Annotated in this window: 50 protein-coding genes, 1 tRNA gene and 1 pseudogene (1 of these 52 only partly in view); 32 read left to right on the top strand and 20 right to left on the bottom strand. The window is 70.9% G+C overall.

What is annotated here, in order from left to right; all coding sequences use genetic code 11:
• Window positions 1-106, bottom strand: the 5' portion of a protein-coding gene (locus GCL84_RS30125; RefSeq protein ID WP_156756581.1) for a Gfo/Idh/MocA family oxidoreductase. Its footprint begins 908 nt before the window's first position; only the first 106 of its 1,014 coding nucleotides appear in the window; it begins with the start codon at window positions 104-106; its stop codon lies beyond the left edge, outside the window.
• Between the two features lie 182 nt (window positions 107-288).
• On the opposite strand from GCL84_RS30125, the gene GCL84_RS17595 reads away from it, so the two are divergent.
• From GCL84_RS17595 to GCL84_RS17570, 6 genes are all read left to right on the top strand, one after another.
• Window positions 289-1,497, top strand: a complete 1,209-nt coding sequence (locus GCL84_RS17595; RefSeq protein ID WP_156756580.1) for a DegT/DnrJ/EryC1/StrS family aminotransferase — start codon at window positions 289-291, stop codon at window positions 1,495-1,497.
• On the top strand, window positions 1,494-2,618 hold the full coding sequence (locus tag GCL84_RS17590; protein WP_235926377.1) for a DegT/DnrJ/EryC1/StrS family aminotransferase: 1,125 nt from the start codon (window positions 1,494-1,496) through the stop codon (window positions 2,616-2,618). Before GCL84_RS17595 ends, GCL84_RS17590 begins: the two co-directional genes overlap by 4 nt.
• The gene (locus tag GCL84_RS17585) at window positions 2,615-3,514 is read left to right on the top strand and encodes a UbiA family prenyltransferase (protein WP_156756578.1); all 900 of its coding nucleotides are present in this window, start codon (window positions 2,615-2,617) and stop codon (window positions 3,512-3,514) included. Before GCL84_RS17590 ends, GCL84_RS17585 begins: the two co-directional genes overlap by 4 nt.
• On the top strand, window positions 3,511-4,779 hold the full coding sequence (locus GCL84_RS17580; RefSeq protein ID WP_197523320.1) for an FAD-dependent oxidoreductase: 1,269 nt from the start codon (window positions 3,511-3,513) through the stop codon (window positions 4,777-4,779). Before GCL84_RS17585 ends, GCL84_RS17580 begins: the two co-directional genes overlap by 4 nt.
• Window positions 4,780-5,047: 268 nt before the next feature.
• The gene (locus GCL84_RS17575) at window positions 5,048-5,803 is read left to right on the top strand and encodes a class I SAM-dependent methyltransferase (RefSeq protein WP_235926375.1); all 756 of its coding nucleotides are present in this window, start codon (window positions 5,048-5,050) and stop codon (window positions 5,801-5,803) included.
• Window positions 5,800-7,383, top strand: a complete 1,584-nt coding sequence (locus tag GCL84_RS17570) for a class I adenylate-forming enzyme family protein (RefSeq protein ID WP_156756575.1) — start codon at window positions 5,800-5,802, stop codon at window positions 7,381-7,383. Before GCL84_RS17575 ends, GCL84_RS17570 begins: the two co-directional genes overlap by 4 nt.
• A gap of 409 nt (window positions 7,384-7,792) precedes the next feature.
• Here the strand turns inward: GCL84_RS17570 and GCL84_RS17565 are convergent, their stop codons facing one another.
• The 4 genes from GCL84_RS17565 to GCL84_RS17550 form a co-directional block, all read right to left on the bottom strand.
• A complete protein-coding gene (locus GCL84_RS17565) occupies window positions 7,793-10,588 on the bottom strand; it encodes a helix-turn-helix transcriptional regulator (protein WP_156756574.1) in 2,796 nt (931 codons plus the stop codon).
• A gap of 618 nt (window positions 10,589-11,206) precedes the next feature.
• Window positions 11,207-11,632, bottom strand: coding sequence for a hypothetical protein (locus GCL84_RS17560; protein WP_156756573.1), 426 nt, complete (start codon window positions 11,630-11,632; stop codon window positions 11,207-11,209).
• Entirely contained in the window at window positions 11,625-12,011 is a 387-nt protein-coding gene (locus tag GCL84_RS17555) for a hypothetical protein (RefSeq protein ID WP_235926373.1), read from the bottom strand. The genes GCL84_RS17560 and GCL84_RS17555 overlap by 8 nt, the downstream gene beginning before the upstream one ends.
• A gap of 104 nt (window positions 12,012-12,115) precedes the next feature.
• Window positions 12,116-12,859, bottom strand: coding sequence for an SDR family NAD(P)-dependent oxidoreductase (locus GCL84_RS17550; RefSeq protein ID WP_156756572.1), 744 nt, complete (start codon window positions 12,857-12,859; stop codon window positions 12,116-12,118).
• Window positions 12,860-13,178: 319 nt separating this feature from the next.
• On the opposite strand from GCL84_RS17550, the gene GCL84_RS17545 reads away from it, so the two are divergent.
• Genes GCL84_RS17545 through ispH form a run of 5 tightly spaced genes read left to right on the top strand, consistent with a single transcriptional unit; the run spans window position 13,179 to window position 18,612 of the window.
• Window positions 13,179-14,567 carry a family 2B encapsulin nanocompartment shell protein gene (locus tag GCL84_RS17545; RefSeq protein WP_235926372.1) on the top strand — a complete coding sequence of 463 codons (1,389 nt, stop codon included), beginning with the start codon at window positions 13,179-13,181 and terminating at the stop codon, window positions 14,565-14,567.
• A 53-nt stretch (window positions 14,568-14,620) separates the two neighbouring features.
• A complete protein-coding gene (locus tag GCL84_RS17540; protein ID WP_156756570.1) occupies window positions 14,621-14,926 on the top strand; it encodes a hypothetical protein in 306 nt (101 codons plus the stop codon).
• Complete coding sequence (locus GCL84_RS17535; protein ID WP_235926368.1) at window positions 14,923-16,317, top strand: family 2B encapsulin nanocompartment shell protein; 1,395 nt, start codon at window positions 14,923-14,925, stop codon at window positions 16,315-16,317. Before GCL84_RS17540 ends, GCL84_RS17535 begins: the two co-directional genes overlap by 4 nt.
• A 20-nt stretch (window positions 16,318-16,337) precedes the next feature.
• Window positions 16,338-17,387, top strand: coding sequence for a family 2 encapsulin nanocompartment cargo protein polyprenyl transferase (locus GCL84_RS17530; RefSeq protein WP_156756569.1), 1,050 nt, complete (start codon window positions 16,338-16,340; stop codon window positions 17,385-17,387).
• A gap of 52 nt (window positions 17,388-17,439) precedes the next feature.
• On the top strand, window positions 17,440-18,612 hold the full coding sequence (ispH, locus tag GCL84_RS17525; RefSeq protein WP_156756568.1) for a 4-hydroxy-3-methylbut-2-enyl diphosphate reductase: 1,173 nt from the start codon (window positions 17,440-17,442) through the stop codon (window positions 18,610-18,612).
• A gap of 25 nt (window positions 18,613-18,637) precedes the next feature.
• Here ispH and GCL84_RS17520 read toward each other — a convergent pair whose 3' ends face one another.
• The 3 genes from GCL84_RS17520 to GCL84_RS17510 form a co-directional block, all read right to left on the bottom strand.
• The gene (locus GCL84_RS17520) at window positions 18,638-19,489 is read right to left on the bottom strand and encodes an alpha/beta hydrolase family protein (RefSeq protein ID WP_156756567.1); all 852 of its coding nucleotides are present in this window, start codon (window positions 19,487-19,489) and stop codon (window positions 18,638-18,640) included.
• Window positions 19,490-19,668: 179 nt separating this feature from the next.
• Window positions 19,669-20,424 (bottom strand): thioesterase II family protein, encoded by a 756-nt coding sequence (locus GCL84_RS17515; protein ID WP_156756566.1) that lies wholly within the window; start codon window positions 20,422-20,424, stop codon window positions 19,669-19,671.
• Between the two features lie 25 nt (window positions 20,425-20,449).
• Window positions 20,450-21,859: an acyl-CoA carboxylase subunit beta gene (locus tag GCL84_RS17510; protein WP_156756565.1), complete on the bottom strand. Its 1,410-nt coding sequence runs from the start codon at window positions 21,857-21,859 to the stop codon at window positions 20,450-20,452.
• Window positions 21,860-22,117: 258 nt separating this feature from the next.
• Between GCL84_RS17510 and GCL84_RS17505 the strand changes: the two genes are divergently transcribed.
• Window positions 22,118-24,517 (top strand): LuxR C-terminal-related transcriptional regulator, encoded by a 2,400-nt coding sequence (locus tag GCL84_RS17505; protein WP_156756564.1) that lies wholly within the window; start codon window positions 22,118-22,120, stop codon window positions 24,515-24,517.
• Between the two features lie 3 nt (window positions 24,518-24,520).
• Here GCL84_RS17505 and GCL84_RS17500 read toward each other — a convergent pair whose 3' ends face one another.
• The gene (locus GCL84_RS17500) at window positions 24,521-25,201 is read right to left on the bottom strand and encodes a thioesterase II family protein (protein WP_156756563.1); all 681 of its coding nucleotides are present in this window, start codon (window positions 25,199-25,201) and stop codon (window positions 24,521-24,523) included.
• 303 nt (window positions 25,202-25,504) lie between these two features.
• On the opposite strand from GCL84_RS17500, the gene GCL84_RS17495 reads away from it, so the two are divergent.
• The 9 genes from GCL84_RS17495 (at window position 25,505) to GCL84_RS17455 (ending at window position 35,421) form a co-directional block, all read left to right on the top strand.
• Entirely contained in the window at window positions 25,505-26,086 is a 582-nt protein-coding gene (locus GCL84_RS17495; protein ID WP_197523319.1) for a DUF3558 family protein, read from the top strand.
• A gap of 111 nt (window positions 26,087-26,197) precedes the next feature.
• A complete protein-coding gene (locus tag GCL84_RS17490; RefSeq protein ID WP_156756561.1) occupies window positions 26,198-27,169 on the top strand; it encodes a sporulation protein in 972 nt (323 codons plus the stop codon).
• A 114-nt stretch (window positions 27,170-27,283) separates the two neighbouring features.
• Entirely contained in the window at window positions 27,284-27,718 is a 435-nt protein-coding gene (locus tag GCL84_RS17485) for a hypothetical protein (protein WP_156756560.1), read from the top strand.
• A gap of 114 nt (window positions 27,719-27,832) precedes the next feature.
• Window positions 27,833-29,362, top strand: a complete 1,530-nt coding sequence (locus tag GCL84_RS17480) for an ABC transporter transmembrane domain-containing protein (RefSeq protein ID WP_156756559.1) — start codon at window positions 27,833-27,835, stop codon at window positions 29,360-29,362.
• A gap of 273 nt (window positions 29,363-29,635) precedes the next feature.
• Window positions 29,636-31,378, top strand: a complete 1,743-nt coding sequence (locus tag GCL84_RS17475) for an ABC transporter ATP-binding protein (RefSeq protein WP_156756558.1) — start codon at window positions 29,636-29,638, stop codon at window positions 31,376-31,378.
• Window positions 31,379-31,468: 90 nt separating this feature from the next.
• Window positions 31,469-32,509 carry a FecCD family ABC transporter permease gene (locus GCL84_RS17470; RefSeq protein WP_156756557.1) on the top strand — a complete coding sequence of 347 codons (1,041 nt, stop codon included), beginning with the start codon at window positions 31,469-31,471 and terminating at the stop codon, window positions 32,507-32,509.
• On the top strand, window positions 32,506-33,546 hold the full coding sequence (locus GCL84_RS17465; RefSeq protein ID WP_156756556.1) for a FecCD family ABC transporter permease: 1,041 nt from the start codon (window positions 32,506-32,508) through the stop codon (window positions 33,544-33,546). Before GCL84_RS17470 ends, GCL84_RS17465 begins: the two co-directional genes overlap by 4 nt.
• Window positions 33,546-34,343, top strand: coding sequence for an ABC transporter ATP-binding protein (locus GCL84_RS17460; RefSeq protein ID WP_156756747.1), 798 nt, complete (start codon window positions 33,546-33,548; stop codon window positions 34,341-34,343). Before GCL84_RS17465 ends, GCL84_RS17460 begins: the two co-directional genes overlap by 1 nt.
• Before the next feature lie 136 nt (window positions 34,344-34,479).
• Entirely contained in the window at window positions 34,480-35,421 is a 942-nt protein-coding gene (locus GCL84_RS17455; protein ID WP_235926366.1) for an ABC transporter substrate-binding protein, read from the top strand.
• Between the two features lie 56 nt (window positions 35,422-35,477).
• On the opposite strand, the gene GCL84_RS17450 is transcribed toward GCL84_RS17455, so the two are convergent.
• Entirely contained in the window at window positions 35,478-36,518 is a 1,041-nt protein-coding gene (locus GCL84_RS17450; RefSeq protein ID WP_156756555.1) for a TRM11 family SAM-dependent methyltransferase, read from the bottom strand.
• Window positions 36,519-36,601: 83 nt separating this feature from the next.
• Between GCL84_RS17450 and GCL84_RS17445 the strand changes: the two genes are divergently transcribed.
• Genes GCL84_RS17445 through GCL84_RS17435 form a run of 3 tightly spaced genes read left to right on the top strand, consistent with a single transcriptional unit; the run spans window position 36,602 to window position 38,479 of the window.
• Complete coding sequence (locus GCL84_RS17445; protein ID WP_156756554.1) at window positions 36,602-37,204, top strand: ArsR/SmtB family transcription factor; 603 nt, start codon at window positions 36,602-36,604, stop codon at window positions 37,202-37,204.
• Between the two features lies 1 nt (window position 37,205).
• On the top strand, window positions 37,206-37,928 hold the full coding sequence (locus GCL84_RS17440; RefSeq protein ID WP_156756553.1) for an SRPBCC family protein: 723 nt from the start codon (window positions 37,206-37,208) through the stop codon (window positions 37,926-37,928).
• Window positions 37,928-38,479 carry a class I SAM-dependent DNA methyltransferase gene (locus GCL84_RS17435; RefSeq protein ID WP_156756552.1) on the top strand — a complete coding sequence of 184 codons (552 nt, stop codon included), beginning with the start codon at window positions 37,928-37,930 and terminating at the stop codon, window positions 38,477-38,479. The genes GCL84_RS17440 and GCL84_RS17435 overlap by 1 nt, the downstream gene beginning before the upstream one ends.
• On the opposite strand, the gene GCL84_RS17430 is transcribed toward GCL84_RS17435, so the two are convergent.
• The 7 genes from GCL84_RS17430 to queC all read right to left on the bottom strand — a co-directional run bounded on the left by GCL84_RS17430 (window position 38,476) and on the right by queC (window position 43,973).
• Window positions 38,476-39,222 carry an MBL fold metallo-hydrolase gene (locus GCL84_RS17430; protein ID WP_156756551.1) on the bottom strand — a complete coding sequence of 249 codons (747 nt, stop codon included), beginning with the start codon at window positions 39,220-39,222 and terminating at the stop codon, window positions 38,476-38,478. The two genes, GCL84_RS17435 and GCL84_RS17430, sit on opposite strands and share 4 nt — an antisense overlap.
• Window positions 39,223-39,455: 233 nt before the next feature.
• Complete coding sequence (locus GCL84_RS17425) at window positions 39,456-40,469, bottom strand: helix-turn-helix domain-containing protein (protein ID WP_156756550.1); 1,014 nt, start codon at window positions 40,467-40,469, stop codon at window positions 39,456-39,458.
• Between the two features lie 54 nt (window positions 40,470-40,523).
• Window positions 40,524-41,267: an RluA family pseudouridine synthase gene (locus GCL84_RS17420; protein ID WP_156756549.1), complete on the bottom strand. Its 744-nt coding sequence runs from the start codon at window positions 41,265-41,267 to the stop codon at window positions 40,524-40,526.
• A gap of 217 nt (window positions 41,268-41,484) precedes the next feature.
• Window positions 41,485-42,282 carry a GTP cyclohydrolase I FolE2 gene (locus GCL84_RS17415; RefSeq protein ID WP_156756548.1) on the bottom strand — a complete coding sequence of 266 codons (798 nt, stop codon included), beginning with the start codon at window positions 42,280-42,282 and terminating at the stop codon, window positions 41,485-41,487.
• Window positions 42,275-42,640: a 6-carboxytetrahydropterin synthase QueD gene (gene queD / locus GCL84_RS17410; protein ID WP_156756547.1), complete on the bottom strand. Its 366-nt coding sequence runs from the start codon at window positions 42,638-42,640 to the stop codon at window positions 42,275-42,277. The genes GCL84_RS17415 and queD overlap by 8 nt, the downstream gene beginning before the upstream one ends.
• Window positions 42,640-43,275, bottom strand: a complete 636-nt coding sequence (queE, locus tag GCL84_RS17405) for a 7-carboxy-7-deazaguanine synthase (RefSeq protein WP_156756546.1) — start codon at window positions 43,273-43,275, stop codon at window positions 42,640-42,642. Before queE ends, queD begins: the two co-directional genes overlap by 1 nt.
• Window positions 43,272-43,973: a 7-cyano-7-deazaguanine synthase QueC gene (queC, locus tag GCL84_RS17400; RefSeq protein WP_156756545.1), complete on the bottom strand. Its 702-nt coding sequence runs from the start codon at window positions 43,971-43,973 to the stop codon at window positions 43,272-43,274. The genes queE and queC overlap by 4 nt, the downstream gene beginning before the upstream one ends.
• A gap of 237 nt (window positions 43,974-44,210) precedes the next feature.
• Between queC and GCL84_RS17395 the strand changes: the two genes are divergently transcribed.
• From GCL84_RS17395 to dbpB (GCL84_RS17380), 4 genes are all read left to right on the top strand, one after another.
• Entirely contained in the window at window positions 44,211-44,972 is a 762-nt protein-coding gene (locus GCL84_RS17395) for a hypothetical protein (protein WP_156756544.1), read from the top strand.
• On the top strand, window positions 44,969-46,093 hold the full coding sequence (gene dbpB, locus GCL84_RS17390; RefSeq protein WP_156756543.1) for a DGQHR domain-containing protein DpdB: 1,125 nt from the start codon (window positions 44,969-44,971) through the stop codon (window positions 46,091-46,093). Before GCL84_RS17395 ends, dbpB (GCL84_RS17390) begins: the two co-directional genes overlap by 4 nt.
• The gene (gene dpdA, locus GCL84_RS17385; protein ID WP_156756542.1) at window positions 46,090-47,319 is read left to right on the top strand and encodes a tRNA-guanine transglycosylase DpdA; all 1,230 of its coding nucleotides are present in this window, start codon (window positions 46,090-46,092) and stop codon (window positions 47,317-47,319) included. Before dbpB (GCL84_RS17390) ends, dpdA begins: the two co-directional genes overlap by 4 nt.
• 75 nt (window positions 47,320-47,394) lie before the next feature.
• Window positions 47,395-48,501 carry a DGQHR domain-containing protein DpdB gene (gene dbpB / locus GCL84_RS17380; protein WP_156756541.1) on the top strand — a complete coding sequence of 369 codons (1,107 nt, stop codon included), beginning with the start codon at window positions 47,395-47,397 and terminating at the stop codon, window positions 48,499-48,501.
• Between the two features lie 15 nt (window positions 48,502-48,516).
• Here the strand turns inward: dbpB (GCL84_RS17380) and GCL84_RS31005 are convergent, their stop codons facing one another.
• Window positions 48,517-49,236, bottom strand: a complete 720-nt coding sequence (locus GCL84_RS31005; protein ID WP_407924406.1) for an IS30 family transposase — start codon at window positions 49,234-49,236, stop codon at window positions 48,517-48,519.
• 2,274 nt (window positions 49,237-51,510) lie between these two features.
• Between GCL84_RS31005 and GCL84_RS17370 the strand changes: the two genes are divergently transcribed.
• A complete protein-coding gene (locus GCL84_RS17370) occupies window positions 51,511-52,959 on the top strand; it encodes a helix-turn-helix transcriptional regulator (protein ID WP_197523318.1) in 1,449 nt (482 codons plus the stop codon).
• Window positions 52,960-52,961: 2 nt separating this feature from the next.
• On the opposite strand, the gene cutA is transcribed toward GCL84_RS17370, so the two are convergent.
• Window positions 52,962-53,282, bottom strand: coding sequence for a divalent-cation tolerance protein CutA (cutA, locus tag GCL84_RS17365; RefSeq protein ID WP_235926361.1), 321 nt, complete (start codon window positions 53,280-53,282; stop codon window positions 52,962-52,964).
• Window positions 53,283-53,838: 556 nt separating this feature from the next.
• Here cutA and GCL84_RS17360 point away from each other — a divergent pair.
• Together GCL84_RS17360 and GCL84_RS30115 are read left to right on the top strand one after the other, a co-directional pair.
• Complete coding sequence (locus tag GCL84_RS17360; protein ID WP_235926359.1) at window positions 53,839-54,561, top strand: hypothetical protein; 723 nt, start codon at window positions 53,839-53,841, stop codon at window positions 54,559-54,561.
• A gap of 143 nt (window positions 54,562-54,704) precedes the next feature.
• A pseudogene (locus tag GCL84_RS30115) lies at window positions 54,705-55,847 on the top strand (recombinase family protein); the annotation flags it as partial.
• Between the two features lie 635 nt (window positions 55,848-56,482).
• Here GCL84_RS30115 and GCL84_RS17350 read toward each other — a convergent pair.
• Window positions 56,483-56,554, bottom strand: a tRNA-Arg gene (locus tag GCL84_RS17350).
• Window positions 56,555-56,809: 255 nt separating this feature from the next.
• On the opposite strand from GCL84_RS17350, the gene GCL84_RS17345 reads away from it, so the two are divergent.
• The coding region (locus GCL84_RS17345; RefSeq protein ID WP_156756537.1) for an ABC transporter ATP-binding protein at window positions 56,810-57,549 on the top strand (740 nt) is incomplete at its 3' end.

Genomic DNA, 57,549 nt, shown 5'->3' with positions numbered 1-57,549 from the left:
GCGGCCTGCCCAGGGCGCGGCCCTGCCCGTGGCCGAGCGCGCGCAGGACGGGGAGGTGCAGCCCGGCGCCGGAACGGCCGAGGCCCACCACGAGCGCGCCCAGCATGGAGCCTCCAGGGGATAGGGGAGTCCGAGCGTCCAGATTCGACGGGGTGCCGCCGCTGTGTCAAAGCGAAACCGGGTTTGCCACCCAACCGTGTGATCTTTTGTTTCCATTGCGGCCCAACGGTTCCGCCAGGCATACCTTTGGGACTCGCCCGATCGGCGCCGAGTCCGGAGAGGACAACGATGGAGCAGGCCGCAGCGGTCTCCGGGGGGCCCGGTGTCCCCGGGTACGCCGCCCCGCGGGTCCCGTTCTTCACCCAGGCCGCGGGGTTCGCGGCGCTGTGGCCCAGGGTCGAGCCGCTGCTCGACGAGGTGATCGCCAGGGGCAAGTACTCGCACGGCCCGCTGGTCGCCGCGTTCGAGGCGGCGCTGGCCGAGCGGATCGGCGCCCGGCACGTCGTCGGCGTCAACTCCGGCACCGACGCGCTGGTCCTGCTGCTGCGGGCCACCGGGCTCACCCCCGGCTCCGAGGTGGTCGTGCCCGCGTTCAGCTTCGTCGCCACCGCCTCGTCGGTGGTGCTCGCGGGCGGGCGCCCGGTCTTCGCCGACATCGAGCCGGACAGCTACGCGCTCGACCCGGACGCCGCCGCGGCGGCGGTGACCCGCCGCAGCCGGGCGGTCATGCCCGCGCACCTGTTCTGCCAGACCGCCGACCTCGGCGCGCTGACCGAGGTCGCCGAGCGCTACGCGCTGACCCTCGTCGAGGACAGCGCCGAGGCCATCGGGATGCGCTGGGACGGCGTGCACGCCGGGCTGGTCGGCGCGGGCGGCGTGCTGTCGTTCTTCCCCTCCAAGACCCTGGGCGCGCTCGGCGACGCGGGCGCGGTGATCACCAACGACGACCGCGTGGCCGAGACCGCCGCCGCCCTGCGCCACCACGGCCGGTTCGGCCGGACGGTGGACAACTTCCCCGCCATCAACACCGGGACCGCCCTGCCCGGCTGCAACAGCAAGATGGACGACTTCCAGGCCGCGATCCTGCTGGCCAAGCTGAGCACCCTCGACGCCGACATCCGCCGCCGCGGCGAGCTGGCCCTGCGCTACACCGAGCAGCTCGCGGGCTGCCCCGGCGTGCGCAGGCTGCCCACCCTGGTCCGCCGGGACGTGGAGACCACGCCGGTGTTCTACGTCTACCTCGTCGAGGTCGACCACCGCGACGCGCTGGTGCGGTACCTGGCCGCGCACGGCGTGGAGACCGAGGTCTACTACCCGACCCCGCTGCACCTGCAGCCCTGCTTCGCCGACCTCGGCCACCGGCGCGGGCAGTTCCCGGTGGCCGAGCGGGCGTGCGCGACGGCGGTGGCGCTGCCGCTGTACCCGGACCTGGCCGACGCCGACCTGGACCGGGTGTGCGCGCTGGTGCGCACCTTCTACGGCGGGGGTGGCGCGTGATGCTGCCGTTCTTCCCCCCCGACCTGTTCGACGACGAGCGCGACCAGCTCCTCGAGATCGTGCACGACATCGGGACCGGCGCCGACCAGCGGTTCATCCTCGGCGAGCGCACCGCCGCGTTCGAGGCCGCGCTGCGCGCCGAGGTCGGCGCCGCGGAGGTCGTCGCCTGCTCGTCGGGCACCAGCGCGCTGAGCCTGGTGCTGCGCGCCATGGGCGTCGGCGCGGGCGACGAGGTGGTGGTGCCCGCGTTCGGCTGCGCCCCGCTGGCCTCCTCGGTGATCTCCGTCGGGGCCACGCCGGTGTTCGCCGACGTGCACCCGTGGACGATGACCGTCGAGCCCTACGAGGTCGAGGAGGCCATCACCCCGCGCACCGCCGCGCTGATGCCCGCGCACATGTTCTCGGTGATGGCCGACATGCCCGCGCTGCGCGAGCTGGCCACCCGGCACGGCGTGTGGCTGGTCGAGGACTCGGCGGTGGCCCAGGGCGGGGTGCTCGAGGGCGTCCCGGCCGGGTGCTGGGGCGACGCGGGCGTGTTCTCCTTCGTCCAGGTCAAGACGTTCGGCACGGTCGGCGAGGGCGGCGCGGTGGTCACCGACGACGTGGACCTGGCCCGCGCGGTGCGGATGCTGCGCAACCACGGCCAGCCGCCGGGGCGCCGGTTCGAGCACCGGGTGGTCGGGACGAACAGCCGCTTCGACGAGATCCTCGCCGAGGTGCAGTTGCGCAGGCTGCCCGGCCTCCAGGCCAGGCTCGAGCGCAGGGCGGCCATCGCCGACTACTACACCGACCGGTTCGAGCGGCTGGTCAAGCGCGGCGTGCAGCCCCCGCCGCCGGGCCGCGACGGGCGCTGCTTCTACGTCTACTCGCTGCTGGTCGACCAGCGCGACGACCTCCGGCGGCACCTGGCCGACCGGGGCGTGGGCAGCCACGTCTACTACCCGAGGCCGCTGCCCGCGCAGGAGGCGTTCGCCCCCTACACCCGACCGGGGCGGCACTGGCCGCACGCCGAGCTGGCCTGCGCGCGCACCCTGGCGCTGCCGATCTACCCGCACCTGACCGACGCCGAGGTCGAGGCCGTCGCCGACGCGGTCTGCTCGTTCCCCGGGGGGCCGCGGTGACCACGCTGGCGCCGGGGCGGCTGAGCGCCTACGCCCGGCTGGCCAAGCTCGACGTCTGGGACTACTACCTCGCGCTGCCGCTGGCCTGGTCGCTGTGCGGGCTGACGGGCCTGGGCACCCTGCTGGCCTTCGGCGTCGGCACCGTGCTGGTGGTCGCCGCCGCGGTCGCGTTCGACGACGTCACCGGCTTCCGCGACGGCAGCGACGCGCGCAACTACGGCCCGGACGCCCCGGCGCGCAGGCTGGCCCGCAAGCCGCTGCTCACCGGCGAGCTGACCGTGCGCCAGGCCACCGGGTTCGGCTGGACGTGCGCGGCGCTGGGCGGGCTGCTGTGGCTGGCGCTCGGCCTCGAAGCTCCATTGTGGACACTTGTGCTGCTGGCCGTGTGCTTCGGCACGGCCATCCAGTACTCCTACGGCCTCAAGATCAGCTACCGGGGCGCGCAGGAGGTCTTCCTGGCGGGCTTCGGCGCGGGGCTCGTGCTCTGCGGGGTCGGTCTCGTCAGCGGGACCGTCTCGGCGATGGCCGCGGTGCAGGCGGCGCTGTTCGGCCTCGGCCCGCTGCTGGTCGGCGTCTACTCCAACACCGCCGACGTCCGCGGCGACGCCGAGGTGGGGCGGCGGACGGTGGCGGTGCTGGCCGGGGCCGCGGGCAACCGCGCGTTCATCGCCGCGCTGAGCCTGGCCGAGGCCGCCCTGGTCGTCTCGGCCGCCGGGCTCGGGGCGACCCCGTGGTGGTTCGCCCCGGCCCTGCTGCCCGTGCTGGCGGTGCGGGTCGCGCAGCTCCGGCGCGGCGTCGGCCTCGGTGACGTGCTCGGCGCGCGCAAGCTCGGCCTGCTGGCGCACCGGGTCATGGTGGTGTCCCTGTTCGTGGTCAACCTCGTGGAGTTCTGGTGACCGACCTCGATGTCGCCGTGGTGGGCGCGGGCCCGGCCGGACTGGCCGCCGCCTACGCGCTGCACGCGGCAGGCCGGACAGTGCACGTGTTCGAGGCCCACGACGCCGTGGGCGGGCGCACCCGCGCGGTGCGGCGGCACGGGGCGGTGTTCGACACCGGCGCGGAGATGCTCGGCGTGGCAGGCTACCCCGCCACCTGGCGCCTGGTGCGCGCGCTCGGCCTCGACGACGACTGCGCCCCGCCGATCGGCCGCGACATCGCCGTCTGGCGCCGCGGCCGGGTGGTCCCCGGCCTGGGCGAGCGGGGCGGGCGGGCGCTGGGCCCGTTCGCGCGCGCCGCGCTGGCGGTGGCGCTGGCCCGCCGCCGCGACGTGGAGACCCCGGAGGCGCACGGCGACCGGCCGCTGGCCCGCGTCCGCAACCGGGAGCTGCGCGACTACCTGCTCGAACCGCTGGCCGCCGGGTTCTTCGGCTGGGACGTCGAGCGCGCCTGCGCCGGGCCGATGCTGGCGCACCTGCGCGCCGTCGGCTCCCCGAGCACCTACCGCGCCTACCGCGGCGGCATGGACGCCCTGTCGCTGGCGCTGGCCGAGCACCTCGACGTCAGCACCGGGGTGCCCGTCCGCGCGGTCACCACGACCAGCGCCGGGGCCCGCCTGGTCACCGACGCGGCGGCGCTGACCGCCCGGCAGATCGTGCTCGCCGTGCCCGCGCCCGTCGCCGCCCGGCTGCACCCGGGCGCCCCGGCCTACGTGCACGCCTGCGAGTACCGGCCGATGGTCAAGGTCGTCTGCCTGCTGGACCGGCCGCTCGGCCCGGAGACGCCGTCATTCGCCCTGGCCGTGCCCCGGGTCGAGGACCAGGTGGTGGCGGGCCTGTCGTTCGACGACCGGCGCTGCGCCGACCGCGCGCCCCAGGGCATGGGCATGATCGGCATTGTCGCCGCCCGGCCCGCCGACTGGCTCGAGGCGCCGGACGAGGCGGTGGCGGCGGCGCTGGTCAGGGGGGCGGCGCGCTTCGTGCCCGGTCTGACCGAGGCGGTGCGGGCGACCGTCGTCGCCCGGTTCGCCGACGGGCTGCCGATGCCGACCCCGGCCGCCATGGCGCTGCGCCCGGCCTTCGTCGGGCGCGCCGCGTGCACTGTGGACTACGCGGGTGACTGGGAGTCGGCGCGGCCCTGTGCGGAGGGGGCGGTCCGGTCGGCGGAGAAGGTCGCGGCCAGGATCTTGGGTCGCGTGCCTGTGTTGGTCGGGAGTGGGACGTGACCGGGCTGGCTGGGGCCTGGTTTGTTGACGGGGCGTTGATCGCGGCGGCGCTGCGCCCGGCCTCTGTCGGCCAAGGTGTGTCTACTGTGGATTACGCGAGCCGGGGGCGGGACGTGACCGGGGCGGCGAGTTTCGTGCCTGGTCTGGGCGAGGCGCTGCGTCCGGCCTTTGGCGGTGGGGGTGTGGCTGCCGCGGTTGATGCGGGGCCGACGTGGCCGCGTGCGGAGAAGGTCTCGGGTCGCGTGCCCGCGTTGGTCGGGAGCGGGACGTGACCGGGGTGTACGTGTTCGACACGGCGTTCGCCCGCGAGGACGAGCGGCTGGCCCTCGGCGAGGCGTTGTGGGACCCGGGCACCCGCGACCGGCTGCGCGCGCTGGGCGTGGGGCCGGGGTGGCGGTGCCTGGAGGTCGGCGCGGGCCGCGGCTCGGTGGCCGGGTGGCTGGCCGCGCAAGGGGCCGAGGTCACGGCCGTCGACCTGGACACCGACCGGTTCGCCGCGGCCGGGGTGCCGGTGCACCGGGTCGACGTGTGCCGCGACCCGCTGCCCGGCGGGGACTACGACCTGGTGCACGCCCGCCTGGTCGTCCAGCACCTCGCCGACCGCCGTGCCGCGGTGCGCGAGATGGCCGCCGCGCTGGCCCCCGGCGGGCTCCTGGTCCTGGAGGACACCGACACGACGTCGCTGTTCAGCCACGCCGACGGCGCCTTCCACGCCGAGGTCAAGGCCGCCGCCTACGCGGTGATGGTCGAGTCCGGCTACCACCCGCGCTGCGGCCTGCTCGACGTCGACCTCGCGGTGGACGCCGGGCTGTCCGTGCGCGCCGAGGGCCGGGCCGAGGTGGTGCGCGGCGGCACCCCGCAGGCCCGCTGGTTCGCGCTCTGGCTCGAGCACCTGCGGCCCCGGCTGGCCGGGCGGGTCCCCGAGGCCGCGGTCGACGCGGCCGTGCTCGCCTTCGCCGACCCCGCGCACACCTGGCTGACGCAGGTCATGGTCACCGTTGTCGGGCGGAAGGACACCCCGTGAAGATTCGCTCGTTGGCCACCTTGTTCGACGACGCCGCGCGGTCCGCGGCCACCGTCGTGCACCTGAGCAGGCCGTTCGACCTGGCTCCGCTGCGCGGTGTCCGGCACGACATGGCCGGGTTGGCCGCCCTGGTCCGGGAGACCTCGGGGGCGCTGCACGCGGCGGGGGTGGCCGAGGGGGACACGGTCGCCATCGTCAAGCGCAACCACTGGGACTACGTGCTGCTGGCCGCCGCCGTGGCCCGGTTGGGCGCGGTGCCCGCGCTGCTGTCGGACCACCTGTCCGCGGAGTCGTTGCAGGTGCTGGTCAAGCGGCTCGAACCAACCACCTTGATCACCTGTCGGTCGGTGCTGGCGAAGGCGCGGGCGGAGGGGGTCGACCTGACCTCGGTGGTCGGCCGCACGGTCAGCCTCGACGGGGACTTCGGGGCGGCGACCGCGCTGGCCGGGTTCAAGGGCGAACCGCCCCCACCGGTGGTCGAGCGGGGACCGGACGCCCCGCTCGTGGTCAACCACACCTCGGGCACCACCGGGCTGCCCAAGCTCGTCGTGCACACCACCCGCACCATGCTGCACGGCATCGCCGCCGCCGAGGGCACCCGCGTCCCGGTGCTCTCGGCCCGCCGCTCCGACGTGGTGTGCTCGGCCATCGCCTTCTGCCACGGCCGCTCGGTCCCGTGGACGGCGGCGGTGCTGTCGCTCGCCCCCCGCGAACTGGTGATCATCGCTGACCCGGACGACGTCGAGCCGGTGCTGCGCGAGCACCCGCCCACCACGCTCGAGGCGCTCCCGTCCACCTTCGTCCGCTGGACCCGGCTGGCCGTCGCGAGCGACCTGTTCGCCGGGGTCCGCCTGTTCGTCAGCACCTTCGACGCCATGCACCCGCCGACCATCCGCGCCTTCCTCGAAGCCTCCGGCAAGCGGTGCCCGGTCTGGTTGCAGGTGTGGGGCCAAACCGAGACCGGCCCGCTGACCTTCCGCCTGCTCACCCGCCGCTCGCTGGCGGCCAGGGCGGGCCGGAACCCGACCACCCGCGGCCTCGGCCGCCCCGCCCCCGGCCGCGCCCACCTGCGCATCGTCGACCGCCGCACCTTCGCCGAAGTCCCACCGGGCACCCCCGGCCTGGTCCTGGTCCGCACCCCGGTCACCTGCGTCGGCTACGTCGCCGAACAGGCCCGCTGGCACGCCAAGTGGAACGAGGGCTGGTGGAACACCGGCGACCTCGGCCTGCGCACCCCCACCGGCGCGTTCCGGCTGCTGGACCGCGAGGTCGACCTGATCCCCGGCCAGAGCTGCGTGGAGCTGGAGGACATCCTGGAGGACCGCCTCCCCGAAGCCGTCGAGTGCATAGTCCTCGGCGTCCCCGGCCAACTGCCCACCCCGGTCGTGGTGACCGAGTCGGGCACCCTGGCCCCCTTCGCCTGGGCCGCCGCCCAGCAGGACCTGCCACCCCTGGCCGACCCGGTGGTGCTGACCTGGTCGCAGATCCCCCGCACCGCCACCGGCAAGGTCCGCCGCTCCGCCCTCCGCCGCACCCTCCACCGCGACGACATGACCTACGGGTCGGGGCTGTGGACCTGAACCGGTGACGGCCTGCTGAGTTTGTCGCTGTCCGCCTCGGTGGGGTCGTTCGAGGGTGTCACCTGGGATTGAGTGTCCTCAGTGGACGAGTGATGTCCGTGGGTCGCTGTCCGCTGCCTGGTCGGTGGAGTTGTCCACAGGCATGATCGACTTCGGGGTCACTTTCGGGCTAAGCCGGTAGAATGGGCATCGGGACGCCCCCAGTGGTGTGGCGGGGTTTGGTGTCGCGCGGGGTGGTGGGGTTTGAACGGACGGGGTGGTTGTGCGCGGGGATCGGGCCTGGGGTTTGTGATGTGGGGGTGGGTGGCGCGCGAGGGGCAGGGTGGACGGCGGGCGGTCTGGCGCGTGCGCCCGTAGGTGGCTGCGGGCGGCATCCGGTCGGTCCGCTGCCGTTGGGGATCGCTGGGGGTCAGTTGTCCTCGGCGGCGGCTGCCGCCAGGAGTTGTTGGGGCAGGCCCGCGGGGAGGTCGGTGCGCCTGCTGACGTTGAGTTTGCGGTAGACGCGGGTCAGGTGTTGTTCCACGGTGCTCACCGTGATGTAGAGCTTGCCGCCGATCTCCCGGTTCGTGTGTCCCAGTGCGGCCAGCACCGCCACGCGGCGTTCGGCGTCGCTGAGGATGTCCAGGGCGGCGGTGGTGTCTGGGCGTCGCTCGGTGGTTTGTTCCGGCACTTCGGCCTCCCGTCCGGGGATGAGCTCGCGGGTCAGGGGGTCTGCCTGGCAGCCCTTGGCCAGTTGGGCGGCGCGGCGGGCCACCGTGCGGGCCCGTTCGGTGTCGCCGGTGGTGTTGTGGGCGTGGCTCAGGGCCAGGAGGGAGCGGGCGAGTTCGTAGCGGTCGCCGCCGGTGTGCAGGGACTCGACGGACTCATCGAGGAGGGGGATGCGGCGTTCGGTGGTGGCCGCCGCGGCGAGGACGCGCAGGGAGATGCCGCGGGTGCGGGGGCCGTCGGCGCCGGGGCGGGACATCTGCTCGGCCATCAGGACGCGGGCGGCGTCGCGGTTGCCCAGGGCCAGGTGGGCGGCGGCGGCGCCGGAGCGCCAGGGGACCAGGGCGGGCAGGTCCAGGTCCCAGCGGGCCATCAGGGCGCCGCAGCGCTGGTGGTCGGCCAGCGCGGCGTGCGCGCGGCCGGTGGCCAGGTAGTGCTCGGCGCGGGCGGCGAGGTAGCGCAGGCCGAACTGGGTCTGGAACATCGCCTCGGGCACGGGGGTGCGCAGCAGGCCCGCCGCCCGGTCGTGCGCGCCCATGGCGGTGGCGGCGGCCACGTGCACGGCCAGCGGCACCCCGATGGCGACGCCCCAGCCCTGGGGGGAGAGGCGCTCGACGGCGCCGCGCGCGCCCTCGGCGGCGGCGGCGAGGTCGCCCTGGCGCAGCGACACCTCGGCGCGCAGCGCGCCGAGGACGGCCAGCCAGGTGTCGGCGCCGCGCTCGGTGGCGTCGACCAGCAGCGCGTCGCACCAGTGCGCGGCGCGGTCGGTGCGGTCGGCGAGGATCAGGGTGACCAGCGCGGAGAGCTGGGAGCCGAGGGTCTGCTCGCCCAGTCGGCAGCTCTGCAGCACCTGTTCGGCGGCGGTGATCGTCTCCGAGCGGGGCGCGCCGGAGCGGACCCGGTCCAGCATCGCCGCGACCCGGGTCCAGGGGTCGGTGATCACCCCGGACTGGCGCGGGGCGGGCACGGCGGTGACGACCGGGGGGTGCAGGAACTCGAGCCAGTGCAGGGCGAGCCCGGCCTGGCCGGTGGCGGGGGAGTCCGGTGCGCCCGATAACGCCGACAGCGCCTCGGCCAGCTCGTCGGTGTGGCCGTACCAGAGCAGGAACTTCGCCAGGTGCAGCCGGTTGCGCGGGGACAGGCCGCCCTCGGCCATCGCCGCCCGCAGCGGAGTCAGGTGCCGGGCGGCGGCCGAGGGGTTGCGCCGCCACTCCACGCGCAGCAGCTCGGTGGTCAGGTCGGCGTGCTCGTCGGGCTCGTCGGTGATCGCGGCGGCGAGCTCCAGGCGGTGGACGGCCAGGTCGACCCGGTCGGCGACGATGTCCTCCTGGGCCGCGTTGCGCAGCACCGCCACCGCCCACTGCCCGCTGACCCGGGTGTCCAGGTCGGCCGCCGCGGTGAGGTGCGCGGCGACCTCGACGGCCTGGGCGCCGTCGCGGAAGCACAGGCGGGCGGCGCGCAGGTGCAGCTCGCCGCGCTCGGCCGGGGCCATGCTGTCCAGGACCGCGGCCTTGGCCACCGGGTGCCGGAACCGCCCCGCGTCGAGCAGCCCGGCCATCTCCAGCACGTCCAGCGCCTGGGCGGCGCAGTCGGAGGTCATCTCCAGCAGGGACGCCAGCACGACCGGGGTGCCCGTGCCGCCGAGCAGGGCCAGGCCCCTGGCCACGTCGAGCATGCCCGGCTCCCAGCGGTGCAGGCAGGCCAGCACCCCCGCGGCGAACTCGGGGCCGACGACGACGTCGGACTCGCCCGCCCGCCTGCCCGCGGCCCGGTGGTCCTCGGCCAGCGCGGTCACCAGCAGCGGGTTGCCGCCGCTGACGGCGTGGTGCACCGGGGCCAGGGCGGCGGCGGTGGCCTGGTCGAAGCGCTGGGCCAGCAGCTCGGCGACGCCCGCCGGGGACAGCGGGGCCAGGCGCAGGTGGCAGGTGTTGGGCTGGCGGGTGACCTCGGCGCGGAACACCGCCTGGGTGGGCCGGGGCAGCGCCCACTCGGTCAGCACCACCAGCACCCGGCCGAAGCGGATGCGCCGCTGCAGGTAGAGCAGCGACTGCAGCGAGGCGGGGTCGGCGAACTGCACGTCGTCGACGGCGATCACGACCGGGGCCTGCTTGGCGACGTCGAGCAGGGTGGCGCACAGGGTGTCGAGCATGCGGGCGCTCTCGCGGCCCAGGGCCGACGGGTCGCCGCCGCCCTCGGCGTCGGCCGCCTCGCGCACGCGCAGCATCCTGGTGGCCTGCTCGCCGAGGGTGCCGGGGATGTCCGGGCTCTGCGCGAGCTGGCGGACCACGCCGAAGCGCAGCGTCCGCTCGGCCCGTGAACCGGTGGCGGCCAGCAGCACGGCGCCCGCCCCGGCGACGTGCTCGGCGAAGGTGTGCAGCAGCTCGGTCTTGCCGCTGGCCACGCCGCCGCTGATCAGGGCGACCTGGCCCCGGCCGCGGGCGGCCTCGGCGTAGAGCCGGGTGAGCGCGCTGAACTCGTCGTGGCGTTCAACCAGCGACATGGTCTGACCCTCCGCTTCCTCCGCGCTCCGCCGACCCCCCGCACCAGCATCGGCGTCACGCAGTGTGACGGTATTTCCCCACCGTTCCCACTCTTCAGATTGAATCTAACGGGTTGGCCCACGAGAGTGGAAGCTTTGGCAATTGATGCCGTTAACAATGGGAATCGGGGCCCGGTCCAGTCGCCGGGCCTAGACCGTTCGGACCATCGACATGCGGCGGCGGGCCTACCCGCCGAAACCGGGTGCGCTCCCGGTGCTTTCCGGTTCAACGAACTCTTGCAATCCCATGATTAATCCTGGAAACAGAGGGTAACGATTGGCTGGGTTTTACTGCGTGAGTTAATCACCAACCGAAACCTCAAGACTACCTTAAGCAACTGCTGTTGGCGGCTCGAAGATGAGACCTGGAACAGTCGGTCGGGCCGCGCCCGTCTGCCTTGGCGACTCTCGTCGGAGCCATCGCGGACACGTTCGCGACACCTCGGATTAACCACTCGGGTGGCTGCCGTGGTTGTCACGGAATTGAGCGTTCCGTTTTTCTCGGTGAATAGGTATTGATCCAGTGGTTCGATCCCGGCGTTCACGCTGCGCAGATCGAGTGCGCCCCGAGAACGGGCCTCACTGGGCCGTCCGAGTGGCTCCCGGCGCCGTCCGGCGTATCCACAGCAGTCCGAGTACGGGCAGCACCAGGGGAACGAATCCGTAACCGCGGCCGAACAGCGACCAGACGGTCGCGTCCGGGAAGGCCGCCGGGTGCAGCAGGCTGAACGCGCCCACCGCCACCACCCCGACCAGTTCCACCGCGCACGACACCACCGCCACCCGCCGCGACGCCCGGGACCCGCGCACCAGGCCCACGGTGGCCACGACGTAGACGACGGCGGCCAGCGCGGACAGCAGGTAGGCCGTGGGCGCCCGCTCGAAGTGCGTCCCGATCTGCACCGCCGAGCGCGCGCACGCGGCGAGCGCGAACAGGGCGTACACCGCGATCAGCAGCCTGCCCGGCCCGCTGCGGGTCGCCTCGCGCAGGGTCGGCTCAGACACCCGCCGCCCCCGTCCACACCTGGGCCAACCGCACGTTCAGCACCGCGACGGTCAGGCAGCCGACGACCAGCACCGCCACACCCCACCGCGTCCGCTCGGTCAACGACCAGAACACCGCGATCGGCAGCACCAGCAGCACGCCGACCAGGTACCCGGCGAAGGTCAGCCCCTCGACCTCGCGGTCGGTCCCGGCCAGCCGCGCGAGCCCGACCACGGCCTGGACCAGCAGCCCCAGCTCCAGCAGGGCCAGCACCCCGAGGAAGGCCCACCCGTCCGGCCTGCCCGGCAGCGGGGGCCGGAGCAGGATGACGAGGACGACCGACCACAGGGCCATCCCGAGCGCGAACCAGTTCAGCGTGGTGGTCAGACCGTCGACCACTGCGGGCCCCCATTCTCGCCATGACCTGCGTGTACCGAAGAGCGTCGCACGCATGGCGGACGCACCCGCCAGCGGGGTTTGGGCGTCCACCGCGGACGGGCCGCTCAGCGCGGCATGCGCCGCCACAGCCACCGGGGCAGCAGCCGCAGGACGAAGAACAGCGGGCGCAGGCCGAAGGGGACCCACACGTCGCGCCTGCCCGCGGCCAGCGCCTTCCGCGCCGCGCGGGCGACCTGGGCGGGCGTGCTGGACAGCGGGGCGGGCGACATGCCCTCGGTCATCCGGCCGACCACGAACCCCGGCCGCACCACCAGCAGCCGGACCCCGCTGCCGACCAGGGCGTCGGACAGGCCGGAGGCGAAACCGTCCAACCCGGCCTTGGCCGACCCGTAGACGTAGTTGGCCCGCCGCACGCGCACCCCCGCCACCGACGAGAACGCCACCAGGTCGCCGCCGCCCTGTGCGCGCAGCGCGTTCGCCCAGTGCGAGAGCACGCTCACCTGGGCGACGTAGTCGGTGTGCACGACCGACACCGCGTGGTCGACGTCGCGTTCGGCGCGCGCCTGGTCCCCCAGCACGCCGAAGGCCACCACGACCGCGGCCACCGGCGCGTGCTCGGCCGCCAGCCGCCGCACCAGCCCGGCGTGCGACCCCAGGTCGTCGGCGTCGAAGCGCACGGCGGTGACCGCCGTCGCGCCCGCGGCCCGCAGGTCGCGCTCCACCCCGCCGACCGACGCCGGGTCACGCGCGGCCAGCACCACCTCGCGCGCCCCGGCCAGCACGAGCTCGCGACCCAGCGCGGCGCCGATCTCGCTGCGCCCGCCCAGGATGATCACCGAACCGGTCATTGGACCAGTTTGCCGCCCCGGCCGCCAGTGCGACGCGGCAGGTGCCCCCGATTGCCGCGAGATCGGAGATCATCGAGTGAAAGACGGGTGGCGCGGTCGCCAAATGTTGATCTCAGAGTGACCTGGGGCTGTCCGGGGTGCGAAACAACCATCCCATTCAGGGACTGACGGTGCGTCCGCGCTGTTGCTAGCTTCGACGACGGTCGACGCGACCCCGTTGGCGCACAAGGGAGTCCAGCGCCGCGTCGGTGCGATGGCGCACGCGTCCCCGACCGATCGACTCGTTTCAGGCATCCGGAACAGGAATGGCGGTACCGCTGTGACCGAGACCCTGCACCCCCTCGACGCCGCTGCGCAGCAGTCGCTGGGGACCGCGGCGGCGAGAAACCTCGCGACCACGACGAAGTCCGTGCCGCAGATGCAGGAGATCACCTCCCGTTGGCTGCTGCGCGTGCTGCCGTGGACCCAGGTCAGCGGCGGCACCTACCGGGTGAACCAGCGCCGCAGCTACACCGTCGGTGACGGCCGCATCGATGTCGACCGCAGCGGCTCGCAGTCCCGGGTCATCGCGGGCGACCTGCGCGAGCTGGCCTTCCTGCGCGAGTTCGACGACGAGGAGACGCTGGCCGCCCTGGCGAACCTGTTCGCCGAGGAGACCTTCGAGGCGGGCGACACGCTCGTGGAGTGGGGGCACGCCGAGGACAAGTTCCTGGTGATCGCCCACGGCCGCGTCGAGCAGCACGCCGCGGGCCAGTACGGCGAGGAGGCCGTGGTCGGGGTGGTGGCCGACGGCGACTACTTCGACCAGTGGGGTCTGCTGGAGGAGAAGATCTGGGACTTCACCGCCCGCGCCGCCACCCCGACCACGGTGCTGACGCTGCGCCGCGCGGACTTCCAGAACCTCCTCGAGCGCTCCGAGCCGCTCGCCGAGCACCTGCGCGCGTTCGTCGAGTCCGGCGCGGGCAACCGCGACGGCGAGCACCCGATCGAGCTGTCGGCCGGCCACGAGGGCGAGGTGGACCTGCCGGGCACGTTCGTCGACTACCAGGACAACCCGCGCGAGTACGAGCTCAGCGTCGCCCAGACCGTGCTGCGCGTGCACAGCCGCGTCGCCGACCTCTACAACCAGCCGATGGACCAGGTCGAGCAGCAGCTCCGGCTGACCATCGAGGCGCTGCGCGAGCGCCAGGAGCACGAGCTGGTCAACAACAAGGACTTCGGGCTGCTGCGCAACTGCGACGCCCGCCAGCGCATCCACACCCGCAACGGCGCGCCCACCCCGGACGACATGGACGAGCTGCTGGCCAAGGTGTGGAAGGACCCCAGCGTCATCCTGGCCCACCCGCGCGCGATCGCCGCGTTCGGCCGCGAGTGCAGCAAGCGCGGCATCTACCCGGCCAACGTGGACGTCGCCGGGCACCAGGTGCCGAGCTGGCGCGGCATCCCGCTGCTGCCGTGCTCGAAGATCCCGGTGAGCGACACCCGCTCCACCTCGATCATGCTCATGCGCACCGGCGAGGCCCAGCAGGGTGTCATCGGCCTGCACCAGACCGGCATCCCCGACGAGTACCAGCCGTCGCTGTCGGTGCGGTTCATGGGCGTCAACGAGAAGGCTGTCATCTCCTACCTGGTCAGCGCCTACTACTCCGCCGCCGTCCTGGTCCCGGACGCGCTCGCGGTCATGGAGAACGTCCAGATCGGTCTCTGACCCGCCCGGCGCGGGCGGCCGAGGCCGTCCGCGCCGCTGTCAGCAGGAGCGCCATGCCCGCGTCAGAACAAGCCCACCCGGCAGGCCCGCACATCGTGACCCCCGCGGGCCGACCGACCACACCGCCCCCGCCCGGGGTGCGGCTCGACCACGTCCCGGCCAACTCGCTGCTGTTCCCGCGCCCGCCCGCCACCTCCGGCACGGGCGCCGCGGTCCCGGCCACCGACCCCGAGGCCGCCGCGGTGCGCCCGACCGCGCGGCCCAAGCCCACACCGCCCCCGGCCAGCACCCAGCGCAAGACCTCGACCGACGTCCCCGCTCCCCACCAGAACACAGCAGATTGGCGGTATGACGCGTGACCGGCCTCCTCGAGCCCGTTGACCAGACCAGCCCGCAGTCCCTCGGCACCGCCGCCGCCCGCAAGCTGGCGACGACGACCAAGTCCGTGCCGCAGATGCAGGAGATCTCGCCCCGGTGGCTGCTGCGGCTGCTGCCCTGGGTCGAGACCCCGGGCGCGGCCTACCGGGTCAACCGCCGCCTCACCTACACCGTGGGCGACGGCCGCGTGTCCTTCACCAACACCGGCGCCGACGTCGCCGTCGTGCCGCCGGAGCTGCGCGAGGTCGGCATCCTGCGCGGCGTCGCCGACGAGGGGGTGCTCGCCGCGCTCGCGGGCCGCTTCCAGCAGCGCCAGGTGGCCGCGGGCGAGGTCATCGTGGCAGGCGGGCGCCCGGCCGACGGCATCTACCTCATCGCGCACGGCAAGGTCACCCGCACCACTCGGGGCGGCTACGGCGACGAGGCCGTCGTCGACCGGCTCGCCGACGGCGAGTTCTGGGGCGAGAAGGCGCTGATCAGCAGCGACGCCACCTGGGAGCACACGGTCAAGGCGAACACGCCCGCGATCCTGATGTTCCTCTCGCGCAGCGAGTTCCTCGCGGTGCAGGAGCAGTCCAGCGAGCTCGCCGCGCACGTCGAGGCCATCCGCTCGGCCCGGCGCGAGGCCAGCAACCGCTGGGGCGAGAAGGAGATCGCCCTGGCCTCCGGGCACAGCGGCGAGGTCGACCTGCCCGGGACGTTCGTCGACTACGACATGGCGCCGCGCGAGTACGAGCTCAGCGTCGCCCAGACCGTCCTGCGCGTGCACACCCGCGTCGCCGACCTCTACAACCAGCCGATGAACCAGGTCGAGCAGCAGCTCCGGCTGACCATCGAGGCGCTGCGCGAGCGCCAGGAGCACGAGCTGATCAACAACCCGGACTTCGGGTTCCTCAACAACGCCGACCTCAAGCAGCGCCTGCACACCAGCGACGGCGCGCCCACGCCGGACGACATGGACGACCTGCTCTCGCGCCGCCGCCGCACCGACTTCTTCCTCGCCCACCCGCGCGCGATCGCCGCGTTCGGCCGCGAGTGCAACAAGCGCGGCCTCTACCCGCCGACCGTCGACGTGCACGGCAGGCAGCAGGTGTCCTGGCGCGGCGTGCCGGTCCTGCCCTCGGACAAGATCCCGATCAGCGAGCACAACACCACCTCGATCATCGCCATGCGCACCGGCGAGGCCGACCAGGGCGTCATCGGCCTGCACCAGACCGGCATCCCCGACGAGTACCAGCCCGGCCTGTCCGTGCGCTTCATGGGCGTGGACAACCGTGCGCTGCTGTCCTACCTGGTCAGCACGTACTACAGCGCGGCGGTGCTGGTGCCGGACGCGCTGGGCGTGCTGGAGAACGTCCAAATCGGACTCTGAGCGACCCAGGAAAGGACCCCATGTCCACTCTCGACGTGCGCCCTGGAAACCGATCCGCGCGCGAGGTGCTGGCGCACAGCCGCACCCTCCTCGACCCCGCGCTGCGGGCGGCGGTGGAGGGCCTGCCGGAGTCCATGCGCCGGATCGCCGGGTACCACTTCGGGTGGTGGGACGAGCACGGCCGCGCCGCCGACCCCGCCGAGGTCAAGGCGGGCAAGGCGGTGCGGCCCGCGCTGGTGCTGCTGGCCGCGGAGGCGGTGGGCGGCGACGTGGACGCCGCCCTGCCCGCCGCCGTGGCGGTGGAGCTGGTGCACAACTTCACCCTGCTGCACGACGACGTCATGGACGGCGACCGCACCCGGCGGCACCGGCCGACGGCCTGGTCGGTGTTCGGCGTCGGCCCGGCCATCCTGGCGGGCGACGCGCTGCTGACGCTGGCCTACGACGTCATCGCCACGGCGGGCGACCCGCTCGCCGCGCACGGGGCGCGGGAGCTGTCGGCCGGGGTGCTCGCGGTGCAGGACGGCCAGGCCGCCGACCTGTCCTTCGAGCGCCGCCAGGACGTCGGCGTCGACGAGTGCCTGGCCATGGCCCTGGGCAAGACCGGCGCGCTGCTGGGCTGCTCGACGGCCCTCGGCGCGCTCTACGGCGGCGGCACCCGTGACCAGGTCGACGACCTGCGCGCGTTCGGCGAGCACATGGGCGTGTGCTTCCAGCTCGCCGACGACCTGCTCGGCATCTGGGGCGACCCGGCGGCCACCGGCAAACCCGCGCACTCCGACATCGACAACCGCAAGAAGTCGCTCCCGGTCGTGGCCGCCCTGGCGGCCGGGTGCCCCGCGGCCGCCGAGCTGGACGGCATCTACCGCGACCCGGCCCAGCTCAGCCCCGAGCAGCTCGCGCACACCGCCGAGCTGATCGACCGGGCGGGCGGGCGGCACTGGGCCCGCACCAAGGCCGACACCCTGCTGTCGCAGGCGCTCGACCACCTCGACGCGGCGAGCCCGCGCCCCCGGCCGTCGGCGGAGCTGGCCGCCCTGGCCTGCCTCGCCGCGCGCCGGGACCACTGAGTCGACGCACACAGTCGGGACAGCAGAACCGCGCAACGCACCGGAGGACAGCATGACCCCCGTCCTGGTCGCTACCACCCTGGTCCGGCCGGCCGGGCCCCCGGTGCCGTGCCCGGCCGCGCCGCTGCTGGCCGCCGAGCTGCGGCGGCACGGCCTCGACGTCGAGCAGCGGGCGCTGAGCACCGGTGAGACCACGGCCCACACCGTCTTCGGCGGTGTGGGCCTGGGCCTGCGCGCGGACGGCGAGCACGAGCGGGCGGCCAGGTCTGCGCTCGGCGCGTGGCTGGCGGTCACCGGTCCGCGGCGGGTGGAGCTGGCCGCGCCGCGCTCGTTCTGCGCGGGCGTGGAGCGCGCGGTGGAGGTGGTGGAGAAAGCGCTTTCCCGCACGTCCCAGCCGGTCTACGTGCGCAAGCAGATCGTGCACAACACCCACGTCGTGGCCGACCTGGAGGCGCGCGGCGCGGTGTTCGTCGACGAGCTCGACGGCGTCCCGGACGACGCGACGGTGGTCTTCTCCGCGCACGGGGTCTCGCCAGCGGTGCGCGGGGTGGCCGCCGAGCGCGAGCTCGACGTCATCGACGCCACCTGCCCGCTGGTGGCCAAGGTGCACACCGAGGCCCGCCGGTTCGCCGGGCGCGGTGACACGGTGCTGCTCATCGGGCACGCCGACCACGAGGAGGTCGAGGGGACCCTCGGCGAGGCGCCGGACCAGACCATCCTGGTGCAGTCCGCGGCGGAGGCGGCGCTGGTCGAGGTCGAGGACCCGACCCGGTTGTCCTACCTGATGCAGACCACGCTCTCGGTGGAGGAGGCGGGGGAGATCGTCGACGTGCTCAAGGCCCGCTTCCCGGCGCTGCGCGGCCCGGGCTCCGACGACATCTGCTACGCCACGACCAACCGCCAGAACGCCCTGCGCGCCATCGCCGACCGCGCGGACTTGGTGCTGGTGGTCGGGTCGGAGAACTCGTCTAACTCGCAGCGGCTGGTGGAGCTGGCCAGGCGCGCCGGACGCCAAGCGCACCTGATCGACGACGTCGGCGCCCTGCGCCCCGGCTGGCTCGTCGGCGTCGGCGTCATCGGCCTCACCGCGGGCGCCTCGGCGCCGCCGCGCCTGGTCGAGGAGGTGCTGGCGGCGCTGGGCGGCCTGGGACCGGTGAACGCCGCGGAGCACGAGGTCGCGCGGGAGACCATCCAGTTCACGCTGCCCAGCCCGGTGCGCCGCTGAGCCGCCGCGCACCAGGCCCCGTGGGTCAGTCGCAGGTGTCGCGGTACTCGGAGATCACCGCGTCGGCCTGCGGGCCCGGGCAGAGGAACTGCTCGTAGCGGGTGTCGGAGTCGACCCACCGCTTGAGCCAGGACACCGCGTACTTGCCCACGGTGGGGGTCGGCGAGTTGACGACGAAGTGGTCCTCGCCGCGCATCTCCAGGTACGCCTTCTCGCCGCCGTGCGACTCGTAGAACGGCTCGGCGTGCTCGGCCACCCCGGCGATCGCGTCGTTCTCCCCGCCCACGATCAGTGTCGGCACCCGCTGCCGCGACCAGTCCTTGGTCATGTTCCACGGCGTCAGCGGCACGGTCGCCAGCAGCTCGGGCCGCTTCTGCGCGGCCACGAGCGACGCGCCGCCGCCCATCGAGTGCCCCAGCACACCCAGCCGCGCCGGGTCGACCCGGTCGGCCACCGGGCTGTCCGCGCCGACGACCCAGTCCAGCGCCGCCAACAACTGGTCGGCCCGCTGGTCCGGCGAGTCCTGCGGCGTCTTCGTGTCGATGGTGACCACGACGAACCCGTGCGAGGCCAACCGCGGCCCCAGCCACGCGATGGCGGTCTGCGCCGACAGGAACCCGGGCGAGACGGCCAGCGCCCCGAACGTGCCCTCGCTGGTGTCGGCCGGGTAGTAGACGGTCCCCTTGGCGAACCCGCCGTCACCCGGCGCGTCGACCGTCTCGACCGGGTAAGGCCCCGCCTCTGCCTCCAACACCTCGACGGTCGGCTCCGGCCCACGCTGGTACGGGTTCTCGGCGGCCTCGGCCGTCGCGATCGCCCCGCTGGCGACGAGGGTGGCGGCGACGGCCCCCGCTGCCCATTTTCGGATGCGGTTCATGCCCCGACCGTAAATGATTCACGCGTGAATGTGGAGTTTGGTTTTCCTTTGCCGTTCCGGCTGACAAGAATTGGCCAAGGCGTGCGGCCGGAGCGTTGGTTTTGGCTCACCCGGCGCTTGGTCGTCGAAGCCACCGCCCCACCCCGGGCCGGGTGGTCCAGGATGGGGCGGGCGGTGGGTCAGCTCGCGGCGAGGGCGCCTTCGATGTGGGTGGAGATGCGGTCGAGCACCTGGGGCACGACCTGGTTGAGGTAGAAGTGGCCGCCGGGGAAGACCTCGAGCTTGAACGGGCCGGTGGTGTGCTCGGCCCAGCGGCTCGCCTCGTCCACAGTGGCCTTGGGGTCGGCGTCGCCGATGAGGGCGTGCACGGGGGCGGTGATGGAGTCGCCGGGGGTGGGGCGGTAGGTCTCGGCGGCCTTGTAGTCCGCGCGGATGGCGGGCAGGACCATGCGCAGCACCTCGTCGTCGTCGAGGAGCTGGGACTCGGTGCCGTTGAGGCGCTTGATCTCGGCGAGCAGGCCCGCGTCGTCGCGCTCGTGGACGCGCTCGTCGCGCGAGGCGTTGGGGGCGCGGCGGCCGGAGACGAACACGCCCGCGGGGGTGATGCCGCGCTTCTCCAGGCGGACCGCGAGTTCGTAGGCGATGGAGGCGCCCATGCTGTGGCCGAACAGGGTCAGCGGCTTGTCCGCGTGCGGGGCCACCACGTCCACCAGCGCGTCGGCGATGGCCGGGACGCTGTCCAGGCACGGCTCCTGCCTGCGGTCCTGGCGGCCGGGGTACTGCACCGCGAGCACCTCGACCCGGGGGGCGAGGCTGCGCGACACCGGGAAGAAGTAGCTGGCCGAGCCGCCGGCGTGCGGCAGGCACAGCAGCCTGGCCGCCGCGTCGGGGGACGGGTGGAACTTGCGCACCCAGAGGTCGGTCGTGTTGTCCATGCGGTCCTCCGCCGATCGCTGCCCGTTACAGGGGGATGTTGCCATGGTGTCCGCGTCCCGGGGGAGCGCTCGCGAGAGCTTCCGCGATCTTGCGCCGGGTCTGCTCCGGGGCGATCACCTCGTCGACGACGCCGAGCGCGAGCGCCCGGCCGACGCCGCCCGCGGTGCGCCGCTGCTCCTCGACGAGCCGCTCGCGCAGCGGCTCGCGCTCGGAATCCGTTGCGGCGGCGAGTTTCTTGCGGTGGAGCACGCCGACGGCGGCCTCCGCGCCCATCACCGCGACCTCCGCCCCGGGCCACGCGAACACGCGCGTGGCGCCCAGCGAGCGGGAGTTCATCGCGATGTACGCGCCGCCGTAGGACTTGCGGGTGATCAGTGTCACGCGCGGCACGGTGGCCTCGGCGAAGGCGTGCAGCAGCTTCGCGCCGCGCCGCACGACGCCGCCCCACTCCTGGCCCACGCCGGGCAGGTAGCCCGGGACGTCGACCAGCACGACCAGCGGGACGCCGAAGCTGTCGCACATCCGGACGAACCGCGACGCCTTCTCGGCCGACAGCGAGTCCAGGCAGCCGCCCTTGCGGATCGGGTTGTTGGCGATGACGCCGACGGTGCGCCCGGCCAGCCTGCCGAGGCCGATGACGACGTTGGCCGCCCACCTGGCCTGCAACTCCTCGAACAGCCCGCCGTCGAGCAGCGAGCGCACCAGCGGCTTGACGTCGTAGGCCCGGCGCGGCGACTCCGGCAGCAGTTCGCGCGGGCGGTCGCCGCCGGGGAGCCCGTGCACGTCGAGCAGCCCGGGGCGGCTCAGCAGCAGGGTGATCGCGCGGGCCCGCGCGCACGCCTCGTCCTCGGTCCCCACGGTCACGTGCACGACCCCGGAGCGCCGCCCGTGCGCCTCGACGCCGCCGAGGCCCTCCTGGTCGATCTCCTCGCCGGTCACGCTGCGCACCACGTCCGGGCCGGTGACGAACACCCGCCCCGCGGTCGACATGACCACCAGGTCGGTCAGCGCCGGGCCGTAGGCCGCCGCGCCCGCCGCGGGCCCGAGCACGACCGAGAGCTGCGGCACCACACCGGAGGCGCGCGTCATCGCGGCGAACATCCGCCCCACGCCGTCCATCGACTCGACGCCGTCGGCGAGCTTGGCCCCGCCGGAGTGCCACAGGCCGATCACCGGCACGCGCAGGCGCACGGCGGTCTCGATGGCGTGGATGACCCGGTCGGCCTCCTCGGCCCCCATCGCCCCGCCCATGCGGGTGGCGTCGGAGCAGTAGGCGATGGCGGGGGCGCCGCCGACCCGACCGCGCACGGCGGTGACCGCGCAGCCGTCGGGGCCGTGCAGCGGCTCGATCGAGCCGCCGTCGAGCAGCTTGGCCAACCGCAGCGCGGGATCGCGCGGGTCGGCGCCGACGGTCGAGTCGGCGACAGCGGTCATGGCGTCTTCCCCCAGCAGGAGAACGGGCTCTCGGTCAGGTCGTCCACCGACTCTCCCAGCGGGACAGGGGGCCTACAACCCCCCGCGACCCCCTACCCGCCCCCTGCCGTGAGGTCCTTCCACCGCAACGCATCCAGCCGCTACCAGCGACATCGCGCCCAGGCCCGGAACCCCTATCCCCGAGTGCTTCTCCAGCGCCGTCCGCCGGGAGTACAGTCTCGACGCCGTGCGCCGAGAGCCGGGTGGAGGGAAGTCCCGATGACCCAGGTCGATGGGCGCCTGGTCGAGCGCGGTCGCGCGCTGGCCGGGCTGTCGGCCGAGCTGGCCGCCGCCGCGGCGGGCGCCGGGCGGGTCGTGGCCGTCACCGCGCCGCTGGGCTGCGGCAAGACCGAGGTGCTGGCCAGGCTGACCGACCTGGCGCTGGAGTCCGGCGCCCGGCTGCTCACCGCCGTGGGCTCCCGGCACGAGCGCGAGCTGGGCCTGGGCGTGGTCCGCCAGCTCTGCTCGGCGCTGGACGACGCGACGCCGCAGCGGTTCGTCGAATCGGTCCTGGCCGTCGCCGATCGCGGTCTGGTCGTGGTGGCGGTGGACGACGTGCAGCACGCCGACGCGGAGTCGCTGCGCGCGCTCACCGCCCTGCGCGCCAGGTCCGGCGCGGCGCCGGTGCTGCTGGTCATCACCGAGTGGGAACCGCTGCCCGCGACCGACCTGACCCTGACGGCGGACCGCCGCGTGCGGCTCGCCCCGTTGACCGCGGCGGGCATCGGCGAGCTGATCGCGCTGACGGGGGTCGTCCCCGACGACGCGCTGCTGTCGCTGTGCCTGCGGGTCACCGGCGGGAACCCGGTGCTGGTGCGGGGACTGCTGGCAGACGGGCTCGACGACCCGGGTCGGGGGATGGCGTTCGGCCACGCGGTCCTGTCCTGCCTGCACCGGGGGGACGAACGGCTGCCCGCCGTCGCGACCGCGGTGGCCGTCCTGGGTGGACAGGCCCTGCCGGGGCTGGTGGCCGAGCTGTCCGGGCTGCCCCGGTCGGCGGTCGTGTCGGCGACGAGCGCGCTGACCTCGGCGGGGCTGGTGACGGCCGGGCGGTTCGCGCACGAGCTGGTGCGCGCGGCGGTGCTGGGCGCGCTGGGCCTGGCCGAGCGCGCGGACGTGCACCACCGTGCCGCGCGCGTGCTGCACGGCCACGGCGCGGACGCCGTCGACGTGGCCCGGCACCTGGTCGCCAGCGGGCGGGCCGGGGCGTGGGCGGTCGAGGTGCTGCGGGCGGCGGCGGTGGCCGGGGGCGCGTTCGCCGTGCGCTGCCTGGAGCTGGCGCTGACGGCGGCGGCCGGGCCGGAGCGGGCGGCCCTCGCCGACGCGCTGGCAGGCGCGCAGTGGCGCTTCACCGCGGCGGCGCGGCCGGACCACGTGCTGGCCGACCCGGCGGTCCAGGCGCGGTACTCGTTGTGGCACAAGGGTTTCGCGTCGGGCGCGTTGGAGGTCGCCGGGCAGTGGTTCCACGGGCCGCGTCCGTGCGATGACCCGGCGGGGCGGCTGCTGTCCGGCTTGGCGGCGGGGGCCGTCGCGGATGTCGCGCGGGACGCGGAGGCGGTGCTGCGGTCGCGGGAGCTGGACGATGACACCGTTGACCTGCTGGCGGGCGCGGTGCTGGCGCTGATGCACGCCGACCGGCCGGACCAGGCCGCGCGGCACTGCGACGCGCTGCTGGACCGGGCGGTGGCGCAAGGGGCGACGACATGGCGGGCGGTGCTGGGCGCGGCGCGCGCGGAGGTGGCGCTGCGGCAGGGGTGGCCCGCCGCCGCGCGGGCGCTGGCCGAGGAGAGCCGGGCGCTGCTGCCGGACCGGGCGTGGGGGATGCTGCTGGCGCTGCCGCTCGGGGTGCTGGTCGCCGCGGAGACGGCCATGGGGATCGCCGAGGCGCCCCAGCCGGTCCTGCCCGACGGCGCCGAGCGCACCGTGTTCGGGGCCCGCTACCTGCACGCCCGCGGCGGGCGGCACCTGGCCACCGGCCGGGCCCTGGCCGCGGTGGCCGACTTCGCCGAGAGCGGGCGGGTCGCGGTCGACCTCGGCGTGGACATCCCCTCGCTGTCGCCGTGGCGGACCGGCCTGGCCACCGCGTACCGGCGCAACGGCCAGCACCGGATGGCCGCCGTCCTGGCCGACCAGCAACTCGCCCTGCCCGCATCGGCCTCCCGCTACGCGCGGGGAGTGGCGCTGCGCGCGCTGTCGAAGAGCCGGGGAGCGACCCTGTTGCAGCAGGCGTCCGCGGAGTTCCGGGCCGCGGGCGACCGGCTGTCCTCGGCGCTGGCCCTGGCCGAGCTGAGCCGGGCGCGGGCGGGCGCGGGCGACGCGGCGCAGGCGCGGCGGCTGGCCAGGGCGGCCGTCGACGAGGCGCGGTCGCTGGGCGCGGTGGAGTTGGTCGACCGGGTGCTGCGCGACCGCACCGGGGCACCCGCCCCCGCACCCGTGCGCGGCGAGCTCAGCGACGCCGAGCAGAAGGTCGCCGGTCTGGCCGCGATGGGCCACAGCAACCGCGACATCGCCGACTCGCTGCACGTCACCGTGAGCACCGTGGAGCAGCACCTGACCCGGGTCTACCGGAAACTGGGGGTGCGCAGGCGCGGCGACCTGCCCACCGGCCTCGCCGAGTGAGGCTCAGGCCCGCTCCCGCAGCAGGGCGACCACCCGCTCACCCACCGCGGTGGCCACTGTGGACACGAAGGACGTCAGGTACTGGTGGCCGCCGCCGAACAGTTGCAGTTCGAACGGCTCGGTGGTGACCTCGGCCCACGTCGCGACCTCCTCGGCCTTGGCGACCGGGTCCGCGTCGCCGAGCATCCCGACCACCGGGGCCGCCAGCCGCGTCGTGCCCCAGCGGTAGGTCGCGGCCGCGGCCAGGTCGGCCTGGGCGGTCCCGCTGACCTGCGCGCGCTCGGCGACGCGGTGCCGGGGCGGGCCGGGGGCGCCGGAGACGAACAGGGCCAGCGGCGGGCGGGGCAGCCGCAGCGCGGTCTCGAAGGCGACGACGGCGCCCATGCCGTGGCCGAACAGGGCGACCGGCAGGTCCGGGGCCACGGCCTGGGCGGCGCCCTCGGCCAGTTCGCCGACCGACCGGGCGGGGGCCTCGGCGCGCCGGTCGCGGCGGCCGGGGTACTGCACGCCCTCGACCTGCACCGCGTGCGGCAGCGCCTGGGCGAAGGACAGGTAGAACAGCGCGTCCGCGCCCGCCGGGGGGAAGCAGACCAGGCGGGCCACGGGGCGGGGGGCGGCGCGCAGGCGGCGCAGCCAGGGGTCGCTCTGTGCGCCCCGTGCACCCTGTGCACCCTGTGCACTCATCGGATGGTGCTCCCCCTCGCGTTCCGGCGCTCGACCCAACGTGCCACCCTGGCGACGGGGCGCTCAACCCCCTACGGGGTGCGCTAGGGGCAGCGTGGGCCGTTCGGCGAAACAATCACCAGGGAAGCGTTCCACCCGGCTTTTTGGTGTCCGGAAAACAAAAAGCCGGTATTCGTCCAATCACGCTCGGCATTCGTCTTTGCGTCAGCGAACAACGTGGGGGAATTAGGCTCTTCGGCCCTCGTTGTGCGCCATTTCCCAGGGATGATGGGGGCACGCACTAGCGCCGAGGGGGTGCCGGGGATGACGGGACGTCTGACGATCGGGGTGATCGCCGCCGCGGTGCTGGTGAGCGGGTGCGGCGCGGGGGCGGCCCCGCTGCCGGTGCGCTCGCAGCCCGTGCGGCCCACGGAGGCGCCCGCGGTGCCGAAGGTCCTGGACCTGTCCAAGGCCACCGACCCGTGCGCCGTGGTGCCCAAGAGCCTGCCGCTGGGCCTCGGCGTCTACGGCGACGGGCAGCCGCACGCCGGGACCGACCCCGGCTCGCTGTACTGCGTGTGGGCCGACCGGGTGGAGTGGCCCAGGATCAGCGTCGGGTTCAGCGGCAACGACCCGCTCGCCGCGGCCTACCGCGACTCCGACCGGGTCGCGCCAGGCGGCAGCGGGCTGCGCTGGAAGCTGTTCGAGGTCAACTCCATCGAGGGGCAGCCCGCCGTGGTCCGCTCGCACCGGGTGGACGGCACCGTGCTGTGCGAGGTGGTCGTGGGCGCGGGCAAGGGCGGCGGGGTCATCGTCGCGGCCGGGGCCAGCGGCGCCAACGACACCTCCGGCCAGTGCGACACGGCGGTCGCCTCGGCCGGGCAGGTCGTGCGCTCGCTGCGCTGATCCACCGGGTCCGGTCACGCTCGGCGCACGATCCGGTACTGTCCGGTTTGAGCGTTTCGGTGTCGCGGTCCCGGTCGTAGGGGCCACCGGGGCGCGCTGGAGGACCCACGAATGTTCAAGCGGATGCTCTCGGCCTTCGGGGTCGGCGGTCCGACGGTCGACACGGTTCTCGACTCCCCGCACACCCGGCCCGGCCAGCGGCTCACCGGCCAGGTCCGCATCCAGGGCGGCAGCTCGGACGCGGCCATCGACCGGGTCACGCTGCACCTGGTGACCCGGGTCGAGGTCGAGCACGGCGACGGCGAGTTCGCCGAGAACGCCGGTTTCCTGCACGTCGTGGTCGCCGAGCGGTTCGCGGTGCGCGCGGGCCAGCGCCACGACATCCCGTTCGAGATCGAGGTGCCCTGGGAGGCGCCGATCACCGCCGTGGGCGGCCAGGAACTGCCCGGGATGGCCGTCGGCCTGCAGACCGAGGTCGAGGTGTCCGGCGCGCGCGACCCCGGCGACCTGGACCCGGTCATCGTGCACCCGCTGCCCTCGCAGGAGCGGGTGCTCGACGCCTTCGGCGCGCTGGGCGCGACCTTCCGCTCCGCCGACGTCGAGGCGGGCCGCCTGCACGGCGTGCCGCAGCAGCTCGGCTTCTTCCAGGAGGTCGAGTTCTTCCCGCCGGGGCAGTTCACGGGCAGGCTCAACCAGGTGGAGCTGACCTTCGTCGCGACCCCGCACGACCTGTTCGTGGTGCTGGAGGCGGACAAGCGCGGCGGCCTGTTCCGCCAGGGCGGCGACGCCTTCGGCCGCTTCCACATGTCGCACCAGGAGGCCGAGGCGACTGACTGGACGCCGATCATCGGCGACTGGCTCGCCCAGGCGGCCGACCAGCGCGGCGGCCACCAGGGCTTCGCAGGCCACGGCGGCTACGGCGACCAGGGCCACTACAACCAGGGCCACGACCAGGGTTACGGCCACCACGAGCAGCAGCGCCGCGGCCCCGGCATGGGCGCGGTCGTCGGCGGCGTGGCGGCGGGCGTCGTCGGCGGCATGGTCCTCGGCGAGGTCGTCGAGGAGATCTTCGAGGACGACTGACCGGCACACCCACTGGTCGCCCACTGCGACCAGTGGGTGACATCCGGCCGTGCGCCTGCGTTCGCGCCGTAGTCTGGGAGCGAGGGTCGATCACTTCCCGGGGTGGTGGCGCCGGTGGGACTGCGGCTGGACGTGCTGGTGGGCAAGACGATCCGCCGGGTGCGACGCGTGCACTACGTCGACCCCGGCGGCGAACCGGACACCACGTCCGGGTTCATGGAGCTCTCCGCCGACGACGGGTTCGTCGTGCTGTTCGACTCCGGGGCCGACGGGGAGTCCATCCGCGTGGAGGCCCGCGAGTGGGTCGACCCGTTCCGCGAGCCGCTGTCGGCGGAGAACCGGGAGTTCGTCCGCCGCCACGGCAAGTGGTCGGTGTTCGACCGCTCGGGCGCGGCGGGCTACGCCCACCTGATCGGCAACCCCGTCGTCGCCGTCCACCAGACCGGCGCCGGGGACCGGGTCACGGCGCTGGACATCGTCCTCGAGCGCTGCTTCCTGACCCTGGAGGTCCAGGCGGACGAGTTGCGGGTCCACGTCTGCGCGGTCTGAGCACGCGCGATGAGGCCGTGTCCCGGAAGCCGCTGACCGCGACAGCCGCGCCAGGGACCACCCCGATCACGACTCTCATCGAACGGACTCCGGGACACGGCCTAGCCTCGCCGGGTGCGGGTCCTCAGAGAGCAGCGTCGCCGGGTCGTCGTCGCGTCGGTCCTCGCCGGGTGCCACCAGGCGGGCGAGGCGCTGGTCCCGGTGGTCATCGGGCTCACCATCGACACGGCCGTGGCCACGGGCGACCTGCCCGCGCTGGTGCGCTGGCTGGTCGTGCTCGCCGCCGTGTTCGCGCTGCTGTCGTTCAGCTTCCGCTGGGGCCACCGGGCCGCCGAGCGCGCCTCGATGCTGACCGAGCACCGGGTGCGCGAGCGCGTCGTCGCCAGGGTGCTCGCCCCGGAGGGCGGGGTCGGCGGGCAGCCGGGGGAGCTGGTGCACGTCGCGACCGGCGACGCGCGCCGGGTCGGGTTGCTGGCCGTGGCCGTGCCCGCCGCGGTGTCCGGCCTGGGCGGGCTGGTCGTGGCCGCCATCGCCCTGTTCGGCATGTCGGCGCCGCTGGGCGCGCTGGTGCTGGTGTCGGCCGCGCTGATCGTCGCCGCCACCCGGCGCCTGGCGCGGCCGCTGGAGCGCCGCGGCGAGGTCGAGCAGGAGCGGGCCGCGCGCGCCGCCGGGGTGGCCGCCGACCTGGTGGCCGGTCTGCGCGCGCTCAAGGGCATCCACGCCGAGCCCGCCGCCGCCCGCCGCTACCGGGCGGTCAGCCGCGACTCGCTGACCGCCGCCGTCGCCGCCGCCCGCACCAGGGGCGTGCTCGACGGCGCGGTCACCGCCATGACCGGGGTGTTCCTCGCCGCCGTCGCCCTGGTCGGCGGCAGGCTGGCGCTGGCGGGGGAGATCACCGTCGGCGACCTCGTCGCGGCCGTGGGCCTGGCCCAGTTCGCGGTGTGGCCGCTGACGTCGCTGTCCTGGGTGGCGGGCGAGGTCGCCCTGTCGCGCGCGTCCAAGCGGCGGGTGCTGGCGCTGACCTCGGCCGCGCCCGCCGTCACCGGGGGGACCGGGGCGCTGCCCGCCGACCTGCGCGGCGAGGTCTCGCTGGCGGGCCTGCGGGTCGCCGCGGGTGAGCACGTCGGCGTGGTCGCCCAGGACGGGGCCGGGCTGGTCGACCGGCTCGCGCTGGAGGTGCCGGACCCGACGCTGGCCCTGGACGGGCACTCGCTGCACGCCGTGCCGCTGGACGAGGCGCGCGCCGCCGTCGTCGTCTCCCCGCACGAGGTCGACCTGTTCGCCGGGACACCGCGCACGACCGTCGGCGTCCACCCGGCCCTCGACGCCGTCGGCGCCCTGCCCGACCGCGATGTCGCCGAGCTCTCCGGCGGGCAGCGCCAGCGCGTCGCCCTGGCCCGCGCCCTGGCCACCGACGCCCCGGTGCTGGTGCTGCACGACCCGACGACCGCCGTCGACCCGTTCACCGAGGCCGGGATCGCCGCCGCGCTCGCGGCGCTGCGCCAGGGCCGCACGACGATCGTCGTCACCACCAGCCCGACCCTGCTCGCGGCGATGGACCGGGTGGTGTTCGGCGAGCTGTCGGGCACCCATGCCGACCTCGCCCGCGACAGCACCGAGTACCGGGCGGTGGTGTTCGCGTGAGCACACCGCTGCCCACCGCCGCGCCGGTCTTGTCGGTGATGTGGGTGGGTGTTGGCCTGCGCCGTTCTGGCCGGCGATCGCGCCGACTGCCGGGCGGTGGTGTTCGCGCGGGCACGCCGCTGCCGCGCGGGGTGCGGTCGGTCCTGCCGTTGTCGGGTGTTCGGCGAGGTGCCGGGCAGCGGTGTCGGTTTGGTGGGTTGCCGGGGGTGGTCGTGTGAGCGTGCTGGTGGTTGTTGTCGCGCCTGGTCTGGCGTGGAGGCGGGTGGTGTTCGCGTGAGCACGCCGCTGCCCACCGCCGCGCCGCGCCGGACCTGGTCGGTGATCGGCTCGCTGGTCCGCGAGCGCACCGGGCTGGCCGTCGTCGCCGGGCTGGTGCTGGTCGTGGGGACCGGGCTGGGACTGCTGACCGCCCCGCTGCTGGGCCGGGTCGTGGACGTCGTCGTGGGCCGGGAGGACGCCGCCGCGCTCACCACGCCGGTGGTGCTCATCGCCCTGGTGACGCTGGGGTCCGGGATCGGGGCCGCGATCGGCGCGGCGCAGGTGGCCAAGCTGGGCGAGTCGGTGCTGGCCGCGCTGCGGGAGCGGTTCGTCGAGGCGGTGCTCGCCCTGCCGCAGCGGCGGGTCGAGGCCGCGGGCGCGGGCGACCTGACCTCCCGGGCCAGCCGCGATGTCGGGATCGTCGCGGAGGTGGTGCGCGGCGCGCTGCCGACGCTGGCCCGCTCCGCGGTGACGATCGTGCTCAGCCTGGCCGGGATGGCCGTGCTGGACTGGCGCTTCCTGCTCGCCGCCCTGGTCGCCGCGCCCATCCAGGCGCACACCGTGCGCTGGTACGCGCGGTCGGCCCGGGTGGTCTACACCGCGCACCGCGTCGCCGTCGCCGAGCAGCAGCAACAGCTCCTGAGCTCGGTCGAGGGCGCGCGCACCATCCGCGCGCTGCGCCTGCGCGACCCGCACGCCGCCGCCGTGTCGGCCCGCTCGCTGACCGCCGTCGAGCTGGGCATGCGCGGCGTCGGGTTGCTCACCCGCTTCTTCAGCCGCCTCAACCTCGCCGAGCTCGTCGGCCTGGTCGCCGTGCTGGCCACCGGGTTCTGGCTGGTCGACGCCGACGCGGTCACCGTCGGGCAGGCCACCGCCGCCGCCCTGTACTTCCACGGGATCTTCAACCCGGTCAACGCCGTCCTGGGCCTGGCCGACGAGCTGCAGTCCGCCGCGGTGTCGCTGTCGCGCCTGGTCGGCGTCCTCGACGAACCGGCCCCCGAGTCCACACCGGACACAGCGCGCTCGGCCGCGGTGCGGGTCGAGGGCGTCCACTTCGGCTACGACGGCGTCCCGGTGCTGCGCGGGGTCGACCTCGAGCTCGCTGCCGGGGAGCGGGTGGCGCTGGTCGGCGCCAACGGCGCGGGCAAGACCACGCTGGCCAGGCTGATCGCGGGCATCGAGGTCCCCGACCGGGGTTCGGTGGCCGTCGGCGCCGGGGTGGCGATGGTCAGCCAGGAGGTGCACGTCTTCGCGGGCACCGTCGCCGAGGACCTGCGGCTGGCGCGCCCGGGGGCCACCGACGACGAGCTGCGGGCGGCGCTGGACCGGGTCGGCGCGCTGGGCTGGGCGCTGCGCCTGCCCGACGGGCTCGACACGGTCGTCGGCGCGGGCGGGCACCGGCTCTCGGCCGCCGAAGGTCAGCAGCTCGCGCTGGCCAGGGTCGTGCTGGCCGACCCGCCGGTGGTGCTGCTCGACGAGGCCACCGCCGACGCGGGCAGCGCGGGCGCCCGGCTGCTGGAGCGCGCCGCCGACGCCGCGCTGGCGGGCCGGACCGCGCTGGTGGTGGCGCACCGGCTCACCCAGGCCGCCGCCGCGGACCGGGTGGTGGTGCTCGCCGACGGGGCGGTGGCCGAGAGCGGGACGCACGAGGAACTGCTCGCCGCGGATGGCGCTTACGCGCGGCTGTGGGCGGCGTGGGCGTTGGGCAGGCCCAGTCAGCCCTCGATCACCCTGCGTGATGGCGACACCGAATTGTGACAGCGAACTCCAAGGTTCAACTACCCTCCGAAGTCTCCTTAGCCTAACCTAAGCGCTGCTTTCAGCCGGCGGACGACGAGGAGGCGGCGCGTGGCAGTGACCGCGGCGGTCGAGCGACCCACCGCTCGACGCGGTTCCGGCACCCTGGTCCTCGGCCTCGTCCTCGCGGGCGTGCTGCTGGTCGGCCTCGCCCTGGCGAGCGTGTTCGTCGGCAGCAAGCCGATCCCGGCGCCCACCGTGCTCGACGCGCTGCTGCGCTTCGACCCGGCCAACACCGACCACCTGTTCGTCCGCGCGGAGCGGGTGCCCAGGACCCTGGTCGGGATCGCGGTCGGCGCGGCCCTCGGCGTGGCGGGCGCGGTCATGCAGGCGGTGGCGCGCAACCCGCTGGCCGACCCCGGCGTGCTCGGGATCAACGCGGGCGCGGCGCTGTTCATCGTCACCGGCATCAACGCCTTCGGCGTCACCGCGCTCACCGGCTACGTCTGGTTCGGCTTCGCCGGGGCGCTGGTCGCCTCGCTGCTGGTCTACGGCGTCGGCTCGATGGGGCGCGAGGGGGCGACGCCGATCAAGCTGGCGCTGTCCGGCGCGGCCACCAACGCCGCGTTCGTCTCGCTGACCACCGCGGTGCTGCTCACCGACACCGACACCTTCGACCAGTTCCGCTTCTGGCAGGTCGGCGCCCTGTCCGGGCGGTCGATGGCGGTGTTCTGGCAGTCGTCGGGCTTCATCGCGCTGGGCCTGCTGGTCGCCCTCGCCGCCGCCCGCTCGCTCAACACGCTGTCCATGGGCGACGACATCGCCCGCTCGCTGGGCCAGGACGTCACCCGCACCCGGATCGCCGCGGGCGTCGCCGTGGTCCTGCTGTGCGGCACCGCCACCGCCAGCGTCGGGCCGATCGCGTTCGTCGGCCTGGCCGTGCCGCTGCTGGCCCGGTCCATCACCGGCCCGGACCACCGCTGGCTGCTGCCGCTGTCGATGGTGCTGGCCCCGTCCCTGGTGCTCGGCGCGGACGTCGTCGGCCGGGTCATCGCCCGGCCGGGCGAACTCCAGGTCGGCATCCTCACCGCGCTCATCGGCGCGCCCGTGTTCATCGCGATGGTGCGCGGCCGGAAGGTGGCCGCCCCGTGATCGACACCAGCGCACCGGAGGTGGTCGCCCGCGGCCGGGCCCGGGCGCGGCGCCGGTCGAACCTGGTCGCCCTGGTGCTCGCCGCGGTCCTGGTGGCGGGCGCGGCGGTCGCGCTGAGCCTGGGCCGCGGCTTCGTGCCGCTCGACGACGTGCTGTCCACTCTGGCAGGCCAGGGCTCCAGGAGCACGAACTACGTCATCCTGGAGCTCAAGCTGCCCAGGGTGCTGGCCGCGGTCCTGGTCGGGCTGGCGTTCGGCGTGTCCGGCGCGATCTTCCAGACGCTGCTGGGCAACCCGCTGGCCAGCCCGGACGTCATCGGCATCAGCACCGGGGCCAGCGCCGCCGCCGTGCTGTGCATCGTCGCCTTCGGCCTCAGCGGCACGGTGGTCTCGGTCGTGGCGCTGGCGGGCGCGCTGGCCACCGCCGCGGTCATGTACCTGCTGACCTGGCGCGGCGGGGTCACCGGCTCGCGGCTGGTGCTGGTCGGCATCGGCGTGGCCGCCATCCTGCTCGGCGTCGTGTCCTACCTGATGACCCGCGCCCAGGTCGCCACCGCGCAGGACGCGCTGGTCTGGCTGACCGGCAGCCTCAACGGCCGCGGCTGGGACGACGTGTGGCCGCTGGCGGTGCTGCTGGCGCTGCTGCTGCCCGCCGTCGCCGCGCTCTCGCGCGTGCTCAACGTCCTGCGCATGGGCGACGACTCGGCCAAGGGCCTCGGCGTCTCCGTCGAGCCGTCCCGGCTCGGCCTGCTGGTCTGCGCGGTCGCGCTGGCGGGCGCGGCCACCGCGGCGGCGGGCCCGGTGGCCTTCGTCGCGCTGCTCGCCGCGCCCATCGGGCGGCGGCTCGCCCGCGACGGCACCCCGGCGCTGCTGGTCTCCGGCCTGGTCGGCGCGGCCGTGGTGCTGCTCGCCGACTTCGCCGCGCAGAACCTGCCCGGCCTGCCGCAGTACCCCGTCGGGGTGCTGACCGGCTCGGTCGGCGCCCCCTACCTGCTGTGGTTGCTGGCGCGGGCGAACCGCGCCGGGAAAGGCGGATGATGACAGCCGAGCACAGCCTGCGCGCGGACGCGGTGCGCCTGGCCTACGACGGCCGCGAGGTCGTCAGGGGCCTGACCGCGCGGATCCCGCCCGGGAGCATCACGATGATCGTCGGGCCGAACGCGTGCGGGAAGTCCACCCTGCTGCGCGGCATGGCCCGCCTGCTCAACCCGGTCGGCGGCGCGGTCTACCTCGACGAGAAGGTCATCGCCGACTACCCGAACCGGGAGCTGGCGAAGGTGCTGGGCATCCTGCCGCAGACCCCGGTCGCCCCCGAGGGCATCACCGTCGCCGACCTGGTCGGCCGCGGCCGGTACCCGCACCAGGGCTGGTTCCGCCGGTGGACGGCCGAGGACGACGCCGCGGTGGCCGAGGCGCTGGCCGCCACCGACACCCTCGAGGTCGCCGCGCGCCCGGTCGAGGAGCTCTCCGGCGGCCAGCGCCAGCGGGTGTGGATCGCGATGGCCCTGGCCCAGCGCACCGACCTGCTGCTGCTCGACGAGCCGACCACCTACCTCGACGTCACCCACCAGGTCGAGGTCCTCGACCTGCTCACCGATCTCAACCGCACCCAGGGCACCACCGTCGTGGTCGTCCTGCACGACCTGAACCTGGCCTGCCGCTACGCCGACCACCTCATCGCCATGCGCGCGGGGGAGATCGTCGTGGAGGGGGACCCGAGGCGGGTCGTGACCGCGGACGTCATCGAGCGCGTGTTCGGCATGAGCTGCCGGATCGTGCCCGACCCGGTGTCGGCCACCCCCATGATCGTTCCCATCGGCCGCCACCACTGCTAACAAGGAGAAGCCAGTGAAGTCAGCCCTAGGCCGTGTTTCGGAAGCCGCTGTCCGCGATAGCCGCGCCGGAGCGGCCCAGGAACCACCCCGATCACGACTCTCATCGAACGGACTCCCGAAACACGGCCTAGCCGCCGTGGTCGCCGCCGCGGCGCTCGCCCTCGCCGCCTGCGGCCAGGTCGAGGACAACTCGGCGCCCGCGGCCCCCGGCGCCGAGCCCAGGACCGTCGAGACGATGTTCGGCCCGGTCGAGGTCCCGGCCACCCCCACCAAGGTGGTCGCGCTCGGCTGGTCCGACGCCGAGACCGCGCTGGCGCTGGGCGTGCAGCCGATCGCCGCGTCGGACTGGCTGGCCTTCGGCGGCGAGGGCGTCGGCCCCTGGGCGGCGGGCAGGTACACCACCGCGCCGCGGATCCTGCCGACGCTCGAGCTGGACTACGCCGCCATCTCCAACCTCGGCCCGGACCTGATCCTCAACACCCGGTCGGACAACTCCGAGGAGAAGTTCAAGGAGCTGTCCAAGATCGCCCCGACCGTCTCCGCCCCGAAGGACGTCGTCGCCTACGGCACCTCGTGGCGCCAGCAGACCGAGCTGGTCGCCCAGGCCCTGGGCAAGGTCGACGAGGGCGACAAGCTCATCGCCGAGGTCGACGCGGCCTTCGCCGCCGCCAAGGACCCCGCCTTCGAGGGCAAGTCCGTCGCCGTCGGCGCCCACTACTCCGACAAGTACAGCGCCTACCTGCGCGGCGACTCCCGGGTCGACTTCATGGAGAGCCTGGGCTTCGAGAACAAGCCCGAGGTCCAGGCCCTGGCCAACGGCAGCTTCTCGGCCGACCTCTCCCGCGAGCAGATCGAACTCCTCAGCGCCGACCTGACCGTGCTCTTCCCGATCGGCTCCGACGGCACCGCCCTGCGCGAGGACGCCATCCTGAACCAGATCCCGTCCGCCAAGGCAGGACACCTCCTGATCCTCGACGACCTCAACATCACCAACGCCTTCTCCAGCGGCTCGCCCCTGGGCACCGAGTACGCCATCGAGAAGACCGTCCCGATGTTCAAGACCGCCCTCGGCGGCTGAGGTCGGAAGGCGATGCCCCCGGCGCCGCAGGCGTCGGGGGCATCGTGCGTCCTGGGTCAGGCGGGCTTGCGGGCCACCACCAGATCACGCGTGATCGCCTGGTCCACCCGGTGCTCGAACGCGTCATACGGACCGCCCACCACCGGCTCCAACCCCGCCGCCGCCAACGCGTCCACCATCTTCTCGCGCGGCGTCACCACGGTGTTCCACGAGATCCCCATGGCGCCACCCGGCTTCAACAACCGCGCCCACCCCGGCGCCGACGCGGCAACCAGCTCCAGCGGGCTCCGGTCAAGCCCCCGCTGCCCGCCCGCCCGCGCCCCGTGCCGCACCCCGTAAGGCGCATCCCCCACGATCACGTCGAACGACCCCGCGCGGAAGAACTCATCAGCCCGCAACGTGTCCGCGTTGACGTAGGTGAGGTCCAAGGCGTCCCCCGCCTTGTAGCTCTCCTTGTCCACGCCGATGGACGCCCTCAACTGACGCCCCAGGTTCTGCTTCTCCCGGCGGATGCGGGTGGTCTCGGCCTTGTGCTTGACGTGCTTGCGCTTGAGCCAGGTCTGGATGAACGCGGCGTAGGCGTCGAAGTCCTTCTCGTCCAGGTCGAGTCCGCTGGCGTCCCAGCCGTACATCAGGGCCTGGTTGAGCGTGGTCCCCCTGCCGCACACCGGGTCCAGGACGCGCAGGCGCCGGTCGCGGAAGTCGCCCGCGAAGTCCGAGGACAGGGCGGTGACGTTGAGCAGGAGCTTGGTGAAGTGCTCGTTGGTCTTGCCCGAGTACTTCTGGATGGTCAGCAGGTCGTCGTCGAAGCGGTCGAGCGGGCGCAGCGGCACCGGTTCCAGCAGGCCCTCGCGCCGGGCGAACAGCGCGAAGGCCGAGGACAGGTTGGCCAGCAGGGCGGCGTCGTCCTCGGACAGGGCGTCGGCGCGGAAGCCGACGTAGGGCACGCCCGCGATGGAGGTCTCGGCGATCTCCGAGAGCCTGCCGCCGAGCGCGCGGCGGTTGGCGACCTCCAGCTCGGCGGTGGTCAGGGCGATCGACGCCTCGGCGTAGACGCGGTTCACGGCGGGCTGCACGAGCAGGGCGTACTCAGTCATGGCGGGAGGAGTCTAGAGGAGGGCGCGCACCGAACAAAAAAACTGTCTTGACAAATAAAATTGTCGGTGTCAGAGTTCTCCCCATGAACGAGGTGGTGGTGATCGAGGACCCGGCCGCGGCCGAGGCCTCGCTGGACCCGGTGCGGGCCAGCCTGCTGGCGGCGCTGGTGCTGCCCGGCTCGGCCAGCTCGCTGGCCGCGGTGGTCGGCCTGCCCCGGCAGAAGGTCAACTACCACCTGCGCGCCCTGGAGCGGCACGGCCTCGTCGAGCTGGTCGAGGAACGCCGCAAGGGCAATGTGACCGAGCGGGTCATGCGCGCCACCGCCGCCGAGTTCGTCATCTCGCCCAACGCCCTGGCCGCGGTCGCCCCCGACCCGGGCAGGGAGCGCGACCAGCTCTCCGCCCGGTGGCTGGTCGCGCTGGCCTCGCGCACCGTCGCGGAGCTGGGCAGGCTGATCGCGGGGGCCAACGCGGCGAAGCGGCCGCTGGCCACCTACGCCGCCGACGCGGAGGTCACCTTCGCCTCGGCGGCCGACCGGGCCGCTTTCGCGGGCGAGCTGCAGACCGCCGTGGCCGACCTGGTCCGCCGCTACCACACCGAGAACGCCCCCCGCGGGCGCAAGCACCGCTTCATCGTCGGCCTGCACCCGGCGATCACCCGGGAATTCCCAACCGAGGAGAACTGACATGACCGGCAAGAACTTCACCATCGAGCGCGAGATCGTCGTCAACGCCACCCCGGAGCAGGTGTTCAGCGCCATCACCGACGGCCAGGCTGGCTGGCTGTTCCCAGGGGGCGGGCTCCCCGTCGACGGCACACCCGACGAGTCCGGCGCCCGTTACCTGGCCTACGAGCCCGGCAAGCACCTGCACTCGATGATGGGCTCGCCGGACGACGGCTGGTTCAACTCCCTTGAGCACATCATCACCGCCGACGACGGCGGCACCACCACCGTCCGCTACGTCCACAGTGGAATTTTCACTGACGACTGGGACACCCAGTTCGACGGGGCCGACAAGCACACCGACTTCTACCTGCACTCCTTCGGCCAGTACGTCGAGCACTTCCACGGCCGCCCCATCACCTACGTCGACGCCCCCGGCACCGAGGCCTCCCAGTACCCCGGCTCGGTCGACAAGCTCCGCGCCGCCCTGGGCCTGACCGCCACCAGCGAGGTCGGTGACGAGGTCGCCTTCGAGGTCCCCGGGCTGGGCGCCGTCACCGGCCAGGTCGACTACCTCCTGGGCCAGTTCACCGGCATCCGCACCGCCGACTCGCTGCTGCGCTTCTACGCCAGGGAGCCCTGGGGCATGCCGGTCGCCGCCGCCCACCACCTCTTCGCCGCTGACGCCGACGAGGAGACCGCCACCCGCTCCTGGAACGCCTGGCTGAACGGGATCTACGCCTGATGGCCCAGCACACCTGGCACGGCGACGACTACCAACGCCGGTTCGACGCCTTGGCGGCCCGCGGCGCCGACGTGCACGGCGAGGCGGACTTCGTCGAGGCCCTGCGGCCCGGGTCGGTCCTCGACGCGGGCTGCGGGACCGGTCGGGTCGCCATCGAGCTGGCGCGGCGGGGGATCGAGGTGGTGGGCGTGGACGTCGACGCGGACATGCTCGCCACCGCCACCCGGCTGGCCCCGTCGTCGCGGTGGGTCCGGTCGGACTTGGCCGAGTTGGCGCTGGGGCGGGTGTTCGACGTGGTGGTGATGGCGGGGAACGTGCCGCTGTTCACCGCGGAGGGCACCGAGGCGGCGTTGGTGGCGGGGGTGGCCCGGCACGTCGCGCCCGGGGGACTGCTGGTCGCGGGGTTCTCGTTGGACCGGGGCTACTCGGCGGCGGACTACGACGACCACTGCGCGGCGGCGGGGCTGGCGCTGGACTCCCGCTTCGCCACGTGGTCGCGGGACCCGTTCGACGACGGTGATTACGCGGTGTCGGTGCACCGGGCGGGCTAGAGCCCGAGTTTGGCCTGGGCGACCGCCTCACCGATCGGGCCCCGGTGCACGCCCCCATGCCCTGGCAGCACGACATCGGCGTCCAACGCGGCCAGGGTGTCCAGCGCGGTGATCACCTGCCCCTGGTCCTTCGAGAAGAACGGGTGCAGCAACTGCGGGCCCCGCTTGATCGAGGTCGGGTGGCCCGAGACCAGCGTGTCCCCCGTGATCACCACCCCCGCCTCGGGCAGGTGGTACACCGCGTGCCCGGTCGTGTGCCCCGGCGTCGCCACCGGCACCGGGTTCCCGGGCAGGTCGAGGCGGCCCCCGGCGGGGAACGGGGTGGCCGTGGGGATCTTCACCGGCTTGAGCGCCCCTGCGCGGATGATGTGCACCGCCCAGGGGAGCACGCCCGGGCGCCAGAGGTTGCGGGCGACGTCCAGCGGGGTCGCCTGCTCCAGGAACTCTCGGCGGGCGTGCGCGGCCTCTGGCGCGGTGGCGTGGATGGGGGCGTCCACCTCGTCGAGGAGGGCGGGGAGGCCGCCGATGTGGTCGATGTGGGCGTGGGTGAGGAGGACGGCGGTGATGTCCCGCAGGCGGTGGCCGATGGTTTCGACGCTGTGGCGGAGGGCGGGGAAGTCGGCTGGGTAGCCCGCGTCGACGAGGGTGACGGCGGTGCCGTCGGTGAGCAGGGCCCAGTTGACGCTGCCGGATTCGGCGAAGTGGACGCCGTCGGCGACCTGGGTGATTCTGGGTTCGCGCATGGGGGGCTCCGGTGTCGGACATCGTGGGGGGTGCTGGATCGGGTGAATCTGTTTGATCGGGGACCCCTACGACGATCATGTGCGTGAGGGTCAAAAGTGAGGGGAAGGGCACCCTCACCGCCTTCCGAGGCTTGCACATGATCGCCTCCCCCGAACAAACTGATCCACCCGATCCAGCCTTCGCGTTGCTGGGTGCTGGGAGACCTGGAGTGGGGGGCTGGGGCGGTGTGGGGTTACTGCCACGGGTCGTTTCGTGCTCGCCATGCTGTGGGGGTCATGCCTGTCCAGCGCTTGAAGGCGTGGCTGAAGGCCGTGGGGTCGGTGAAGCCGAGGCGGGCGGCCACTTCGGTGTGGGGTAGGCCCATGCCCAGCAGGTCGCGTGCCTTGGCCAGACGGGCGTTTGTGGCCAGGTCGCGGTAGCGGGTGCCGTCGTTGGTGAGTTGTCGGCGGAGGGTGCGTTCGGACAGGCCGAGGGTGGTGGCGATCTCCGCGGCGCTGGCGGTGGGGTCGCGGGCCAGGGCGGCGCGGGTGCGGGCGGTGGTGTCGTTGCTGAACATCAGGGCGCACTCGCGCAGGGCGTGGGCGTGCGCCGCCGGGTCGGCGGAGGGGAGGGGGGTCTCCAGGACCGCGCGGGGGATGCCGATGGCGGTGATGTCCTGGTCCCACTGGACTTCGACACCCCAGAAGGCGTCGACCTGGGTGGCGTCGGGGGGCTTGGCGCAGGCCATGCGGACCGAGTCGACGGGGGTGGGGCGGCCGAGCAGCTCGCGGTTGATGATCGCCGTGGTGACCATCATCCAGGTCAGGACGAACGGGCGGACCGGGGGCGGCAGGTGGCTGCCGTCGAAGGCCAGGTGCGTCACCCCGGGCTCGGGCAGCGCCCGGATGCGCACCAGGGTGTCGGCGGTGGCGGTCAGATCGAGCGACAGCGCCAGCGCGGCCCCCAGCGTGGGCGCCGTGCGCATCGCCTGCCCCCAGGCCGACACCGCCCCGACGTGGAAGTCCAGCCCGGCCTCCACCGCGGGCCCGAGCGCCCCGCCCAGCGCGGCGGCGAGGTTCGCGACCAGCACGAACTCGTCGGCGCGGGTCGGGGTCAACCGCGGGTCGGACAGGTCGGAGACGGTGTACTCCGACCCGACCAGCAGCACCGCCTCCGGCACGCGGTGGCGCCGGGCCAGCGCGACGACCACGAGCATCCTGCCGCGCGGCCACGCCGCGGCGGCGCTGCCCTGCTCTTCCTGGTTCACCACCGCATCATCACCGATGGGCCGCCGCGAAGTCAGCGCCCATCCGACGAAGGCCTAGGACCGAGCGAGCAGGTCCCCGCGCTCCTGCGCGCCCAGGGAGTCCGCCACCGGGGCCCAGAAGTCCTCCCCGGGCGTGGCCGACAGGTCCAACCTGCCCGACTCGCCGTCCAGCCCCAACCGCCAGGAGTGCAGGGCCGTCCGCGGGTGCTCGCCGCCGCGGTCGAAGAGGGGGTCGCCGTGGAGGGGGTGGCCGGTCCAGGCGAGGTGGACCCGGATCTGGTGGCGGCGGCCGGTGCGGGGGCGGGCGGCGAGGAGGGTGTGGGTGTCGTTGGACCAGAGGGTGGTGAACTCGGTGGTCGACGGGTAGGTGCGGGTGTCGAGGACGTCGGCGGGGTCGACCGTCCAGGTGTCGCCCTCGCGGTGGATGGACTCGCGGGGGGCGGCGATGCGGACGCGGTTCTTGCGGCCGACGCTGAGCGGGAGGTCGATGGTGCCGCGCGCGGGCAGCCCGGTGGTGGCGGTGATGGCCAGGTAGGCCTTGTCCGCGGTGCGCTTGGCGAACTGCCTGGTCAGCCCACCGTGCGCGGGAAGGGTCCTGGCGAACAGGATGAGACCGGAGGTGACCTTGTCGATGCGGTGGACGGGGAACAGCTCCTCGCCGTCCTCGGCCGCCATCCGCACCAGGTCGGTGTCGTGGCGCTCACCGGTCACCGACACCCCCGCGGGCTTGTTCAGCGCCAAGACCGACTCGTCCTCGACCACCAGCGTCCGTGCGCGCAACCGCGCCCAGGGTTCCATCGTCGTCGGCTCTCCTCCGGTGCGGCCAAACGAGCATACATCGTCCACAGCCCCCGAACCTGCTTCTGCAAACTCACCACATGAGACCAATTCTCAGTTCTCTCAAACTGCGGCGCTTTGAAGGAATTACTTGATTAATCCGGCTATAACTCTGTCTGACAGTTGTCTCAGCTTTCAGGCCGGTTCGTGTAGACGTGCTAGTAGATTGCCTCATGACTCACCCGGCAAGTTCCCTGCCCGTCCGCGCTCCACCTCGAATTACGGCTACCGCGTCGTGGCTGTGGATGCTTTCAAGGTTCCGCACCCGCACTTCGTGCTGCAAACCACGCTTCCTGCACTGCGCGGCGACGTCGCGGGCCATATCTTCCACGAAGGCGGGGTGGTCGTATGCGAGCATCGTCAGAACCCGCTCGTCCGGTCGTTTTACCAATGGCACGACAGGTGCCGAGCCGGTGTGCTCAAGCATCGAGAGGGCGTCCGTCACAGGCAAGGGGTAGGGCAGGTCGCCAGTCCCCTCGATGGACAGGGACACCTGGCTTCGCTGGTTGTGGGCCCCGTAGTCGGAGATCGTCTTCGAACAGGGACACAGACTGGTGACCTCGGTGTGGGTGGTCGTGACAACGGAACTACCGCTGTCGTCCAATGTGCCGGTCAACTCCAAGTCGTGGACTACCATCGATTCCAGGCCGGACGCTGGGGCGGTGACTGGACGGGCGATGCTGAGACGGGCAGAGATCGTGATCCCGGGCGCGTCGAGGAGGTCAGCGCCGAGTTTCAATATCTGAGGCAAGCGGCGGGGGTCGAGCGTCCCTACATGGTCGTGCACGAGCGCGACCATGCGGCTCATGTGCGTGCCGCGGCGCTCTTCCTGCAGTCGTACGGTGACAGCGAAGTCCGCGATCGTGCTCTGGCGAAGCGAACCGTCGTCGAATGCGACCGGGTAGCGCAAGCCAGCGATCCCGACCTGGTCCACTGCGATGCCACGGAGATCGATCTCACTTTGGACGTCATGCACCGGTTGTACCCCTGTAAACGCAACCGGACGTGCAAGTTTCGCGCACCGCTACGGCGTTGAGGTGGGGGAGGCCTGGTGCCAGACGGTCCCAGATCCACACCGCGAGGTTCTCGCTGGTGGGGTTCTCCAAGCCTGTGATGTCGTTGAGGTAGTAGTGGTCCAGTTGGGCCTCGATCGGCTTGAAAGCCGTCTTCACGTCCCCGAAATCCATCACCCATCCCGCATGGGGGTCCACGGGGCCTTCTACGTGCACGACAACCCGGTAGGAGTGACCGTGCAGCCGTGAGCACTTGTGGCCCTCGGGGACGTTCGGGAGACGGTGCGCCGCCTCGAAGGTGAACTCGCGGTAGATCTCCATCACTGAATTCCCAGGTACTTGTGCGTTTGTAGGGACAGCGACCACTTGGGGTTCTTCAGGCAGTACTCGACCGTGGCGCGGGTGTTGCTGTCCCGCTCAACGCTGTCCATCGGTTGAAGCCTGAAGTGGTTAAAGTCGAGGTGCTCGAACTGCGCGGGGTCACCACCGGCCTGCGGATAGACCAACTTGAGTTCGTCGCCGCTGGTGAGGACCAGGTCAGCTCCGATCTTTGGGCTGACGCAGATCCAGTCCAACCCCTCGGGGGCGGCGCGTGTCCCATTAGTCTCCACAGCGATTTCGAAGCCGCGGTCGTGCAAGGCGCCCACAGCGGCTTCGTCGAGCTGCAGCAGGGGTTCTCCGCCGGTGCACACCACGAAACGCTTCTCCGGACTTTCCGACGGCCAGTTCGCCGCCACTGCCTCGGCCAAGTCATCGGCGGTGCTGAACCGGCCGCCCCCCACCCCATCGGTGCCGACAAAGTCGGTGTCACAGAACTGGCAGATGGCGCGCCCGCGGTCCTCCTCCCTGCCCGTCCACAGGTTGCACCTGGAGAATCTGCAGAACACCGCGGGTCTGCCCGCATGACTCCCTTCACCCTGCAGGGTGTAGAAGATCTCTTTGATCAAGTAGGTCATGCGATCACATTCTGGTAGGGCGCGGGGTCGGACTGCCCGAGTTCGGCGAAACCCTTCAGGCGCAACAAGCATGTGTCGCACTTGGCGCACGCGCGCCCCTGCTCGTCGGGGTCGTAGCAACTCGAGGTGATGGAGTAGTCGACGCCCAGATCGAGTCCGGTGCGGATGATGTCGGCCTTGGACATCTCGATCAGCGGCGAGTGCAGCGTGAGGCGGGTCGTGCCCTCGACCCCTGCCTTGGTGGCGAGGTTGGCCATCTCCTCGAACGCTCGCATGTACTCGGGCCTGCAGTCCGGGTAACCGCTGTAGTCGACGGCCGTGACGCCGGTGAAGATGTCGGTCGCCCCGACGACCTCCGCGTATGCCAGCGCGTACGAAAGGAAGATCGTGTTGCGGGCGGGGACGTAGGTGACCGGGATCGTGTCCGAGTCGATCTCGTCGACGCTGTCGCGCTTGGGTACCGCGACATGCGATGTGAGCGCCGAACCGCCGAACACTCGCAGGTCGATCTCGGCAACAACGTGGCGAGCCGCACCCTGAGTTCGAACAACGCGCTCGGCGGCCTGGAGTTCGACGCTGTGCCGTTGGCCGTACCGGAAGCTTAGGGCGTATGGCGAGAACCCTTGAGCACGGGCGATAGCGAGGACGGTGGAGGAGTCTAGTCCACCGCTGAGTAGTACGATCGCCGGTCGTTCCACCGACGTCACCCCCTTATTGGCATGATCAGTCCGGTGCATCCTAGCTTGCTATCTGGCAGTAGAGTCGGATGCGCTCGCGGCTAGTTGGACACGAGAGGCTTAGGGGCATTGAGGGAACTATCTGTGGTGGTGACCTGTACGGAGCGCAAGGTCGCTGCGGCCTCCTCCCACCTTCAGGTGCGGACTCTCCCGGCGGGAGGCGTCGAAGGGCGGTTGGATGAGTGGCATCGGAGGCTGATGACTGCGGACGCGCCTGTCGAGCTACTGCGCCTCTACCAGGGCGAGCACTGGACCAGCGCTCGCACGTTGCTGGACTTGGCCGAGGTGGCGGGCTTCGCTCCCCGCCTGTGGGTGGCCTCGGCTGGTCTCGGTCTGCAGCCTGTCTCCGCCGCCTTTCCGCCCTACGCCGCGACCTTCAGCCCGCGACACCTGGACACCGTGGCGCCGACCTGGGTCGACCGCAGGCTGTGGTGGAAGGGACTGCGCAAGCGCATAGGCACACCCGCGCTGGCAGACCTCGGTGGTCGCCGAGCGGTCCTGCTCGTGCTGTCCGAGGGGTACGCCACCGTGCTCAAGCGGGAGATTCTCGATCTCGTGGGTTCCGCTGACGAGGTTGTCCTGATTGGCGGTGCTGAAGACCTCCCTGGTGCCTTCCGCGTCCCTGCCGACGGTGCCCTGCGCACCGAACTAGGGGGAACGATGACCGGCCTCAACGCGCGGATGGCTGGAGCGTGGCTGAGCAAGTGCGGCCACGGCTCCCTGATCTCACCGATCACGAGAGGAACGTGGTCGAGGTGGGTGAACAAGGTGCGCATCGAGGTCAAGTACGAACGGTCGGCGATGACCGACGACCAGGTCAGGCTCTTCATCCGCGATGCGATGGTCGGTGACCCTGGCCTGTCTAGGACCAGGTTGCACCGCATGCTGCGGGAGAGCGGTCGAGCGTGCGAGCAAAAGCGCTTCGCTCAACTCTTCGCCGAGACGATGGGAACACCGTGATCAAGCGTCGTGCGCTGCGGATCAAGCAGCACCCCACGATCCCGCTCTACGTGTTCGCGCTGACTGCGGAGGAGGTGGCCAAGGTCGCCGACGTCGCCCGCATCTCGCGGGACGCGGCGGGCAAGTTGCTGGGCTACCAGCGGCCGGAAAAGCGCCAGCACGTCAGACAGATCCTGGAATACCTGGACGGTGAAGATGTGCTCTTCCCGAATGGGCTGATCCTCGCCCTGCCCAACTCCGTACGGTTCCGGTCGAAACGCGGTCCAGCGGGGTTCGATGACGGGCTCACTGAGAGTGGGACGATCGAGATTCCCGTCGTCGCTTCCGACGACGAGCCGCGACCCGCGTGGATCGTCGACGGTCAACAGCGCAGCGCCGCGCTGGCGCGCACCCGGAACTCCGGCCTGCCGGTCATCGTCGCAGGCTTCGAGGCAGAGGACCTCGCTACGCAACGCGACCAGTTCCTCCGGGTCAATACCGTGTCACCGCTGCCGACGAACCTGGTGGCCGAGTTGCTGCCGGAGGTGTGGACACCACTCCCGGCGAAGCTGTCCGCGCGAAAGTTGCCCTCCGCGCTCGTTGACATGTTGAACCAGGACCCTCAGTCGCCGTTCGAGGGTTTGGTCAAGCGTGCGTCGACGGCGGCGGACAAGCGCAGCGGCGCCGTGGTGGTGGACAACAGCCTCATCACTGCCATCGAGGAGTCGCTGAACTCCTCGTCCGGGAGCCTGTTCCTCCACCGAAACCTCTCCACCGGCACGACGGACACCGGTGCGATCCGCCGAATCCTCATCTCCTACTGGTCCGCGGTTCGCGACACATTTCCCGCTGCTTGGGGACTTACGCCCGCCAGGAGCAGGTTGATGCACGGGGTGGGGATTCGCGCCATGGGCAGGCTCATGGACCGAGTGATGGCGCACGTGGATATCAACGCCGACGACTTGGCCGGACAAATCCGGGCCGAGTTGGCGCCGCTCGCGCCCAAGTGCTGCTGGACGAGTGGAAGATGGGACGAACTCAACACCCCGTGGAACGAGTTGCAGAACACTCCTCGGCATATCAGCACGCTGTCCAACTTCATCGTTCGCGAATACGTGAGTTCGAGGTCGAATAAGTCGTGAAGTTTTTTTTTCCAGATAGTCAAGATCTTGTCAGTCCAACCTACGATTTCATCCATGATGAATACCTCGCCACCCGGGTGCGGCAGCGCGACGACGTTTACGCCCATGAGGTAGTAGTCCCCGCGCCGTATGACGGCATACTCGTCAGCAAGGCCATAGTCGACCCGTCGACCGGCAGGGGAGCGGGGAAGTACGCTGCCCCCCAGCGCGCGCGATTGTATCGCTTGGGAGTGCGCAAGTATTTCAGGCTGCCAGCCGAGATGACGAGCCTGGGGGATTGCGGGGCGTTCAACTACATTGACGAGGAGTACCCTCCTTACACCGTCAACGAGGTGCTGGACTTCTACGAAGAGTGCCAGTTCAACGCCGGTGTCAGCATCGACCACGTCATCTTCGGATTCCTGCCCCTGGCCGGGGATGCGGACGTCGACCCGGCTTGGGTCAAGCGGAGGCACATTTCTCTCGATCTCGCTGAGAAGTACATCGCCGAGGTTCGCGACCGGCGAATTGACCTTGAACCGGTTGGCGCCGCGCAGGGGTGGAGTCCGGCGAGCTATGCCGACAGTGTCGAACGCCTGCAGCAGATGGGATACCGGCGCATCGCCCTCGGTGGGATGGTGCCCCTGAAGACGCCCGAGATCCTGCAATGCTTGCGAGAGATCTCGCCGCGCTTGACCGGCGGGACCGAGTTGCACTTACTGGGGATCAACCGGTTGGACAGTATGGAGGAATTTGCCGTACATGGTGTGACGAGTTTCGACAGCACCTCAGTTTTTCGACAAGCTTTCATGGATGACCGAAACAATTATCACACAAGCGGTGCTTCTTACGCGGCCATCCGAGTCCCCCAGGTCGATGGGAATCCTGCGCTCAAGCGTCGCGTGCTTTCGGGTGTGGTGGCGCAGTCCGAAGCCATTGCCGCAGAACGCGCTAGTCTGTCGCTGCTGCGAGCGTATGACCATGGTGGCGTCGGGATAGAAGAGGTCTTGGAGGCGCTTGGGAATTATGAGAAACTCGTCTTGGGGTCGGACTCGAAGAAGAAATCGTACATGGATCACTACCGGCGAATATTGGTGGAGCGTCCGTGGAAGGAGTGTCCTTGTGAACTCTGCAAGTTGCACGGAATCGAAATCATCATATTCCGGGGCACCGAGCGTAACAAGCGGCGTGGATTCCACAATCTGAGCGTTCTCGAAATGAAGATGAGGACGTTGGTGCTGCGCTGAGCGCCGACTTGGCTGCGCTCCTCGGTGGCCGTCCGACGCTGGCTATGATGTGCGCTCCCGACCTAGGAGTGTCCCGTGGCCGACCGCTACACCCTGCGCCTACCTGCTCTGGAGGTGCGCCAGGGCCGTCGACGGATCTACTGCTTCGCCATCGACGGGAAGAAGCTGCACAGCTTCGCCGCGGTCTCCCGGATCCGTCGAGGTGACGATGAGCAGTTGTCCGGCTACCAGCGGCCCGAGGTGCTCAGCCACATCCGAGGCATCCAGCGATATCTCGAGTCCGATGGGGCGATGCTGCCCAACGCCATCGTCGTCGCCTTCGACAACCGGGTCGAGTTCATCCCCGCCATCATGCAGGGCGAACTGGTCGACTACTCGGTCGCCGGGGAGATCGTCATCCCGGTCGACGAAGCACTCGCCGACGCGGACAAGGTCGCGTGGCTGGTGGACGGCCAGCAGCGAAGCGCGGCGATCCGCGACGCAGACCTGGCAGAGTTCCCCGTTGCGGTCGTTGGGTTCATCGCGGACACCGAAGAGGAACAGCGTTCTCAGTTCATCCTGGTCAACTCGACCAAGGCTCTGCCCAAAGGATTGGTCCACGAACTGCTGCCGGACACCACCGGCCACTTGCCACGCGCCTACTTGAAGCGGAAGCTTCCCGCCCAACTGATGACCCGGCTGAACGGTGACAAGCGGAGCCCGTTCTTCCGGATCATCGCGACTCCAACTGCCCCTGACGGCTACATCAAGGACAACAGCATCCTGAAGATGGTGGAGCACAGCTTGTTCGAGGGGGCCCTATACCAATACCGCAACCCCGTGGACGGCTCCGGCGACGTCAAGCGAATGCTGTTGCACCTCATCGAGTTCTGGACCGTGGTGCGGGACACTTGGCCCGATGAGTGGTCTAAGGCACCTCGCTACTCCCGCCTCACCCACGGCGTCGGAATCCAGTCCCTGGGCTTCGTCATGGACACGGTGACTGACGACCAACCCGCTGAGGCCGTCAAAAGTTCCTCACTCGATCGCGCGATTGAAGATTTGAAGCCGCATGTCGCGTGGACCTCGGGCACGTGGAAGTTTCCAGATGGAGAAGAGCGGCGCTGGAACAACCTCCAGAACACGCCCAACGATGTGCGACAGTTGACTGCTCACCTGCTGCGTGTGCTCAAGAAGCGGTAGGTTGCCCAGTCCTGCTCATCGGAAGGTTTCCCTAAGCCTCGCACCGCCGGGCGGAGCAGGGAGGCCGACTCGCTCCCATCCGCGTGTTCCACGCTTGCCGAGCGGCATTGTTCTGGATGATGAAGCCCGTCGCGGCGTGCTCGGTGCATCGGGTGGCCAGGACGACGTCATCGGCATTGCGCGACTTTTGCTCAGCGAGTCTGTCCCCACCTTGTCGTGTGACAGGCTCACCTTGAGGTTCTTGGCCTGCCTCGTCAACTCGCCCGCCACCACAGTCAGCACGGCAGATTCAAACGGTGGAAGCATTTGCCTCGAGGAATCCGGTAAATGCCTCGCTGAGCTTCTTCCAATCGTGGAGTTTACGGGGTCGGTCGTTGATCTCTGCGGCGACCGCGGCGAGTTAGGTGAGATCGTCGGTGATCTCCAACCCTTGAGCAGGTACTTCCGCACGATGCGGTTGAGGTCCTCATTGTCGCCGCGTTCCCAGGATGAGTGCGGGTGGGCGAAGAACATCGGTAACCCCGTCGCCGTCACATCGGCGTGCAGAGCCATCTCCGAGCCGCAGTCCCATATCAACGAACGTCTGACCGTGGCCGGGAGATCGCTGGCGGCGACGATGATCGCCTGGGGCACCGTCAACGAGTCCCGCCCCGTCAACGGGACCAGGTTTAGGGACCTGCTGGTGCGCTCGACCAGGGTCGCCACTGCGGTCCTGCCGCCCTTGTCAATCACCATTTCTCCCTTTGAATGGTCAAGCACGACACGCCCCTCGACCTCGTCAGGGGTGGTCGTCTAGGTCGAGGGGTTCCCGGATCCATGGGGCCGGAGTCGGCTGTGGATCGGTGCGCCGAGTGCGGCCAGTGCGCAACGCGATCAACTCCCGGCGCAGGGTCGCGACCGGTTGCGCGTGCACCCACTGATAGATCGCTTCGTGACTCGTCGGGCACTGGGCCGATGACAGCGTGCCAACCGGTCCGCATTTGAGGCCGATGACCAGCCCAAACGCAACAACGACCACACCCACGACCGCATCCAGACCGATCGGTCCACCGCCATCGCCTTCGGCCGGGAACGAGTCACCGTCGCCGCGGTGTCGGCCGCCCGATAACCCTCCCGGCCACCGTGACGGTCCACCTCACGCGAGACCGCAGACGGATCACGACCGATTCGCATCGCGATGTTCCTGGAGTCCCACAACTCCACCAAGCCCCGGGAGATCTTCTCCGATCAACCAACGTCACCATCCTGCGCGCGACAGGGAACCTTCCCCGCCGAACACCAAGATCACATGCTACGACCGCCTAACCTGCGCAGTTCTTCAACCTCTTCTCGAACCGGTTCAATTCTGGAGCGAAGTTCCTCGCTCGGGCACGGTCTTGTGGATGGAATCGAGCACGTCCATCTTCTCGTGTCTCGACGAGTTCCGACCTGACGGCAGCTGTTCTCGGTTGCGTACCCGCAGCACCCGCTGTCGCGGCCTGCGCCCACGCACTTTCGGTTGCTGCGGCGATGGTGTCTTCCAGGGGAACCGGAGGTAGAAATCCGCTTCCGCTACCTGCAGGTTGAAGCCGTCCTCGCCTGCCCCGTCCATGACCAGGAAACGGCGACCTGGCCCCGGTTTGCCCCACTCCTGCACGACTGCATTCGTTCGTGTTCTCCCCCCATCAATGCGCGGAGGTACTGGACCAGTAGCGGTGTCAACTGTTCGGGGCCACAGAAGACCACCGAGCGTTGATGCTTCCGCAGTGCGGGAACCAGTGCCGAGGTGAGTGAGGCCAGGCCAAGTGTCTGCCCTGTGCGCATAGGTGGACCGCTTCGAGGTCTGAGAGCAGTTCCGCTTCGAATGCCATGACCGGAGCGATGGTGAGCGCGCCATTCGTGTTCAGGGAGTCCCGCCTGCTCGGCGGCCGCCTTCTCTGATCGAACCCGCCACCGGAGAGCATCGGCGAGGTCGTCGACACTGACCCCGCTGCGCGTTACCAGCACCTTGATCGTCGCGCTCAGTTCCATTGCCTGCTCGGCAGTCGGTTCCGGGTACCCGTCGACTGCCTTGTAGTACCAGTTCAGAACCGTGGATGCGGCGGCGTCGTGCGCGGGGGAGTCGAGGTCGAGAACGGACGACGTTCGCCTCCGGGAACCTCGTAGCTGAGAAACCCGGCATCCGGGTCTTCCTCCAGCACCGTCGCGCGACGGTTTCGGATGACTCGTCGGGTGCAAGCGGCAGGTCTCGCTGATGTGCGCGCGAAGTTCTTCGACCTGCGTGTTTAACTCTGATTTAATTACTCCCCCCCCGGGCGTGGCTCGTCGAGCAAGTCGAGCACGGCTTGCCCCGGGGTTCGAAGTGGGTGTTCTCGGCTCTGAGGAGTTCGCGGATGTCGTTGATGGACGTCGCCAGATACATCGAGACCCGCGGGTTGAGGCTGTAGATGCTGTCGGCCAGTTCTGCTCGGCGTTTGTACCGCTCCTGGAACTTGGAGGCATCCTCCCCGTTAGCGATGTGATACCCGGGTGACGATCGGACGAGGTGTCTCCCGGTAGGTGCGCTGCAAGCCCGGGATGTGATGGTGCTTGTTGTGTGGTGCCCTCGGCAAGATTTTCCTGCGCCCTCACCTACGAGCGCAGTGCGGCGCTCTGGTTCGTGGAACGGCAAAAAGCACCGACTGCGGGTCGGTGCTTGGTGGTGCCCCCGGGCGGGTCCACACAGCATCCACACGAACACGTACCCGTCGTGAACTGCGGGTTTCTGCGGTGGTCGCTGTTGTGCGCCGCCGCCGCCGTAGACCGTCGACCTCTGGCTAGGCCGCAGACGCGACGACGAACGCCCGGTCTAGGTCATGTCTAGGTCGGGTGTTCGTCGTTCCGCTGTGGCCGCGTGTGAGCGTGCATGTTGTTGGCGGGTTGTCCTTTGACCTGCGGAGCTACACTTGGTTACCGATTGGTCCGTTAACGTAGTCGGGGCGTACGAACGGGAGGCATCAGATGGCTGTTAGGGGTGCGGCGCGCACGGTGTTGGAACTGCGCATCAGGCAACGCCGATTGAGTTTCGAAGAATTTGCCGAACAATTGGAAGTGTTTGCCCGTGAGAATGGTGAAGTGGGCACGCTGGGTTTGCGGCACATACAAAGGCTGTGCGCGGGCAAGTTGACACCGCATCAGTTGCGACCGGCCACTATTCGATTGTTGGAAAAATATCTCGAATGTTCTGCGGAAGAGCTTCTTTCTCCGCCCGAGGTGTCTGTTTCGTCGGTTGAGCGGACTAAGGAGAAGTCGCCGCGCGGGAGTAGTGCGTTGGCAGTCGTTCGGAAACGGCGGGGTTATTCGCAAGAGAGTTTCGCTCAGGAAATCGGTGTGGAGTTTTCGACTGTCGGGCGATGGGAACGCGGGACGCACCAACCGCATCCGTGGATGCGCGCAAAGATTGCGAAACTCCTGAACGTCACGGTCGATCAATTGGCCGATCTACTTGAAACATCCAGCCAAATGGAGGACGGGGTGAACCGACGCGAATTCATGGGGATCGCCGCAGGAACCACGCTGAGCGCATCGACGACGTTCCGCCCGCCACTATCCTCCCGTGCGGGTGAAACCGACCTGCGTTACTTGTTGGAGCGCACCGCGCGTTTGCGGCGTCTAGACAACTATTTGGGGGGCCGGGACACCTACAGTCTGTACGCCTCAGAATTGGCTTCGACGGCCGAATATGTGCGAAACGTCAGTTGCTTGCCGAAGATCCGGACAGCATTGACCGGAGTAGTGTCGGAACAGGCTCAACTCGTCGGTTGGGCTGCATTTGACGCAGGAATGCACGCTGAAGCCAAGAAACACTACAGCGACAGTCTGAAGGCGGCAAAAGAGGCGGAAGACGCCACGTTGACTGGAAATGCACTCGCTTTTCTTGCCTATCAGGAAGTAAGTACAACCGGACCGAACATCCGTCTTGCCGAAGCCTCGTTCGCGGCCGCCGAGAAAGACGCCACACCAAGAGTTCGCGCTCTATTGCTCGAACGGAAAGCGTGGACATATGCCGTTGCTGGAGATCGTCAAGCAACGGAAAAGGCGCTGACGGAGGCCAAACTGGCGCTACACTCGGAAAGTAGCCGCCCCGAACCGGACTGGGTATTCTGGGTTGACGACAACGAGATCGAAATAATGGCTGGCCGATGCTGGGCCGAATTGCATCGTCCTCTGCGCGCGGTATCCGTCCTGGATACCGCTCTGGCGCGATTTGACGACACCCAGGCACGCGACAAAGCCCTGTACATGACTTCGCTCGCACACGCACTGATCGACGGTAAAGAAATCGAACGCGCAGCACTGGTGACCCAGGAGGCAATGCGTCTCGCTCAGGGGGTCGGATCGGCCCGACCTTCGGCGCGAATCCGGGGCGTCGTTCACAGGCTTCAAGATTTCAAGAACTCCGCCGCCGTGACCCGGGTCCTGGAACAAGCGCGGAACTAGTTTTACGATTCGACCGTATTGCGCAACCAGTAGAAATAGGCTTCGGTGCCGTCGATCATCTCGACTGCCGTAATTTCAGGATTATCCCACGGATGTTCGGAAAGCAAATGATCTCGCAAGTCGGCATAGCGACTCATCGTGCTTTTCAGGACAACTTGCCACTCCTGACCGTCGCCTAGTTCGCCGTGATGCCAGAAGACAGACATGACCGGTCCGATCACCTGGGCGCTGGCCGCGAGGTGCGCCCCAACGGCGGAGCGCGCAAGGCGCGCGGCGGCTTCCTGGCTGTCGGCAACCGTCGTAACCTGGAGGAAGTTCGACACGTGGCGCAGCATAGCCGCCGTGATCGCCTACCCGATCTTGACGGCCGATGATCTCGACATTGCGATATGCCGACCGGTACGCAAGTAGTAGATCTACAACAGTACCAGCGCCAGCGTGGAAGGATGCACTAACCGCGCAGGTCAGGCCCCTACTACCGTCCATGTGGACGATCTTGGCGGGCGGTGTGGCACCACTATCCGATGTAGACTCAACGGTTGTTGCCATTGGGGGTTCACCTGGGGGTTCATACGGGGGTTCACTTGGGGGTTCACGTTAGAGCGCCACTCCTGCTGAGTGGTGTTTCCCCTGCTGGGGTGGGGTGTAGGGGGTTCAGTTGGTATCCCAGACTCATGTACAGGAACGTCATGTGACACACGTTCGCGCCGGGTGGCGCGGCGGGGTGATGACCGTGGTCGGTCGGTGGTGGGCGCGGCAAACGTTCCGACCAAGATTATTTGTTCTTGCATGTCCCCAAACGGCGTTACTTTTGGAGTTCAGCAGTGTCATCGGGTCGCGGTCGCGCGATCCGCCGCACGACTGCCAGGAGTCGCGCTCATGCCTGCTGAACCTGTCCGCCGCCACCCTGACCCGGCCGGACCCGATCTGACGGCGTACAGCGGCTGTGAGTGGCCGTTTCGGCTGCCCGTCGCGCTACTGGCCGCACTGGCGGGCGCGTTGTCGGTGCCGGACGGCGGGTTCACCGTCGATCCGGCCACCGGGGCCGCCGTGACCGGCGGCTACGCAGTGTCGGTCGATCCCTACTGCGAACATATTTTTGACCAGCCCGTGACCGCCGAGGATCTCGCCGCCTACCTGGTCACCGCGCATCGGGCGTTGCGGCTTCCCCGGCGCGTTCTGGGCGGGTGGCGCGACCCGGATTCCGGCCGTGTCCACCTGGATGTGTCGGTGGTCGTGCCGACATTGGCGGAAGCGCTGGAACTGGGGCGGTCCGCCGGGCAGCTCGCCGTGTTCGACCTCGCCGCCGGGAAATCGATCCCGATCGCCTACGGCGACGGCGCGGTGGTGATTCCGTTGCGGAAAAAGGCTGGTATTTCGGGTGATGATCGGCCGGAATTCGTGACCGATGATACGGGGTGGCGGTATGATGAAAAGCGCAGGGGCAAGCCGGATCGGTTCTATTTCGGCACGGTGACCCGTGTCGGCGGAACTCAGGGTGAACGGATTCGTGGGAACCTCGCCGCCGTGCTCGCCGAATTGCTGACCTGGGCGAGTGAATGGGATGAACAGGGTTCCCGCGAGGAAAGGAAGGCAGCGTGACCACACCGGATGACCCGGCAGGCAACCCGCCCGCCCCCGGTATAACCCGCCGGACGGTATCGCTTGCGGCGTCGGTTCCCGTGTCCGGACCCTCGGGGTTGTCAGATTACGCGGTGTCCCCGTTGGGTACGCCGTTGACGCTCATGCGGGATGAAATCCGCGTCGCGTGGTTGGGGCGTACCTCGACCGACGACAACCAGGACCCGCGCCAATCAGCGATGCGGCAATTGGGCAACAGTCGCGCGGCGCTGCCAGAATCGTGGGTGATCGTCGCACATTTCTACGATGTGGAGTCCGGGCGGCTCGAACTCGACCAGCGCGGACAGGGCACCGACTACGCCAAGTGCGACATCCCGATTCCGCGTGACGGCGGGGTCGCTGACTTGTTGGCGGAATCAGGGCACCCCGGACGGCGTTTCGACGTGGTGATCTGCGAAAGCGTGTCCCGTGTCGCCCGTCGCACGTTTGAGGGATTGTCGATCGAGCGGGAATTGGAGAATTCGGGTGTTCCGCTGTTTGCCTCGAATGAGCCGATCACGCTCACCGGCAGTCGCGCGCAACGTATCCTGCAACGACGAATCAATCAGTCCGTGGCGGAATACGAGGTGTTGAACACCCTCGAACAATCATGGGGCGGACTGTGTACCCACGTGCGCGAGGGATGGAACATCGGCAAACCCCCGTACGGCTACAAGGCGAAAATCTACCGCCACCCCAACCCGAGCAAGGCGGACAAGGGGCAGACGAAAACACGCCTCGACCCGGACGGCGCGCACGCCGAAACCGTGACACAAATCGCCCTGTGGCGGTATCACGACGGCATCGGCTACGACACCATTGCCGACCGGTTGAACGCCGACCCGCTGAAATACCCGCCACCCGTGCCGCCCGGTGGGAAGCGGGCGCGCGGCGCGTGGGGAAAGACCAGCGTCTATGAAATCCTGCGCAACCCGAAGTACACCGGATACCAGGTGTTCAACCGGCGCGCGTCCCGCTCACGTGGCGGAAAGGTCAACGACTCCGCATTGTGGGTGTGGTCCAACGAACCCGCGCATGAGCCGCTAATCCCCAAATGGCTGTACGACGAACTGAACGCCCACCGCCAGCAACGGCGCGGTTCCCGCGACGACAACGCCCCGAACACGCACCCGGAAACGCTCCGCACCTACGTGTATCGGGGAATGCTGTTCTGCCAGTGCGGACGGCGCATGAACGGCAACGTCCGCCACAACGCCGCCTATTACATGTGTTGGCCGAAGAACAACAACCGGGGACGCCCCGACAAGTACGCCGGGCATCCGAAAGCCGTCTACATCCGGGAAGACGCCGTGATGGGCGCGGTATCCCGGTTTTTCGCCGAACGGGTTTTCGGTCCCGACCGGCGCGCGGCGCTCGCCGCCGACCTGTCCACTGTGGATGATCGGGAAGCGCGAGAACGCGACGCCGAACGCGACCGCCTGCGGCGGGTGCTCGCCGACCTCGCCCGCCGCCAGAATTCGATCATGCGCCAAGCGCAAGACGGTGACCCCGACGACCCGTTCACCCGCGCCCTGCGCGGCACCTACAACGATCTCGAAGCCGAACGGCACGCCGCCCTGTCCGCCGTCGCCGCGCTGGACGCCGCCGACGACGCCGCACCCGCCCGACCCGACACGGCGGACGTGGACCTGCTGGACGTGCTTCCGTACCTCACCGGGAACCTGTCCGACGCACCGGAACCGTTGCTGCGCAAGCTCTTTGAGGCCGTCAGCCTTACCGTCCGGCTAGCCGACGACGGCGACCACGTGATCATCAACATACGACTACCCGGCGACACCATGCCCGACATCATCAGCACGGCCGAAACGATCAACAACCTGACCGGCAACCCACACGAAACGCCAGGTCACAGTGTGACCGGCGCTCGTGTGGATGCTGTATGTGCCCCCGGCAGGATTCGAACCTGCGCTCCCGCCTCCGGAGGGCGGTGCTCTATCCCCTGAGCTACGGGGGCCCGTGCTCGTTCGGGACGAAGCTTAGCGCATGGGGACAACCTGGTTGTGAGCGGGAGGGGGTGCCCGGAAGCGGGCCTCCGGGTGACCGGGTTTCGGGAGATCGGGCGGGGTTGCCCGGATGGGTTGCCCGAGTGGGCCGGGTTGGCTGTCCGTTTGTGCCCGGGGGGCGGGTGGGGACCTGGTGTGGCGGTGTGACGTGCGGCATGGTGGGGGTGCGTGGGCGGTCGTGGCCTGCGGGGATGTTGGGAGGCAGCGTGGCCGGGGTTCGGTATGAAGCAGCGTCGCGGGTGTATCCGGGGGCGCCGCCGGTGCGGGCGGTGGATGGACTCGACCTTGAGGTTGCCGACGGGGAGTTTCTCGTGCTGGTTGGTCCGTCCGGGTCGGGTAAGTCGACCGCGTTGCGGATGCTCGCTGGGTTGGAGGATGTCAACGAGGGCACGATCCGTATTGGTGAGCGGGATGTGACGAATGTGCCGCCGAAGGGGCGGGATATCGCGATGGTGTTCCAGTCGTATGCGTTGTATCCGCACATGACTGTTGCTCAGAACATGGGTTTCGCGTTGAAGTTGCAGGGGTTGCCGAAGGTGGAGATCGCGGCGAAGGTGCTGGAGGCGGCGCGGCTGCTGGATCTGGAGAAGTTCTTGGAGCGCAAGCCGAAGGCGCTTTCCGGTGGGCAGCGGCAGCGGGTGGCGATGGGGCGGGCGATCGTGCGGGATCCGGCGGTGTTCTTGATGGATGAGCCGTTGTCGAATTTGGATGCGAAGTTGCGGGTGGAGACGCGGGCGAACATCGCTGCGTTGCAGCGTCGGTTGGGTACGACGACGATTTATGTGACGCATGATCAGGTTGAGGCGATGACGATGGGGCATCGGGTGGCGGTGCTCAAGGATGGGTTGTTGCAGCAGTGTGACACGCCGCGGGCGTTGTATGACCGGCCTGCGAACGCGTTCGTGGCGGGGTTCATCGGCTCGCCCGCGATGAACCTCGTCGAGGT

The organism is Actinokineospora pegani (assembly GCF_009745975.1).
Lineage (GTDB): Bacteria > Actinomycetota > Actinomycetes > Mycobacteriales > Pseudonocardiaceae > Actinokineospora > Actinokineospora pegani.
Note: the sequence above shows the minus strand (reverse complement) of the source record. Positions and strands in the feature narration are given on the sequence as shown.

What these genes read in the sequence shown, in the direction of transcription:
- GCL84_RS17595 (WP_156756580.1), top strand. Translation starts at nt 289, where the DNA reads ATGGAGCAGGCCGCAGCGGTCTCCGGGGGGCCCGGTGTCCCCGGGTAC.
- GCL84_RS17565 (WP_156756574.1), bottom strand. Translation starts at nt 10,588, where the DNA reads ATGTCGCTGGTTGAACGCCACGACGAGTTCAGCGCGCTCACCCGGCTC.
- GCL84_RS17550 (WP_156756572.1), bottom strand. Translation starts at nt 12,859, where the DNA reads ATGACCGGTTCGGTGATCATCCTGGGCGGGCGCAGCGAGATCGGCGCC.
- GCL84_RS17540 (WP_156756570.1), top strand. Translation starts at nt 14,621, where the DNA reads ATGCCCGCGTCAGAACAAGCCCACCCGGCAGGCCCGCACATCGTGACC.
- GCL84_RS17530 (WP_156756569.1), top strand. Translation starts at nt 16,338, where the DNA reads ATGTCCACTCTCGACGTGCGCCCTGGAAACCGATCCGCGCGCGAGGTG.
- ispH (WP_156756568.1), top strand. Translation starts at nt 17,440, where the DNA reads ATGACCCCCGTCCTGGTCGCTACCACCCTGGTCCGGCCGGCCGGGCCC.
- GCL84_RS17520 (WP_156756567.1), bottom strand. Translation starts at nt 19,489, where the DNA reads ATGAACCGCATCCGAAAATGGGCAGCGGGGGCCGTCGCCGCCACCCTC.
- GCL84_RS17515 (WP_156756566.1), bottom strand. Translation starts at nt 20,424, where the DNA reads ATGGACAACACGACCGACCTCTGGGTGCGCAAGTTCCACCCGTCCCCC.
- GCL84_RS17510 (WP_156756565.1), bottom strand. Translation starts at nt 21,859, where the DNA reads ATGACCGCTGTCGCCGACTCGACCGTCGGCGCCGACCCGCGCGATCCC.
- GCL84_RS17505 (WP_156756564.1), top strand. Translation starts at nt 22,118, where the DNA reads ATGACCCAGGTCGATGGGCGCCTGGTCGAGCGCGGTCGCGCGCTGGCC.
- GCL84_RS17500 (WP_156756563.1), bottom strand. Translation starts at nt 25,201, where the DNA reads ATGAGTGCACAGGGTGCACAGGGTGCACGGGGCGCACAGAGCGACCCC.
- GCL84_RS17495 (WP_197523319.1), top strand. Translation starts at nt 25,505, where the DNA reads ATGACGGGACGTCTGACGATCGGGGTGATCGCCGCCGCGGTGCTGGTG.
- GCL84_RS17490 (WP_156756561.1), top strand. Translation starts at nt 26,198, where the DNA reads ATGTTCAAGCGGATGCTCTCGGCCTTCGGGGTCGGCGGTCCGACGGTC.
- GCL84_RS17460 (WP_156756747.1), top strand. Translation starts at nt 33,546, where the DNA reads ATGACAGCCGAGCACAGCCTGCGCGCGGACGCGGTGCGCCTGGCCTAC.
- GCL84_RS17450 (WP_156756555.1), bottom strand. Translation starts at nt 36,518, where the DNA reads ATGACTGAGTACGCCCTGCTCGTGCAGCCCGCCGTGAACCGCGTCTAC.
- GCL84_RS17445 (WP_156756554.1), top strand. Translation starts at nt 36,602, where the DNA reads ATGAACGAGGTGGTGGTGATCGAGGACCCGGCCGCGGCCGAGGCCTCG.
- GCL84_RS17440 (WP_156756553.1), top strand. Translation starts at nt 37,206, where the DNA reads ATGACCGGCAAGAACTTCACCATCGAGCGCGAGATCGTCGTCAACGCC.
- GCL84_RS17435 (WP_156756552.1), top strand. Translation starts at nt 37,928, where the DNA reads ATGGCCCAGCACACCTGGCACGGCGACGACTACCAACGCCGGTTCGAC.
- GCL84_RS17430 (WP_156756551.1), bottom strand. Translation starts at nt 39,222, where the DNA reads ATGCGCGAACCCAGAATCACCCAGGTCGCCGACGGCGTCCACTTCGCC.
- GCL84_RS17420 (WP_156756549.1), bottom strand. Translation starts at nt 41,267, where the DNA reads ATGGAACCCTGGGCGCGGTTGCGCGCACGGACGCTGGTGGTCGAGGAC.
- queD (WP_156756547.1), bottom strand. Translation starts at nt 42,640, where the DNA reads ATGGAGATCTACCGCGAGTTCACCTTCGAGGCGGCGCACCGTCTCCCG.
- queE (WP_156756546.1), bottom strand. Translation starts at nt 43,275, where the DNA reads ATGACCTACTTGATCAAAGAGATCTTCTACACCCTGCAGGGTGAAGGG.
- GCL84_RS17395 (WP_156756544.1), top strand. Translation starts at nt 44,211, where the DNA reads ATGACTGCGGACGCGCCTGTCGAGCTACTGCGCCTCTACCAGGGCGAG.
- GCL84_RS31005 (WP_407924406.1), bottom strand. Translation starts at nt 49,236, where the DNA reads ATGGTGATTGACAAGGGCGGCAGGACCGCAGTGGCGACCCTGGTCGAG.
- GCL84_RS17360 (WP_235926359.1), top strand. Translation starts at nt 53,839, where the DNA reads ATGCCTGCTGAACCTGTCCGCCGCCACCCTGACCCGGCCGGACCCGAT.